At 66.0% G+C, this 54555-nt stretch carries 47 protein-coding genes and 4 tRNA genes (1 of these 51 only partly in view); 18 read left to right on the top strand and 33 right to left on the bottom strand.

Annotated features, from left to right (window positions below):
- Positions 1-320: biotin/lipoyl-containing protein (locus AC1DEL_RS10495; protein ID WP_477144980.1), on the bottom strand; the 320-nt coding region annotated here is incomplete at its 3' end.
- Between the two features lie 181 nt (positions 321-501).
- Entirely contained in the window at positions 502-3189 is a 2688-nt protein-coding gene (gene aceE, locus AC1DEL_RS10490; protein WP_092292845.1) for a pyruvate dehydrogenase (acetyl-transferring), homodimeric type, read from the bottom strand.
- 328 nt (positions 3190-3517) lie between these two features.
- Between aceE and AC1DEL_RS10485 the strand changes: the two genes are divergently transcribed.
- The 7 genes from AC1DEL_RS10485 to AC1DEL_RS10455 all read left to right on the top strand — a co-directional run bounded on the left by AC1DEL_RS10485 (position 3518) and on the right by AC1DEL_RS10455 (position 13484).
- Complete coding sequence (locus AC1DEL_RS10485; protein ID WP_441592166.1) at positions 3518-6148, top strand: PAS domain S-box protein; 2631 nt, start codon at positions 3518-3520, stop codon at positions 6146-6148.
- Positions 6149-6313: 165 nt separating this feature from the next.
- Positions 6314-6946, top strand: a complete 633-nt coding sequence (locus AC1DEL_RS10480) for a response regulator transcription factor (RefSeq protein ID WP_092292841.1) — start codon at positions 6314-6316, stop codon at positions 6944-6946.
- 261 nt (positions 6947-7207) lie between these two features.
- On the top strand, positions 7208-8062 hold the full coding sequence (folD, locus tag AC1DEL_RS10475; protein ID WP_092292837.1) for a bifunctional methylenetetrahydrofolate dehydrogenase/methenyltetrahydrofolate cyclohydrolase FolD: 855 nt from the start codon (positions 7208-7210) through the stop codon (positions 8060-8062).
- 122 nt (positions 8063-8184) lie between these two features.
- Positions 8185-10272, top strand: coding sequence for a M3 family metallopeptidase (locus AC1DEL_RS10470; protein WP_477106749.1), 2088 nt, complete (start codon positions 8185-8187; stop codon positions 10270-10272).
- A gap of 43 nt (positions 10273-10315) precedes the next feature.
- Positions 10316-10726, top strand: coding sequence for a hypothetical protein (locus tag AC1DEL_RS10465; protein ID WP_092292833.1), 411 nt, complete (start codon positions 10316-10318; stop codon positions 10724-10726).
- Positions 10727-10769: 43 nt separating this feature from the next.
- Positions 10770-11567: an exodeoxyribonuclease III gene (gene xth / locus AC1DEL_RS10460; protein ID WP_092292831.1), complete on the top strand. Its 798-nt coding sequence runs from the start codon at positions 10770-10772 to the stop codon at positions 11565-11567.
- A 27-nt stretch (positions 11568-11594) separates the two neighbouring features.
- On the top strand, positions 11595-13484 hold the full coding sequence (locus AC1DEL_RS10455; RefSeq protein WP_441592162.1) for a SulP family inorganic anion transporter: 1890 nt from the start codon (positions 11595-11597) through the stop codon (positions 13482-13484).
- Between the two features lie 140 nt (positions 13485-13624).
- Here the strand turns inward: AC1DEL_RS10455 and AC1DEL_RS10450 are convergent, their stop codons facing one another.
- Positions 13625-13888 carry a DUF1488 family protein gene (locus AC1DEL_RS10450; RefSeq protein WP_092293309.1) on the bottom strand — a complete coding sequence of 88 codons (264 nt, stop codon included), beginning with the start codon at positions 13886-13888 and terminating at the stop codon, positions 13625-13627.
- Positions 13889-14145: 257 nt separating this feature from the next.
- Between AC1DEL_RS10450 and AC1DEL_RS10445 the strand changes: the two genes are divergently transcribed.
- Positions 14146-14221, top strand: a tRNA-Lys gene (locus tag AC1DEL_RS10445).
- 64 nt (positions 14222-14285) lie between these two features.
- Here AC1DEL_RS10445 and AC1DEL_RS10440 read toward each other — a convergent pair.
- A complete protein-coding gene (locus AC1DEL_RS10440) occupies positions 14286-15674 on the bottom strand; it encodes an 8-oxoguanine deaminase (RefSeq protein WP_477125544.1) in 1389 nt (462 codons plus the stop codon).
- 126 nt (positions 15675-15800) lie between these two features.
- Complete coding sequence (locus AC1DEL_RS10435) at positions 15801-16700, bottom strand: LysR family transcriptional regulator (RefSeq protein WP_092292825.1); 900 nt, start codon at positions 16698-16700, stop codon at positions 15801-15803.
- Positions 16701-16816: 116 nt separating this feature from the next.
- Between AC1DEL_RS10435 and AC1DEL_RS10430 the strand changes: the two genes are divergently transcribed.
- From AC1DEL_RS10430 to AC1DEL_RS10410, 5 genes are all read left to right on the top strand, one after another.
- Positions 16817-16892: transfer RNA gene (locus AC1DEL_RS10430), tRNA-Lys, on the top strand.
- A 216-nt stretch (positions 16893-17108) separates the two neighbouring features.
- A complete protein-coding gene (locus tag AC1DEL_RS10425) occupies positions 17109-18089 on the top strand; it encodes a Bug family tripartite tricarboxylate transporter substrate binding protein (RefSeq protein WP_477125545.1) in 981 nt (326 codons plus the stop codon).
- A gap of 195 nt (positions 18090-18284) precedes the next feature.
- Entirely contained in the window at positions 18285-18617 is a 333-nt protein-coding gene (locus AC1DEL_RS10420; RefSeq protein WP_441644440.1) for a hypothetical protein, read from the top strand.
- A gap of 291 nt (positions 18618-18908) precedes the next feature.
- On the top strand, positions 18909-19430 hold the full coding sequence (locus tag AC1DEL_RS10415; RefSeq protein ID WP_092292819.1) for a MarR family transcriptional regulator: 522 nt from the start codon (positions 18909-18911) through the stop codon (positions 19428-19430).
- Positions 19431-19561: 131 nt separating this feature from the next.
- The gene (locus tag AC1DEL_RS10410) at positions 19562-24439 is read left to right on the top strand and encodes an NAD-glutamate dehydrogenase (protein WP_441592157.1); all 4878 of its coding nucleotides are present in this window, start codon (positions 19562-19564) and stop codon (positions 24437-24439) included.
- Between the two features lie 55 nt (positions 24440-24494).
- Here AC1DEL_RS10410 and AC1DEL_RS10405 read toward each other — a convergent pair whose 3' ends face one another.
- From AC1DEL_RS10405 to AC1DEL_RS10330, 16 genes are all read right to left on the bottom strand, one after another.
- Positions 24495-24893, bottom strand: coding sequence for a hypothetical protein (locus tag AC1DEL_RS10405; RefSeq protein WP_092292815.1), 399 nt, complete (start codon positions 24891-24893; stop codon positions 24495-24497).
- Positions 24894-24971: 78 nt separating this feature from the next.
- A complete protein-coding gene (locus AC1DEL_RS10400; RefSeq protein WP_092292813.1) occupies positions 24972-25190 on the bottom strand; it encodes a hypothetical protein in 219 nt (72 codons plus the stop codon).
- Between the two features lie 178 nt (positions 25191-25368).
- Positions 25369-25785: a hypothetical protein gene (locus AC1DEL_RS10395; RefSeq protein WP_092292811.1), complete on the bottom strand. Its 417-nt coding sequence runs from the start codon at positions 25783-25785 to the stop codon at positions 25369-25371.
- A gap of 460 nt (positions 25786-26245) precedes the next feature.
- Positions 26246-26322, bottom strand: a tRNA-Pro gene (locus AC1DEL_RS10390).
- Positions 26323-26386: 64 nt separating this feature from the next.
- Positions 26387-26821, bottom strand: a complete 435-nt coding sequence (locus AC1DEL_RS10385) for a MerR family transcriptional regulator (protein WP_092292809.1) — start codon at positions 26819-26821, stop codon at positions 26387-26389.
- A 201-nt stretch (positions 26822-27022) separates the two neighbouring features.
- Positions 27023-27439 carry an integration host factor subunit alpha gene (locus AC1DEL_RS10380; protein WP_092292807.1) on the bottom strand — a complete coding sequence of 139 codons (417 nt, stop codon included), beginning with the start codon at positions 27437-27439 and terminating at the stop codon, positions 27023-27025.
- A gap of 74 nt (positions 27440-27513) precedes the next feature.
- Positions 27514-29961, bottom strand: coding sequence for a phenylalanine--tRNA ligase subunit beta (gene pheT, locus AC1DEL_RS10375; protein WP_477125547.1), 2448 nt, complete (start codon positions 29959-29961; stop codon positions 27514-27516).
- Positions 29962-30027: 66 nt separating this feature from the next.
- Entirely contained in the window at positions 30028-31053 is a 1026-nt protein-coding gene (gene pheS, locus AC1DEL_RS10370; RefSeq protein WP_177219888.1) for a phenylalanine--tRNA ligase subunit alpha, read from the bottom strand.
- Positions 31054-31234: 181 nt separating this feature from the next.
- Positions 31235-31591: a 50S ribosomal protein L20 gene (gene rplT, locus AC1DEL_RS10365; RefSeq protein ID WP_092292801.1), complete on the bottom strand. Its 357-nt coding sequence runs from the start codon at positions 31589-31591 to the stop codon at positions 31235-31237.
- A 26-nt stretch (positions 31592-31617) separates the two neighbouring features.
- Positions 31618-31815, bottom strand: a complete 198-nt coding sequence (rpmI, locus tag AC1DEL_RS10360) for a 50S ribosomal protein L35 (RefSeq protein WP_006575466.1) — start codon at positions 31813-31815, stop codon at positions 31618-31620.
- Positions 31816-31982: 167 nt separating this feature from the next.
- A complete protein-coding gene (gene infC / locus AC1DEL_RS10355) occupies positions 31983-32504 on the bottom strand; it encodes a translation initiation factor IF-3 (protein WP_092292799.1) in 522 nt (173 codons plus the stop codon).
- A gap of 47 nt (positions 32505-32551) precedes the next feature.
- On the bottom strand, positions 32552-34459 hold the full coding sequence (gene thrS, locus AC1DEL_RS10350) for a threonine--tRNA ligase (RefSeq protein WP_092292797.1): 1908 nt from the start codon (positions 34457-34459) through the stop codon (positions 32552-32554).
- Between the two features lie 375 nt (positions 34460-34834).
- Positions 34835-34911, bottom strand: a tRNA-Val gene (locus AC1DEL_RS10345).
- Positions 34912-34932: 21 nt separating this feature from the next.
- The gene (locus AC1DEL_RS10340; protein ID WP_092292795.1) at positions 34933-37164 is read right to left on the bottom strand and encodes a RelA/SpoT family protein; all 2232 of its coding nucleotides are present in this window, start codon (positions 37162-37164) and stop codon (positions 34933-34935) included.
- Positions 37165-37180: 16 nt separating this feature from the next.
- Entirely contained in the window at positions 37181-37543 is a 363-nt protein-coding gene (locus AC1DEL_RS10335; protein ID WP_092292793.1) for a RidA family protein, read from the bottom strand.
- 39 nt (positions 37544-37582) lie between these two features.
- On the bottom strand, positions 37583-38464 hold the full coding sequence (locus AC1DEL_RS10330; RefSeq protein WP_477125548.1) for an alpha/beta fold hydrolase: 882 nt from the start codon (positions 38462-38464) through the stop codon (positions 37583-37585).
- A 173-nt stretch (positions 38465-38637) separates the two neighbouring features.
- On the opposite strand from AC1DEL_RS10330, the gene AC1DEL_RS10325 reads away from it, so the two are divergent.
- Positions 38638-39414: a 3-hydroxybutyrate dehydrogenase gene (locus AC1DEL_RS10325; RefSeq protein ID WP_092292789.1), complete on the top strand. Its 777-nt coding sequence runs from the start codon at positions 38638-38640 to the stop codon at positions 39412-39414.
- Positions 39415-39500: 86 nt separating this feature from the next.
- On the opposite strand, the gene AC1DEL_RS10320 is transcribed toward AC1DEL_RS10325, so the two are convergent.
- Together AC1DEL_RS10320 and AC1DEL_RS10315 are read right to left on the bottom strand one after the other, a co-directional pair.
- On the bottom strand, positions 39501-40139 hold the full coding sequence (locus AC1DEL_RS10320) for a CoA transferase subunit B (protein ID WP_092292787.1): 639 nt from the start codon (positions 40137-40139) through the stop codon (positions 39501-39503).
- A gap of 11 nt (positions 40140-40150) precedes the next feature.
- Positions 40151-40849 carry a CoA transferase subunit A gene (locus AC1DEL_RS10315; protein WP_092292785.1) on the bottom strand — a complete coding sequence of 233 codons (699 nt, stop codon included), beginning with the start codon at positions 40847-40849 and terminating at the stop codon, positions 40151-40153.
- 211 nt (positions 40850-41060) lie between these two features.
- Between AC1DEL_RS10315 and AC1DEL_RS10310 the strand changes: the two genes are divergently transcribed.
- The gene (locus tag AC1DEL_RS10310) at positions 41061-41606 is read left to right on the top strand and encodes a PAS and helix-turn-helix domain-containing protein (RefSeq protein ID WP_092292783.1); all 546 of its coding nucleotides are present in this window, start codon (positions 41061-41063) and stop codon (positions 41604-41606) included.
- Between the two features lie 22 nt (positions 41607-41628).
- Here AC1DEL_RS10310 and AC1DEL_RS10305 read toward each other — a convergent pair whose 3' ends face one another.
- From AC1DEL_RS10305 to AC1DEL_RS10285, 5 genes are all read right to left on the bottom strand, one after another.
- On the bottom strand, positions 41629-42027 hold the full coding sequence (locus AC1DEL_RS10305; protein WP_441592147.1) for an acyl-CoA thioesterase: 399 nt from the start codon (positions 42025-42027) through the stop codon (positions 41629-41631).
- 22 nt (positions 42028-42049) lie between these two features.
- Positions 42050-43078 (bottom strand): DctP family TRAP transporter solute-binding subunit, encoded by a 1029-nt coding sequence (locus AC1DEL_RS10300; protein WP_477125549.1) that lies wholly within the window; start codon positions 43076-43078, stop codon positions 42050-42052.
- Positions 43079-43115: 37 nt separating this feature from the next.
- Positions 43116-44420, bottom strand: a complete 1305-nt coding sequence (locus tag AC1DEL_RS10295) for a TRAP transporter large permease (RefSeq protein WP_441592145.1) — start codon at positions 44418-44420, stop codon at positions 43116-43118.
- On the bottom strand, positions 44417-45010 hold the full coding sequence (locus tag AC1DEL_RS10290) for a TRAP transporter small permease (RefSeq protein WP_092292776.1): 594 nt from the start codon (positions 45008-45010) through the stop codon (positions 44417-44419). The genes AC1DEL_RS10295 and AC1DEL_RS10290 overlap by 4 nt, the downstream gene beginning before the upstream one ends.
- A 267-nt stretch (positions 45011-45277) precedes the next feature.
- Positions 45278-46063 carry an SDR family oxidoreductase gene (locus tag AC1DEL_RS10285; protein WP_092293307.1) on the bottom strand — a complete coding sequence of 262 codons (786 nt, stop codon included), beginning with the start codon at positions 46061-46063 and terminating at the stop codon, positions 45278-45280.
- 311 nt (positions 46064-46374) lie between these two features.
- Here AC1DEL_RS10285 and AC1DEL_RS10280 point away from each other — a divergent pair, with 311 nt between their 5' ends.
- A complete protein-coding gene (locus AC1DEL_RS10280; RefSeq protein ID WP_092292774.1) occupies positions 46375-48054 on the top strand; it encodes an electron transfer flavoprotein-ubiquinone oxidoreductase in 1680 nt (559 codons plus the stop codon).
- A gap of 77 nt (positions 48055-48131) precedes the next feature.
- On the opposite strand, the gene AC1DEL_RS10275 is transcribed toward AC1DEL_RS10280, so the two are convergent.
- The gene (locus AC1DEL_RS10275) at positions 48132-49064 is read right to left on the bottom strand and encodes a flagellar brake protein (RefSeq protein WP_477104995.1); all 933 of its coding nucleotides are present in this window, start codon (positions 49062-49064) and stop codon (positions 48132-48134) included.
- Positions 49065-49254: 190 nt separating this feature from the next.
- Between AC1DEL_RS10275 and AC1DEL_RS10270 the strand changes: the two genes are divergently transcribed.
- On the top strand, positions 49255-49956 hold the full coding sequence (locus AC1DEL_RS10270) for a FadR/GntR family transcriptional regulator (protein WP_454756943.1): 702 nt from the start codon (positions 49255-49257) through the stop codon (positions 49954-49956).
- Positions 49957-50008: 52 nt separating this feature from the next.
- Positions 50009-51112 carry an NAD(P)/FAD-dependent oxidoreductase gene (locus tag AC1DEL_RS10265; RefSeq protein ID WP_092292768.1) on the top strand — a complete coding sequence of 368 codons (1104 nt, stop codon included), beginning with the start codon at positions 50009-50011 and terminating at the stop codon, positions 51110-51112.
- A 24-nt stretch (positions 51113-51136) separates the two neighbouring features.
- On the opposite strand, the gene AC1DEL_RS10260 is transcribed toward AC1DEL_RS10265, so the two are convergent.
- The 4 genes in view from AC1DEL_RS10260 to AC1DEL_RS10245 are tightly spaced (at most 41 nt apart) and all read right to left on the bottom strand, a layout consistent with a single transcriptional unit that may run on beyond the window.
- On the bottom strand, positions 51137-52351 hold the full coding sequence (locus tag AC1DEL_RS10260; protein ID WP_255370745.1) for an MFS transporter: 1215 nt from the start codon (positions 52349-52351) through the stop codon (positions 51137-51139).
- Between the two features lies 1 nt (position 52352).
- Positions 52353-53468 (bottom strand): chorismate synthase, encoded by a 1116-nt coding sequence (gene aroC / locus AC1DEL_RS10255; protein ID WP_092292764.1) that lies wholly within the window; start codon positions 53466-53468, stop codon positions 52353-52355.
- Between the two features lie 30 nt (positions 53469-53498).
- Positions 53499-54275 carry a glutathione S-transferase C-terminal domain-containing protein gene (locus tag AC1DEL_RS10250; RefSeq protein WP_477125550.1) on the bottom strand — a complete coding sequence of 259 codons (777 nt, stop codon included), beginning with the start codon at positions 54273-54275 and terminating at the stop codon, positions 53499-53501.
- 41 nt (positions 54276-54316) lie between these two features.
- Positions 54317-54555, bottom strand: partial view of an MFS transporter gene (locus AC1DEL_RS10245; protein WP_477125551.1) — the 3' portion only. 1672 nt of this gene lie beyond the right edge of the window; 239 of the gene's 1911 nt are visible here — the last part of the coding sequence; its start codon lies beyond the right edge, outside the window — the gene reads right to left on this strand; its stop codon occupies positions 54317-54319.

The raw sequence follows: 54555 nt of genomic DNA, 5'->3' as shown, positions 1-54555 counted from the left end.
GGTGCGGGGGCCGGAGCCGCCGCGGGAGCCGGTGCCGGGGCGGCGGCCGGAGCCGGGGCAGGCGCGGCGGCGCCGGCACCTGCCGGCTCCAGCATCACCAGCACCGAGCCTTCGGCCACGTTGTCGCCCACCTTGATGCGGACTTCCTTGACGGTGCCGGCCTGCGGGCTGGGCACGTCCATGGTCGCCTTGTCCGACTCCAGCGTCACCAGCGCGTCTTCCGCGTTGATGGTATCGCCCGGCTTCACGTGCACTTCGATGACGGGTACGGCGTCATAGTCGCCGATATCCGGCACCTTGATTTCAATCGCTTGACTCATTCAGTGTCTCTCCTGGGCAGCCGGCACTCGCGTCTACACACGACAAACGCTCGGCGAGGTTACTCTCGCCTCACGCTTCTGTCACGTTGCCACGCCGCAAGGCGCCGCCGGGCCAGCCGGGGGCGCCCGCGGCGCGGCGGGTGCCGCACTGCGGGGGGGTTCAGGCGTGTAAGTCCGGGAATCAGACCGACATCGGGTTCGGCTTGCTCGGGTCGAGGTTGTACTTCTTGATCGCCTCGGCGACCTTTTCACGACCGATCGCGCCTTCGTCGGCCAGCGCCTTCAGCGCGGCCAGCGTGACCCAGTGGCGATCCACCTCGAAGAAGTGGCGCAGCTTCTCGCGGGTATCCGAGCGGCCGAAGCCGTCGGTGCCCAGCACCACATAGCGGCGCGGCACGAACGGACGGATCTGCTCGGCGAACGCGCGGATGTAGTCCGTGGAGGCGATGACCGGGCCGCGCACGCCCTTGAGCTTCTGGGCGACGAACGACTCGCGCGGCGTCTCGGTGGGGTGCAGCAGGTTGTGGCGCTCGGCGGCATTGCCTTCGCGGGCCAGCTCGGTGAAGCTCGGGCAGCTCCACAGGTCCGACTCGACGCCCCAGTCCTTCTTGAGCAGCTCGGCGGCGGCGATCACCTCGCGGAAGATCGTGCCCGAACCCAGCAACTGCACGCGCGGCGCGTTGCTGTTCTCCACGCCCTTGCGGAACTGGTACATGCCCTGGACGATGTCGCGTTCCACGCCAGCCGGCATTTCCGGGTGCTCGTAGTTCTCGTTCATCACCGTCAGGTAGTAATAGACGTCTTCCTGTTCGGCGTACATGCGGCGCATGCCGTCCTGCATGATCACGGCCAGTTCGTACTGGAACGTCGGGTCATACGAGATGCAGTTCGGGATCACGGCGTGGAACACGTGCGAATGGCCGTCCTCGTGTTGCAGGCCCTCGCCGTTCAGCGTGGTCCGGCCCGAGGTACCGCCCAGCAGGAAGCCGCGCGAGCGCATGTCGGCAGCGGCCCAGCACAGGTCGCCGATACGCTGGATGCCGAACATCGAGTAGTAGATGTAGAACGGGATCATCTGCACGCCGTGCGTCGAGTACGACGTGGCGGCAGCAATCCAGTCGCACATGGCGCCGGCTTCGTTGATGCCTTCCTGCAGCACCTGGCCAGTCTGCGATTCCTTGTAGAACATCAGCTGGTCGTGATCCTGCGGCACGTACTTCTGGCCTTCCTGGTTCCAGATGCCGACCTGGCGGAACAGCCCTTCCATGCCGAACGTGCGCGACTCATCGGGCACGATGGGCACCACGTGCTTGCCAATCTTCTTGTCCTTGAGCAGCGTGTTCAGGATCCGCACGAAGGCCATGGTCGTGGAGACCTCGCGGCCTTCGCCGGTGGCCTTGAGCAGCGCGTCGAACGCGGCCAGCTCGGGCACCGGCAGCGCTTCCGCCTTCAGGCGGCGGCTGGGCAGGTAGCCGCCCAGTTCCATGCGGCGGGCGCGCATGTATTCGAGTTCCTTCGAGCCATCCTCGAAGGTCAGGTACGGCACGTCCTCGATCTTGTCGTCCGTCACCGGGATGTTGAACTGGTCGCGGAACTTGCGGATCGCGTCCACCGGCATCTTCTTCTGCTGGTGGGCCACGTTCATGGCCTGGCCGGCATCGCCCATGCCATAGCCCTTGATGGTCTTGGCCAGGATCAGCGTCGGCTGGCCCTTGTGCTCGCTGGCGGCCTTGTAGGCGGCGTAGATCTTGTGCGGGTCATGGCCGCCACGGTTCAGGCGCCAGATGTCGTCGTCGGACCAGTCGGCCACCATGGCCTTCAGCTCCGGCGTGTTGAAGAAGAACTCGCGCACGTAGGCGCCGTCCTTGGCCTTGAAGGTCTGGTACTCGCCGTCCACGCATTCCATCATGCGTTTCATCAGCAGGCCCTTGGTGTCGCGTGCCAGGAGCTGGTCCCAGCGGCTGCCCCAGACCACCTTGATCACGTTCCAGCCCGAACCGCGGAATTCCGATTCCAGTTCCTGGATGATCTTGCCGTTGCCGCGCACCGGACCGTCCAGGCGCTGCAGGTTGCAGTTGATCACGAAGACGAGGTTGTCCAGCTTCTCGCGGCCGGCCATGCCGATCGCGCCGAGCGATTCCGGCTCGTCGGTCTCGCCGTCACCCAGGAAGGCCCAGACCTTGCGGTCGCCGGCCTTGGCCAGGCCGCGGCTGTCCAGGTACTTCATGAAGCGCGCCTGGTAGATCGCCATGATCGGGCCCAGGCCCATCGAGACGGTCGGGAACTGCCAGAAGTCCGGCATCAGCCACGGGTGCGGGTAGGACGAGATGCCCTTGCCGTCCACTTCCTGGCGGAAGTTGTCGAGTTGCTCGGGGGTCAGGCGGCCCAGCAGGAAGGCGCGCGAGTACACGCCCGGCGCCGAGTGGCCCTGCACGAAGACGAGGTCGCCGCCGCTCTGCTCGGACGGGGCGCGCCAGAAGTGGTTGTAGCCGACGTCATAAAGCGTGGCGGCCGACGCGAACGACGAGATATGGCCGCCCACGTTGGTGTGCTTGTTGGCGCGCAGCACCATGGCCATCGCGTTCCAGCGCGTGTACGAGCGGATGCGGTGCTCGATATCCTGGTCGCCTGGAATGCGGGCCTGCTGCTCCACCGGAATGGTGTTGATGTACTGCGTCTCGGCGTGGAACGGCTGGGTCACGCCGTTCACGCGTGCATATTCGATCTGCTTTTCGATCAGGAAAGCGGCGCGTTCCGCACCTTCGGCCGCCAGCACGCCCTGCAGGGCATCCAGCCATTCATGCGTTTCCTGGGGATCGGCGTCGTTGGCGCTGCTCGCGCCGAGAATCTGCTCTGGTACGGCTGACATGAGACTGTCTCCTGGTGAATTCCTGGCGAGCGCACGAGATCCGCCCGCATTGTCTGGTCGAAGCGATTCTATGGAAGCACAGCAGAGGCTGACAAGCGAAATTTTCAGATTACGGATTCGTTTCTTATAATGTGAAATATTGCGGCGGTGCACCAGAGCGCGCGCGCCGCAGGCCGATGTCGCCCGCGCATTGATCGGACGCCGCTTCCTCGCCAGCCCTGGCCGGGGCACGATCCGCGCAAACTTGAGCAGGTGCCGCATAGGCGCTTTCCCCAAGCGACGCACCGCAATAATCCCTATACACTGGCCGGTCAGCCGTCAATCCCTTATGCAGTTCCTCCAACGACTCCTCTCCGGCCTGCGCACGGCCATGCTTCCCCCAAATCCCTCCGGGGCCGTGACCCCGGCCACGGTGGAAGCGTCTGCCGCTGCGCACCATGCCGCCCAGCACGCGGCCCACGCCGGACGCGACGGCGATCCCCATGACGACGTGGCGCACGACGCCGCCGACGCCCACGAAGCCGACGGCCCCTTCGCCGCCGCGCCGCGCCGCCTCTGGTGGCTGCGCTGGCGCAACCTCGTGGCGACGAGCTGGTTCATGTTCATCCCGCTCGTGGCGATTGTGCTCTTCACCGTGGCGATGGGCGTCATCCTGTGGTCGCTGCACGAGACGGAGCGCCAGCAGCAGCGCGACGCCCTGTACCGCGACGCCGCCTGGGCGCAGCAGCGCGTGCGGCTCTCCCTGCTGAGCAACCAGGACCAGCTGGCCTCGCTGGCGCGCGACATCGCCGCCGCGCAGCTCGACCAGGGAGCCTATCGCACGGCCGCGCAGGAAATCTTGCGAGAGAACCCGGAAATCGTCTTTGTGAACTGGCTCGATGCCACGCGGCGCGGCCGCTGGTCGCTGCCGTCCACGTCGGAGTTTGCCGGCCGGTTGCGGGAGACCGTCGACCATCCGCTGGAGCCGGAAGTCCTCGACACCTTCGACGCCGCCCGCGAGACCCAGCGCGTGGTCTACTCCCGCCCGCTGATGAACGACCGCGGCGACAGCTTCATGCTGATGGAAGTGCCGATCGTGCGGGACAACGAGTTCCTCGGCACCCTCGGCGCGCTCTATTCGATCAACGGCATCCTGACCCACCTGCTGCCGCCCGAGCTGACGGAGCGCTACCGCTTCTCGCTCATCGACAAGAACAACCAGACGCGCGCGAGCACGTCGCTGCGGCCCGTGCCGGGCAATGCGCTGTCGTACGAAGTGCTGCTTGATCCACCTGGACACTCGCTCTCGCTGCGCGCGGATGCCTACCCGCCGCCATCGAACCTGCCTAACAACATGCTGCTGTGGCTGGTGGTGGGGCTGTCCTGCTTCCTGCTCTGGAGCCTGTGGAGCATGTGGCGGCACACCAGCCGCCGCTCCGAGGCGCAGCGCGCCCTGCTGGCCGAGACCTCGTTCCGCCGGGCGATGGAAAACTCGATGCTGATCGGCCTGCGCGCGCTCGACCTGAACGGCCGCATCACCTATGTGAATCCCGCCTTCTGCCGCATGACGGGCTGGTCCGAGGGCGCCCTGGTCGGCCGCGTGCCGCCGTTCCCCTACTGGCCGCCCAACGACCAGCAGGAGATGCAGAAGCAGATCGACCTGACGCTGCAGGGCAAGTCGCCCGCCACCGGCTACGAGATGCGCGTGATGCGCCGCGACGGCAGCAGCTTCTTCGCGCGGATGTACGTCTCGCCACTAGTAGACGGCCGGGGCCGCCATACGGGCTGGATGAGTTCGATGACGGACATCACCGAGCCCAAGCGCGCCCGCGAGGAACTGGCCGCCGCACACGACCGCTTCACGACCGTGCTGGAAAGCCTGGACGCCGCCGTGTCCGTGCTGGCCACCGACAAGGCCGAGCTGCTGTTCGCCAACCGCTATTACCGGCAGCTGTTCGGCTGGGAGGCCGAGGGGCACCTGAAACTGGCCGGCGACGACTTCGACCGCGAGCAGATGTCGAGCGACAACACTGACTTTGTCGACGCCTACGCCGGCCTGCCGGCCTCGGAGCTGATGCCGTACGCGTCCGACGCGCGCGAGGTCTTCGTGCCAGACATGCAGAAATGGTTCGAAGTGCGCCGCCGCTATATCCAGTGGGTGGACGGCCACCTGGCGCAGATGCAGATCGCCACCGACATCACGGTGCGCAAGGCCGCCGAGGAAATGGCGCGCCAGCACGAGGAACGGCTCCAGTTCACCAGCCGCCTGACCACGATGGGCGAGATGGCGTCGTCGCTGGCGCACGAACTGAACCAGCCGCTGGCGGCCATCAATAACTACTGCATGGGTGCCGTGGCGCGGCTCCATTCGGGGCGCAGCACGCCCGAAGACCTGATTCCGGTGCTCGAAAAGACGTCGGCGCAGGCCGTGCGGGCGGGCACCATCATCAGCCGCATCCGGGGGTTCGTGAAGCGCAGCCAGCCGCAGCGGCGCGAGGCATCCCTCCACGATATCGTGGCGGACGCCGTGGGCCTGGCCGACCTGGAAGCCACGCGCCGCCGCGTGACCATCCTCACCCGCCTGCCTGCCCCCCCGCTGCTGCTGTACGTGGACCCGGTGCTGATCGAGCAGGTGCTGGTGAACCTGCTCAAGAACGCTGTGGAAGCCATGGCCGGGCTGCCTGCCATGCGCGCCGCCGGCGTGGTGCGCCTGCATGCGCGTATCGAGCCGGTGGAGTTCGGCCAGTGCGTCTGCATCGACGTGATCGACCAGGGCCCGGGCGTGGACGAAACCACCAAGGAGCGCCTGTTCGAGCCGTTCTTCAGCACCAAGTCCGACGGCATGGGCATGGGCCTGAACATCTGCCGCTCGATCATTGAATCCCACCAGGGCCGGCTCTGGGTGGAAAACAATGTGGACGGGATCGGCTGTACGTTTAAAATCACGCTGCCGCTGCAGCCTGCGCTCCCCGAGCAATAAGCCCGGGCACCCCGGCGAGACAGACGCGATGAGACCTTCCGCCGCGGGGCTTGGGTGGGTCGCCGCAGATCTGCCACTCGACCGGATAGTGTTGCGCACGCCGCCAGACGGTTACACTTAGTTGCAAACGACTTGGTCGTTAACGAATTTGCCCCAGGAGACTTCATGACCGCAACGCCCAGTCCCACTCCGCATCGTGGCGAGACCGTGTTCATCGTCGATGACGATGAAGCCATGCGCGACTCGCTGACCTGGCTGCTGGAGGGCAATGGCTACCAGGTGCGCAGCTTCAACAGCGCCGAGCAGTTCCTGTCCGCCTACGATGCCGGCCAGGTGTCCTGCCTGATCCTGGACGTGCGCATGCCCGGCATGAGCGGCCCGGAACTGCAGGAACGCATGCTGGCCGAGCACATCGACATTCCCATCGTGTTCATCACCGGCCACGGCGACGTGCCGATGGCCGTGTCCACGATGAAGCGCGGCGCGATCGACTTCATCGAGAAGCCGTTCGACGAATCCGAGCTGCGCGCGCTGGTGGAGCGCATGCTCCAGAAGGCCCGAACGGACCATTCGGCCGCCCGCGAGCAGCGCGCCGCCAAGGACCTGCTGGGCAAGCTGACCACGCGCGAGCAGCAGGTGCTGGAGCGCATCGTGGCCGGCCGCCTGAACAAGCAGATCGCCGACGACCTGGGCATTTCCATCAAGACGGTGGAGGCGCACCGCGCCAACATCATGGAAAAGCTCAACGTGAACACCGTGGCGGATCTGCTGCGACTGGCACTGTCGCGCAACAGCTGATCGGCTGGATGGACGGGGAAAAAACGGCGCAAAGGCGCCGTTTTTTTATGGATCGTCGATCAGGAGGTTGGCGGAAAAAGTAATGCAAACAGCACAATCATGCCGAACTGGGTGTGCCACAAACTGTCCCGTCCGAGCAGCTTGCACCGCGCCAACTGCCCGCCGATGGGCGCCAAACCCTTATAATCCGGCTTTGTCCGCGACGCCGCCGCCACGCGCGCGCCGCCTGCCCCGACTTCCCAGCCTCTCCCGCAGAATCCCATGCCCGCCCAACTGATCGACGGCAACGCCCTTGCCAAACAAATCCGTACCGAAGCCGCCCAGCGCGCCGCCCGCCTGACCGAGAAGGGTCACCAGCCCGGCCTCGCCGTGGTGCTTGTGGGCGAGGATTCCGCCAGCCAGGTCTATGTGCGCAACAAGGTCAAGGCTTGCGAGGACAACGGTTTCCATTCGTCGCTGGACCGCTATCCGGTCGATCTGTCCGAAGCCGACCTGCTGGCGCGCATCGACGAACTGAACGACGACCCGAAGATCCACGGCATCCTGGTGCAACTGCCGCTGCCGAAGCACATCGACAGCCACAAGGTGCTCGAAGCCATCGCCCCGGAAAAGGACGTGGATGGCTTCCACGTGGCCAACGCCGGCGCGCTGATGACCGGCGCCCCGTTGTTCCGCCCGTGCACGCCCTATGGGTGCATGAAGATGCTGGAATCGATCCAGTACCCGCTGCGCGGCGCGCGTGCCGTGGTGGTGGGCGCCTCGAACATCGTCGGCAAGCCGATGGCCATGCTGCTGCTCCAGGCCGGCGCAACCGTAACGATCTGCAACAGCAAGACGCGCGACCTGGCCGCCCATACGCGCGAGGCCGATGTGATCGTGGCCGCCGTGGGCCGCCGCAACATCATCACCGCCGATATGGTCAAGCCGGGCGCCGTGGTCATCGACGTCGGCATGAACCGTGACGATGCCGGCAAGCTGTGCGGCGACGTGGACTTCGCCGGCGTGCGCGAGGTGGCCGGCCACATCACCCCGGTGCCGGGCGGTGTGGGGCCGATGACGATCACGATGCTGCTGATCAACACCCTCGAAGCCGCCGAGCGCGAAGCCGGCCTGTAATCCGCCGGCCGCCGGGCCCCAATCGGCCCGATAGGAAAGTCGAACTGGAAATTTCCGCGCAGACGCCTCATCTTTGCACGTGTGAACGTATAAAGACCGAGGCTCGCCAACCGAGAACCGCCATGACCGTGAACAACGACCGCGCTACCAATCCCCTGCTCGACTTTACCGACCTGCCCCGCTTTGCCGAGATTCGTCCCGAGCACATCAGCCCGGCGCTGGACGTGCTACTGGCCGACGCCCAGGCTGGCGTGGCCCGCGCCGAAGACCCGGCCACCCCGGCCACCTGGACCAGCGCCGTGGAAGCCCTGGAGGCCGCCACCGAGCCGCTCGGCCGCGCCTGGGGCGTGGTGGGCCACCTGAGCGCCGTGGCGGACACGCCCGAACTGCGCAAGGTCCACACCGACAACCTGCCCCGCATGACCGAGTTCTGGTCGTCGCTGGGCCAGAACCTCGCGCTGTTCGAGAAGTACAAGGCCGTGGCCACCGGCCCCGAGTTCGCGGGCCTGACGCCGGCGCGCAAGCAACTGCTCGAAAACGAGCTGCGCGGCTTCCGCCTCGGCGGCGCCGAGCTGCCCGAAGACCGCAAGCCGCGCTTCGCCGAGATCCAGGAGCAGCAGGCCCAGCTTTCCAAGGCCTTCTCGGACCACGTGCTCGACGCCACCAATGCCTACGCCCTCTATATAGAAGACGAGGCGCGCCTGGCCGGCATTCCCGCCGATGCGAAGGAAGCCGCCGCCATCGCCGCGCAGAAGGACGAGAAGGCCGGCTGGAAGTTCACCCTGCACTTCCCGTCGTACTACCCGGTGCTGCAATATGCCGATGACCGCGCGCTGCGCCAGACCATGTACGAAGCGAGCGTGACGCGCGCCTCGGAACTCGGTGCGCAGTACGGCAGCGGGCAGGCCGACTGGGACAACACCGCCAACATGCGCGAGCAGCTGACGCTGCGCCGCGAGGAAGCGCAGATGCTTGGCTACAACAACTACGGCGAGGTCTCGCTCGTGCCGAAGATGGCCGAGTCGCCGGCCGACGTGCTCAAGTTCCTCGACGAACTGGCCGTCAAGGCGCGCCCCTACGCCGAGCGCGACTGGGCCGAGCTGCGCCAGTTCTCCGCCGCCGAGCTGGGCCTGGCCGAGCTGAAGCCGTGGGATGTGGCCTACGCCTCCGAGAAGCTGCGCCAGCAGCGCTATTCGTTCTCGGACGACGAAGTGAAGCAGTATTTCCAGGAGCCGAAGGTGCTCGAAGGGCTGTTCGGCGTGGTCGAGAAGCTGTTCTCGGTCAGCATCCGCCCGGACGAAGCCCAGACCTGGCACAAGGACGTGCGCTTCTACCGCGTAGTGTCGCCGCAGGGCGCCCTGCTCGCCCAGTTCTACATCGACCTCTACGCACGCGAAGGCAAGCGCGGTGGCGCCTGGATGGACGATGCGCGCGGCCGCAAGGAACGCGACAACGGCACCGTGCAGACCCCGGTGGCGTACCTGACCTGCAACTTCACGGCGCCCGTGGGCGGCAAGCCGGCGCTGTTCACGCACGACGAGGTCATCACGCTGTTCCACGAGTTCGGCCACGGCCTGCACCACATGCTGACGCAGGTGGGCGACCTCGGCGTGTCCGGCATCAACGGCGTGGAGTGGGATGCCGTGGAACTGCCGTCGCAGTTCATGGAGAACTTCTGCTGGGAATACGAGGTGCTGGCGAAGATGACCGCCCACGTCGAGACCGGCGCCCCGCTGCCGCGCGCGCTGTTCGACAAGATGCTGGCCGCCAAGAACTTCCAGAACGGCATGATGACGCTGCGCCAGATCGTCTACTCATCGTACGACATGCACCTGCACACCGACTATGACCCGCAGGGCCAGACCTCGGTGCTGGAACTGTCGCGCGAGATCAACGACAGCAAGCACGTGGTGCCGCAATCGCCGCTGTCGCGCTGGCCGAACACGTTCAGCCACATCTTCGCGGGCGGCTACGCGGCGGGCTACTACAGCTACAAGTGGGCCGAAGTGCTGTCCGCCGATGTCTACGCCGCGTTCGAGGAAGCCGGACAGCTGTCCGGCAGCGTGCTCGATTCAGCCACTGGCGAGCGGTATCGGCGCGAGATCCTGTCGGTGGGCGGCAGCCGCCCGGCGATGGAATCGTTCGTGGCCTTCCGTGGCCGCGCCCCGCAGATCGACGCGCTGCTGCGTCACGGAGGCATGGCGGCGTAATCGTCACATTTCTTTCCCGCTTCGCTGACCAGGCGCCCGGCTCATGGACTTTCCTTTCCCGATTCGTCAGGAATGTCCGCCGGGCGCTTGCGTCTGCAACCGGGAGGTCTTGCTTGACGATCCCCAGGCCGACCATCGCATCCTGCGGCTGACGCAGCAGGAGGAAAAGAAGCTCGTGGCCCGGCTGGAGCAGCTCACCTCGCTCGAGGAACTGCGGCACATGGAAGCCCGGATGGCCGAGTTGCTAGGCATCGAGGTGACCATCACGCCGAGCGCGAACGAAGTCCGCACGACGCGCGGCTTCCGCATCGAACTGGCCGACCGCCCGGGCCTGTGCCGCAAGACCCGCCAGAATATTCCCGCCGCGATTCGCCGCTGCATGGACGCCCATCCGGAAATCGCCTACGCCATCCTCGATCAGGGCGACCTGCTGGGTGGCGGTTTGGGCGAATGAGCCTCCCTCCCCGACTAATAAGAACACTCCACACCGAACAACGATGAGAATCGCCTCCTGGAACGTCAACTCCCTCAAGGTGCGCCTGCCCCAGGTGCTGCAATGGCTTGCCGCGCAGGACGCCGCCGGCACGCCCATCGACGCGCTCTGCCTCCAGGAACTCAAGCTGCCCGACGACAAGTACCCGCTGGCCGAACTCGAGGCGGCTGGCTTCCATAGCGTCTACACGGGCCAGAAGACGTACAACGGCGTGGCGATCGTCGCCCGTGACGGCACCATGCCGGCCGCCGCCGACGTGGTGCGCAACATCCCCGGCTACGAGGACGCCCAACAGCGCGTGGTAGCCGCCACCTATGGCGACGTGCGCCTGATCAGCGCCTACTTCCCCAACGGCCAGGCGCTCGATTCGGACAAGTTCGTCTACAAGCTCGACTGGCTCCAGGCCATCACCGGGTGGCTGCGCGAGGAAATGACGCGCTACCCCAAGCTGGCGCTGCTCGGCGATTTCAACATCGCCCCGGAAGACCGTGACGTGCACGACCCCGCCAAGTGGGAGGGCCAGAACCTGGTCTCGCCCCAGGAGCGCGACGCCTTCAAGGCGCTGATCGCGATGGGCCTGGTCGATTCGTTCCGCCTGTTCGAACAACCGGAGAAGATGTTCTCCTGGTGGGACTACCGGATGATGGGCTTCCGCCGCAACGCGGGCCTGCGCATCGACCACATCCTGCTGTCTCCCGCGCTAGCGGCGGCCTGCACGACTTGTGGCATCGACAAGGAGCCGCGCCGCTGGGAGCAGCCGTCGGACCATACGCCGGTCGTGGCCACGCTGAAACTCGACTGAACGGCGCGGCTGCGGCATCATCGTCGGATGACTGCGCCCCCGCTTTCCCCACCATCCCCGCCATCCCCTAAACCGGCGGCGGATGCCGGCAATCGCCTGCTCCGGCTGTTCCCATGGCGCCACCGCGTAACGCGGGCCGCGCTGCGCGCCGATCTCATCGCCGGGCTGCTCGGCGCCGTGCTGGTGCTGCCGCAGGGCGTGGCGTTTGCCACGCTGGCCGGCCTGCCACCGCAGTACGGCATCTATACCGCCGTGGTGCCGTGCATCGTCGCGGCGCTGTTCGGTTCGAGCTGGCATGTGATGTCGGGGCCGACCAATGCCAACTCGCTGGCGCTGTTCGCCATGCTGAGTCCGGTGGCGTTCGTCGGCAGCCCAGCCTATATCGCGCTGGCGCTGGCCGTGACGATCCTCGTCGGGGTGTTGCAGCTGGCGGTGGGCGCCCTGCGGCTGGGGTCGCTGGCCAACTTCATCTCGCCGTCGGTGCTGCTCGGCTTCACCTGCGGCGCGGCCACGCTGATCGGACTCTATGCCTTGAAGGACCTGTTCGGGCTGGCGGTGCCCACCGGCACCAGCGCGTTCGGCGTGGTCCGCTTCCTGTTCGAGAATGCCGCCACGATCAACTGGAGCGCGGTCATTGTCGGCGCGGTCACGCTGGCGGTCACGCTGGTGGTGCGGCGCATCTCGCGCCGGCTGCCGTTCATGCTGATCGGGCTGGTGGGCGGCTTCGGCGTGGCGCTGGCGCTCAACCACTGGGACGGCGCGCACCATGTGAACGTGGTCGGGCCGATTCCGTCGGCGTTGCCGCCCTTCCAGGTGCCGGACATCAACTGGCGTACCGTGCCGGACCTGCTCGGCATTGCCGCCGCACTGACCATTGTCGCGCTCGGGCAGTCGATCTCGATCGCCAAGGCTGTTGCGGCGCGCTCGGGCCAGCATGTGGATGCCAACCGCGAGTTCATCGGCCAGGGGCTCTCCAATATCGCGGGCGGATTGTTTTCCAGCTATATCTCGTGCGGCTCGCTGAACCGGTCGATGCCGAACTTCGAGGCCGGCGCGCAGACGCCGCTGGCCAGCGTGTTCTCGGCGGTGCTGCTGGTGGTGCTGGTCATGGTCAGCGCCCCGCTGCTGGCGCAGATCCCGCTGGCGGCCATCGCAGCAATGCTGCTGCTGGTGGCCTGGGGCCTGCTGGACCTGGCACGGCTGCGGCGCATCGCCGACCTCTCGCGCACGGAGTTCGCCATCGCGGTGGGCACCTTCGCCGCTACGCTGGTGATCCGGCTGGAGATGGCGGTGCTGCTCGGCACCATCCTGTCGCTGGTGGCCTACCTGTACCGCACCTCGCGTCCGGCCGTGCGTAGCCTCGTGCCCGACGCAGACGATCCCGGCCGCCGCTTCACCCCGCTCGACGAACTCCGTCGCCCGCAGCCCGAATGCCCGCAGCTGAAGCTGCTACGCATGGAAGGCGCGATCTACTTCGGCGCGGTGCAGTACGTGACGGACCGGCTGCACTGGCTGCGCACGGTCAACCCCGGCCAGACGCGCCTGCTGGCGATGACCAAGAGCATGAACTTCATCGACCTGGCCGGCGCCGAGATGTGGGAGACGGAACTGGCCGAGCGGCGCGCGGCCGGCGGCGACCTCTACTTCCACCGTCCGCGCACGCAGGTGCTGGAGACGTGGGAGCAGACCGGCTTCACCGACAAGCTCGGGCGCGACCACATCTTCCAGACCAAGCGGCAGGCGCTGCACACGATCGTCCGGCAACTATCCCCGGAAATCTGCGCGCAATGCCACGTGCGCATCTTCGAGGAATGCGCACAGCAGCCCGGCGGCGCGGAAGCGCCCGCACCAGTGCCAGCAGATGCCGAAGCGGCTCACGCACCGGAGACCGGCACGCAGGAAACCGCCAAGACCTAGGCCCTGAACCGGTAGGGAAAACGTAGAAAACTAAGGGATGTAGCCAGAATGTGCGCCGGTCGGCCGGTAGGGAAACCGTGCCGAAACCGGCGGCGGAGGGTTGCTGCCGTCGCCTTACACGGACGCCGTTGCCGACGCCATCAGACTGGCGCCACGTGGGCGCGCTTCACCACGACCGGCTGGGGCACGCCCTGCTCGATCAGTACCACGGCGGCGCGCTCGATGGTCTCGCGACCGGCGCGGAACGCCTCTTCCAGCGACAGCACCTGGTCGGCACTGAAGCCTTCCCACAGTGCCTCGCGTGTCACCACGCAGGTCACTTGCTCACCATCGACAATCGCGTGGAACAGCAGGCCCTCATTATTGATGTCGTAGCGATCTTGCTCTTGGAATTTGATTTCCATCATCACAGCCCTCCATATGCAAGTGGAGAAGCATCCTAACATGGCTCGACGCCAATCGTCTGCGATCCCCTGCACTGTGCCATGTGAATGCGATTCGTCTCACTGACCAGCGCGACGGGATGCAAGTTCCGTCGGCATGGCGCCGAGCGCAACAGGGTCGCACGGCGACATGACAATGCCGTGAGCGCCACTGGCGCGGGGCCATGCATGGAATATTTGACAACGCTGAAAACGGTGATAAAATCTCGGTCTTCGTTGGGGCGTTAGCTCAGTTGGTAGAGCAGCGGACTCTTAATCCGTAGGTCGAGTGTTCGAGTCACTCACGCCCCACCAGCGAATTCAAAAAGCCCGGAATCAGCAATGATTCCGGGCTTTTCTTATTCTTGGTCCGCCTGCATCAATCCGCGCCGGCCGCCCGCTCGAACAGCGTGCGCGCCAGCCGGCGGTGATCGCCAAGCACCACGGGCAGGTCGGCCGTCAGCAGTTCGCCGTCGCGCACCACCACGCGGCCGTTGATGATGCTCGTGGCCACATTGCCCGGCGTGCAGAAGACCAGTGCCGCCACCGGATCATGCCCGGCGCCCGCGTAGCCCACGCCCGACATGTCGAAGGCGACGATGTCCGCCGACATGCCCGGGGCCAGCGCGCCGATATCGTCACGGTTCAGCACCCGCGCGCCGCCGAGGGTGGCAATCTCCAGCGCCTCGCGCGCGCTCATCGCCGCCGGGCCGAAGCCCACGCGCTGCAGCAGCATGGCCTGGCGCGCCTCGCCCAGCATATGGGCGCCATCGTTCGATGCACTGCCGTCCACGCCCAGGCCCACCGGCACGCCGGCATCCCGCATCCGGCGGATCGGCGCGATGCCGGACGCCAGCCGCATGTTCGAGCACGGGCAATGGGCCACGCCCGTGCCGGTGCGCGCGAACAGCGCCACGCCCTCGTCGTCCAGCTTCACGCAGTGCGCGTGCCAGACATCGTGACCGACCCAGCCCAGCTCCTCGGCGTACTGCGCCGGCGTGAGGCCGAATTTCTCGCGCGAATAGGCGATGTCGTTGTCGTTCTCGGCCAGGTGGGTGTGCAGGGAGACGCCGTAGTGGCGTGCCATGACCGCCGACTCGCGCATCAGGTCACGCGAGACCGAGAACGGCGAGCACGGCGCCAGCACCATGCGAAGCATGGCGTGGCGGGAATCGTCGTGATACAGCTCCACCAGCCGCTGGCTGTCGCGCAGGATGGCGGTTTCCGACTCCACCACCACGTCCGGCGGCAAGCCACCCTGGCTGCGCCCGACGCTCATCGAGCCGCGCGCCGCGTGGAAGCGCATGCCCATCTGCCGCGCCGCCTCGATCGAATCATCCAGCCGCGACCCGTTCGGATACAGGTAGAGGTGATCGCTCGTCGTCGTGCAGCCGGACAGCATCAGCTCGGCCATCGCCGTCTGCGTGGATACGCGGATCATCTCCGGCGTGAGGTGCGACCACAGCATGTAGAGATTGGTCAGCCACGAGAACAGCTCGGCATCCTGCGCGGCCGGCACGGCGCGCGTCAGGCTCTGGTACATGTGATGGTGCGTATTCACCAGCCCCGGCATAACCACGTGGCCGCGCATATCGATGACTTCGGCGCGGCCTTCGTCGGCCATGCGCCGCCAAGCTTCCGGGAGATCCGCGGTGGGGCCGACCCACTCGATGGCGGGGCCGTTGGCGACCAGCGCGCCGTCCGCGATTTCGCGGCGTTGCGTGTCCATGGTCACGAGGACATCGGCGTGCTGGAGGATCAGGGTCATGGCGTAGGTGTATCGAAGTTGCGGACACCCCGGAGTCTACTGGCGCCACCCAGCGCGCCAAAGCGTCAAATTTCGACGTAGGTGTCCACAATTTGTGGACAGGTCGCCGCGCAAGAGCCCACCAAGTCAGCGGAACAACCCGTCCAGCGCTGCGCCGATGGCCTGCGCCATCAACTCGCCCGCCGCGCTCATCGGCCCGCGCGCCCGCGCCACTAGCCGCAGAGTCTGGCGCTGCAGGCCCCCATCGCGCAACGGTACGAAAACCAGCGCGCCGCGCGCGCGGTCTTCCATCACATCAAGCGGATTGAGTAGCGCCACGCCGCCGCCGGCCGCCGCCAGGCGCTGGATCAGCACCACCGAGGTCGATTCCACAGCGGGTGTGACGTCGATCGATTGGCGGGCGAAGGCGTCGTCCACCAAGGCGCGGATCGACAGTGTCGGCGCGGGCAGGATCAACGGATAGCCGGCCACCTCGGCGAGCAGCGCGGAGGGCTGCGCGGCCAGCGGATGACCGGGCGCGACCACCGCGCCAATCGACCAGTCACGGCTCGCGGCCACGCGGAAGGCGGCCACTTCGGGCAGGTCGTAGCCGAGCCCGAGGTCAGCATCGCCCTGCTCCACCGCGGCGACGATGCCGTCCACCGGCAGGTCCGCCACGCGCACGGCGATGCCCGGATGCTGCTGGCGGAAGTCGTGGACGAGCGAGGGCATCAGCGCGCCGGCCAGCCCGGAGGTGGTGGCCACGGTAACCATGCCGCGCCGCGCGCCCTTGATCTCGGCGATGCGCGCCTGGAGCGCGTCGTGCTCGCGTAGCGTCTGGCGCACATGGGCGAGCACCATCTCGCCCAGCGGCGTCAGGTGCAGGCGTTTGTGGATGCGCTCGAACAGCGGCGCGCCCAGTTCGGCCTCCAGATCGAGGATCTGGCGATTGATGGCCGTCGGCGCCACATGCAGATGCTCGGCCGCGCGGCGGATGGAGCCGCGCCGGACCACCTCGTCGAAATACCGCAGAACGCGCGCGTGCATGGAGATGCCCGGAAGCCGAAGTGCGCGCATTGTAATCCGCTGGCATTGCGGTGCAAAAAAATGCGCCGAGGGGCTTGCGTCGTATTCGGTACCTTGCTACAATCTTTTTCTTCGTTGGGGCGTTAGCTCAGTTGGTAGAGCAGCGGACTCTTAATCCGTAGGTCGAGTGTTCGAGTCACTCACGCCCCACCAGCGAATTCAGAAAAGCCCGGAATCCACAAGGTTCCGGGCTTTTTGCTTTGCATCGACGTTTTTGCTTCGCCTCAGCGGCATTGCGCCGCACTTTCCCGCCCGCCACCGGGTTCTCACCGATTTCCCTGCAGAACCCTTTCAGGGTTGAATGCCTGTCAACGCACATCACGGAACGAAGTTCCGTATTGCGGAACTAGACAATACCGGAGGCATCTCTTGAAAGCAGTTCTGAAAGCGGGCGCGGCCGTCGCCCTGGCCATGCTGGGCCTGGCACAAGCGGGCATCGCCCACGCGCAGGCGTATCCCAACAAGCCGATCCGCCTGATCGTACCGTTCGCGGCGGGCGGCACCACCGACATCGTCGGCCGCGCCGTGTCCGACGCACTGGGCCGCGAGCTGGGCCAGCCCGTGGTGGTGGAGAACCGTGGCGGTGGCGGCGGCGCAATCGGCGCCGACGCGCTGGCCAAGTCCGCGCCGGACGGCTACACGCTCGGCATCGCCACCGTGAGCACGATGGCGACCAACCCGGCCACCAACGCCAAGAATCCGTACGATCCGATCAAGGACTTCGCGCCGATCACCAACCTGGTGAACGTGCCGAACGTGCTGACCGTGAACCCGAAGGTGCCGGCGAAGAATCTCGAGGAATTCGTCGCACTGCTGAAGGCCAACCCGGGCAAGTACAGCTACGCCTCGGCCGGCAAGGGCAGCATTTCGCACCTCGATGGCGAGCTGTTCAAGTACATCACCAAGGCCGATATGGTCCACATTCCTTACCGTGGATCGGGCCCCGCCCTGAACGACACGCTGGCCGGCCAGGTCAACGCCCAGTTCGACAACCTGCCGTCGTCGATGCCCTTCATCCAGTCCAGCCGCCTGCGCGCGCTGGCTGTCGCCGCGCCCAAGCGCGTGGAAGGCCTGCCTGACGTGCCCACCTTCGCAGAGGAAGGCATGAAGGACATGAACAACATGGCCTGGTACGGGCTGGTGGCACCGGCCGGCACGCCGCCGGCCATCGTCGCCAAGATCCACGATGCGGCGATCAAGGCACTTCAGGACCCCGCCGTGAAGAAGCGCCTGCATGACAGCGGCGCCTATCCGGACGGCAACACCTCGCAGCAGTACGCCGCCCAGATCAAGCGCGAACTGGACCTCCGCAAGAAGATCGCGGTGGACCAGAACATCACGCTGGAGTAATACCTGCCTCCCCTGCCGCCACCGTGGTGTGGCGGCAGCATCGCCCGAGCGCAGGATCTACAAAATTGCTGGCTGCTGCACGCGCACCCCGGTACAGTAGTAACAAAGCCATTTTTCTCATCTGCTGTATCTGTACGGAATCTGACGACCTCCGACGAATTCCCGGATATGGCGCATTACCTGCGAGGATTGAAGATGCTGAAGAAGACCGTACCGACCCTGATCATTGCTGCGCTGGCCGGCCTGGGCACCATGCAACTGGCGCACGCACAGAAGAACTACACGGACGGTGGCGACATCCACAGCGGCAGCCATACCAAGAAGGCCAGCCCGCACGCCAACACGGCCAAGTCCGGCAAGTTCGACCCGTACACCGACGGCGCGAAGAAGTCCACGCAGACCGATCTCGCCCCGAAGAAGGCCGATCCGTACACGGACGGCGCCAAGGTCGGCAAGGCTGACCCGTACACCGATGGTGCGAAGTCCGGCAAGCCTGACGTCTACACCGACGGCGCCAAGAAGCAGTAAGCGACCCAGGTCGTCGTTTTGCGAAAGCAGCCCGCGCATGTCGCGGGCTGTTTTGTTTTTGGGGCCACACGCCCCCGCCACGAGGTGCGCACGGCACCTCGTGCAAAAGGCTGATTAGGACTTACCCGATCTGTCACACCCATGTCCATACATTACTGATAGTGTCTCGCCTACCGGATGACCCGCCCACTATCAGAGGCAGGCAGCGGTGCCGCCCGGGCCGGCCAATGCACCGGCCCATGCACAGACGATGCAAGCAGGCGGCAAACCCAGATTGGGAGACCTGAGCCAATGCAGCCGAAAGCACTCGAAATCAATGAGCCGATCGTGCTCGCGCTTGTCGACGCCGTGACCGCGTGGCAAGCCGCCCTCGAACAGACCTTGTCTGTCTCGGGGCTGACCTATCCGAAATGGCTGTTGCTGCGCGCCATCCACACCGGCACCTTCCGCCGCGGATTGCCGTTGTCGGCCGCCGTGTTCATGGACGTGGCCCAGACCGAACGGCTGCTCAACGAGTTGCGCGAGGAAGGCTGGCTGGCGTTCGAGGCCAATGGCGCCCCGCGCATTGCGGCCAGCGCCGCCGCGCGGCTGGACCGTGCCGGCCAGGGCGTGAAGGCCCTGCACTCGGTCTCGGTGGGCCAGTTCAATGCCGAGGAGCGCGTGGCGCTGACCGGCCTGCTGCATCGCATGACCGGCACGCTGCAGGACCATGCCGAGCGCCATCGCCGCAATGCCGCATGGGAGCGCTCCGAAAGCTCCGTGGTCGTACCGCCCGAGGTCGGCCGCGCCGCGCTGCGCGCCGTGGCCGCCTGACCCGCTTGCGCTTCATCTGATCCCCGGGCGCCTCGCCCGTCTCAACCTGCCCGCTGACGTGTTTTGTCACCCGGGCAGGTCAAAACTTTCCTACAGTATGAGCATGCACCGGCACACGCCGAGGAGATGCCATGCCTCCGGAAAACGAAGAAAAAGTCGCGCAGTTGCTGGATGACCTCGTCGCGCTCGCGCGCGAGCGGCTCCCCGCCGCCACGTTCGAGGTGCTGGAACCCCTGCTGCGCCACTACTACGACCTGGCCGATGCCGAGGACCTGCTCGCACGCAACGTGGCGGACCTCTACGGCGCGATCATGGCCCATTGGCAGACCGCCCAGAAGTTCGTGCCGGGCACCGCGCGCGTGCGGGTCTACAACCCGAAGCTCGAGGAACACGGCTGGCACTCCGACCATACGATCATCGAGATCGTCAACGACGACATGCCGTTCCTCGTCGATTCGATCACGATGGAGATCAACCGGCTCGGCCTGACGCTCCATTCGACCATCCACCCGGTCTTCAACATCTGCCGCGATGCCAAGGGCACGATCCTGCGGGTGGGCCTGGGCGGGCGGAACGACGCCGGCCCGGCCGGCAACACCACCTGCCGGCTCGAATCGTTCATGCATTTCGAGGTGGACCGCACCGGCGAAGGCGCCCGGCTGGAAACGCTGCGCGCCGGCATCGCCCGCATCCTCGGCGATGTGCGCGCCGCCGTGGAAGACTGGCCGCGCATGCAGCAGGTGGCCGAGGACACCGTCGCCAGCATGGGCCGCGCGCCGGACGCCGCGAGCCCGGAATCGGTGGAGGCCCGCGCCTTCCTCGAATGGCTGCTCGACGACCATTTCACCTTCCTCGGCCAGCGCGACTACGAGCTGGTGCCACGCGACGGCCAGTACTTCCTGCGCGGCGTGCCGGGCTCGGGCGCGGGCATCCTGCGCGAAGCGCTGCGCGATCCGGGCGAGGACGACCTGACCCCGCTGCCCGCCGCCGCCGCGAGCGTCATCGAAGGGGCCTCGCCAATCTTCCTGACCAAGGCCAACTCGCGCGCGACCGTCCATCGGCCCGGCTATCTCGACTATGTGGGCGTGAAGCTGCTCGACGCCAACGGCAAGCTGTTCGGCGAACGGCGCTTCGTGGGGCTGTACACGTCAACGGCCTATATGGTCAGCACCAGCGAGATTCCGCTGGCGCGGCGCAAGTGCGCCAACATCCTGGCGCGCGCCGGTTTCCTGACCAAGGGCCACCTGTACAAGTCGCTGGTCACCATCCTCGAGCAATATCCGCGCGATGACCTGTTCCAGGCCGACGAGGACGAGCTGTTCGAGATCGCCATCGGCATCCTGCGGCTGCAGGAGCACCAGCGCATCCGGCTGTTCGTGCGGCGCGACCGCTTCGACCGATTTATCTCGTGCCTGGTCTTCGTGCCGCGCGACAAGTACAACACCGACCTGCGCCAGCGCATCCAGAAGCTGCTGGTGGAGGCGTTCCATGGCACCAGCTGCGAGTTCACGCCGCTGCTGTCCGAATCCCCGCTGGCGCGCATCCAGCTCACCGTGCGTGGCGAGCCGGGCACCATGCCCGAGGTGGACACCCGCGAGCTGGAAGAGCGCATCGTGCAGGCCACGCGCCGCTGGCAGGACGACCTGGCCACCGCGCTCCACGTCAGCCGGGGCGAGGAACAAGGCATCGTGCTGCTGCGCCGCTACTGCGACGCCTTCCCCGCCGGCTACCGCGAGGACTACGCTGCCCGCACCGCCGTGCGCGACATCGAGCTGATGGAGCACGCGCGCCAGCACCCGAGCGGCCTCGCCATGAACCTGTACCGGCCCATCGAGGCCGCGCCGGGCGCGTTCCGCTTCAAGGTCTTCCGCGCCGGGGAGCCCATCGCGCTGTCCCTGAGCCTGCCGATGCTCGAACACCTGGGCGTGCGCGTGGACGAGGAGCGCCCCTACCTGATCGAGCCCGATGCCGGCGCGCCGGTGTGGATCCACGACTTCGGCCTGGAGATTGCCGCTGACCCCGAGGGCCGCCCTCTGGACGTGGAGATCGAGCGCGTGAAGCCGCTGTTCGAGGACGCCTTCGCGCGGGCCTGGAACGGCGAGATCGAAAACGACGATTTCAATCGGCTCGTCCTACGCGCCGGGCTGGCCGCGCGCGACGTGACCATCCTGCGCGCGTTTGCCAAGTACCTGCGGCAAGTGGGCTCGACCTTCAGCAATGCCTATATCGAGCGCGCGCTGACCAGCAATCCGAATATCGCCGCGCTGCTGGTGGCGCTGTTCGTGGCCCGCTTCGACCCTGCCGTGGCCACGCCGGGTGACGAGACGCGCACCCAGCGCCTGCTGGCCGAGATCGACGCCGCGCTAGACAAGGTGCCCAACCTCGACGAGGACCGCATCCTGCGCCTGTTCCTGAACGTGATCGCGGCCACGGTGCGGACCAACTACTTCCACCGCGACGCGGAGGGCCAGCCGCGCCCCTACGTCTCATTCAAGTTCAATCCGGCGCTGGTGCAGGGCCTGCCCGAGCCACGGCCGATGTTCGAGATCTGGGTCTACTCGCCGCGCGTGGAGGGGGTGCATCTGCGCGGCGGCCGGGTGGCCCGGGGCGGGCTGCGCTGGTCGGACCGGCGCGAGGACTTCCGCACCGAGGTGCTGGGCCTGATGAAGGCGCAGATGGTGAAGAACGTGGTGATCGTGCCGGTGGGCTCGAAAGGCGGCTTCGTGGTCAAGCGCCCGCCGCCCGCCACCGACCGCGACGCCTATCTGGCCGAAGGCGTGGCCTGCTACCAGACCTTCCTGCGCGGGCTGCTCGACCTGACCGACAACCTCGTCTCCGGCGACATCGTGCCGCCGCCCGAAGTGGTGCGCCACGACGAATCGGACCCCTACCTCGTGGTGGCCGCCGACAAGGGCACCGCGACGTTCTCCGACTACGCCAACGCCATCTCGGGCGAGTACCGCTTCTGGCTCGACGACGCCTTCGCGTCGGGCGGCTCGGTCGGCTACGACCACAAGAAGATGGCGATCACCGCGCGCGGCGCGTGGGAGAGCGTGAAGCGCCATTTCCGCGAGATGGGCGTTGATATCCAGACCACGCCGTTCACGGTAGTGGGCATCGGTGACATGTCCGGCGACGTGTTCGGCAACGGCATGCTGCTTTCTCCGCACATCAAGCTGCTGGCCGCGTTCGACCATCGGCACATCTTCCTCGACCCGGACCCCGACTGCGCCAGGAGCCTGGCCGAGCGCGCGCGGCTATTCGCCCTGCCCCGTTCGAGCTGGGCCGACTATGACACCGCGCTGATCTCGGCCGGCGGCGGCATCTATCCGCGCACGGCCAAGACCATCGCGCTCACGCCCCAGGTGCAGGCGGCGCTGGGGATCACGACCAGCACGCTGTCGCCGGCGGACCTGATCCACGCGCTGCTGATGGCGCCCGTCGACCTGCTCTACAACGGCGGCATCGGCACCTACGTCAAGGCTGCGTCCGAGACCCATCAGCAAGCCGGCGACCGCACCAACGATGCGGTGCGCGTGAACGGCGCCGAACTGCGCTGCAAGGTGGTGGGCGAAGGCGGCAATCTCGGCTTCACCCAGCTTGGCCGCATCGAGTTCGCGCGCAAGGGGGGCCGGATCAATACCGATGCCATCGACAATTCGGCCGGCGTCGATTGCTCCGATCACGAGGTCAATATCAAGATTCTGCTAGGCATCGTGATGGCCGACGGCGAGATGACCATCAAGCAGCGCAATACGCTGCTGGCCGAGATGACCGACGAGGTGGGCCTGCTGGTGCTCCAGGACAACTACTACCAGACCCAGGCGCTCTCCGTGGCGGGCCGTCAGGCCACGGAACTGCTCGACGCCGAGGCGCGGCTGATCCGCTGGCTCGAGCGCGCGGGCCGGCTCAACCGTCCGCTCGAATTCCTGCCGCCCGAGGACGAGATCGCCGAACGCAAGGCGCTCGGCGCGGGGCTGACGTCGCCCGAGCGTGCGGTGCTGCTGGCCTATAGCAAGATGTGGTTGTACGATGAGTTGCTGGTCTCGGACCTGCCCGAGGACGCGCTCGTCTCGACGCTGTTGGCCGACTACTTCCCCGAGCCGCTGCGCGTGCGCCATGCCGAGCCGATGCAGCGGCATCCGCTGCGGCGCGAAATCCTCGCCACGCACCTGACCAACATCCTCGTGAACCGCGTCGGGCCGACCTTCGTCCATCATCTGATGGAGGAGACCGACGGGCGTCCGGCCGATATCGTGCGCGCCTGCCTGCTGGCGCGTGACGTGTTCGGGCTGTCCGGGATCTGGGCGCGCATCGACGCCTTCGACAACCGCGTGGACGACGCCATCCAGGCGCAGATGTTCGGCGCGCTGGCGCGGCTGCTCGAGCGCGCCACGCTCTGGTTCGTGCGCTACCTGCGCGGCGGCGGCACGGTAGAGCCCGGCGCGACGCGCTTCGTCGAAGCCGCGCGCTGGCTCACGCCGCAACTGCCCAAGCTGCTGCCGCCCGAGGGCGCAGAGGCCATGGCCGAGCGGGCGATGACGCTGATCGAAGCCGGTGTGGACGACGACCTCGCCCTGCGCGTGGCCGCCAGCGATGCGGCTGCGGCCGCGCTCGACGTGGCCGAGGTTGCAGCCGCCTGCCAGCGCAGCCTGGACACCGTGGCAGCGGTCTACTTCGCCCTCGATTCGGAACTCAATTTCGGATGGCTGCGCGAGCGCGCGTTCTCACTGCCGGCGGACACACACTGGGACCTGCTCGCCCGCACGACCACGCTGGAAGACCTGGGGCGGCTCAAGCGCGCGCTGACGACCAGCGTGCTGGGCCAGTCGCGCGAGGTGGAGGACGCCCCGGCGCTGATCGAGGACTGGCGCAAGAGCCGACAGGTGGCGCTGGACCGCTTCGCACAGATGCTGGCCGACCAGCGCGCGTCGGGCGCCACGGGGGCCTCGGCGTTGTCGATGCTGTCCGTTGCAGTGAAGGAAATCGGCTTGCTGGAGCGCGCCTGACCGGCCCCAGGCGGCGGGCGCTGATTGACGGCTAGCGACGGCTAGTGGCTAGCCGTCAGCGCTCGTCGATGTCGATGACATCGTCATCGTCGTCCATGTCGCGCAGCGCGGGCAGGTCGTCGTCTTCGGCGCCGTCAAGGTCGTCGCTGCCGTCGCCGCGCGCGCGGAACTCCAGACCCAGGCGGAGGAAGAGGTCGAACGCATCGGCCAGCAGGTGCTTCTGACGCGGCAGCAAGCTCGCGTACGGCATGTCGTAGATCGACTGGTGCGTGCCGCGCGCCCCCTTCAGGCCGCGGTCGCGCGCAATGTCGGACAGCAATGCGGCGAAGCCGGACAGGTCCTGCGCGGCCAGCGCGGCATTGAGCACGCGGGCAATCACTTGTGGGGATGCACCTGACCATCCAATGAGCTCGGCATTGGAGGCGGCGTCGTGGGATAAGTCGCTGATGTCCATCTCCGTCTTAACGGTCCCACAGTCGCCGGCTTGAGGCGTCTTGCTTTTCGCCATGCGCGTCGACCCCCTTTACGTCGATCAGCTCCGTCGAGCTTTCGGCGGCGCGGCATCCGCGCCCGAGGCTTCGCGCCGGAGTTGCTTGTAGTCGATGCTGCCGTCCGCACGATGCGAGGCCATCAGGCGGTTGCGCGCGCCGCAGAGCGGGCAGCGGAAGATGGGGCCCTGCCCCTCGTTCTTGATCACCACCTCGGCGGGCTTCCAGCGCGCACCACAGGGTTGGTTCTGACATACAAACATCACGGACTCCAAAAGACGCTGCAAATCGTAACACGTGTGTCTGTCGCGTCACACCATGCAGGGCCGCCATTTGGCCCCTACCTTGGCGGGATAGCGGGCGTCACAGCGGCGTTATGTTGAGAATAGATTGGGATCGATCAGGCCACGAAGCGTGCTTCGTTTTACCGAATCTGCGACATCAGCCGTTGTTCTGGACCCAGTGCCGTGCCCAGGCGCCAGCCGCCATGCGTGCCTCGGCAGCGGTCGGATACGTGGCCGGCGGACCGCCCGCCTCCTGCACTATCGCGCCGGCCTCCCAGATATCGCACCAGGCCTTGTACCGTGCCGGAGCGAGCGCCTGCCAGAACAGGTGCACCACGAAGCCGCGGTATTCGAACATGTCCGCGCCGCTCTCCGGCGCCGCGGACGGTGCCCGGGCGGCATCCTCGACGGGCGAGGCAGCCGGCGAGACATCCGCCGAGACATCCGGAGACAAATTCGCGGACACATCGGTCCGTGCGCGAGACATGGCGCGCATCGCGCACAGGCTCGCGGCCATCGCGCCGACCAACACGCCCGCGCCAAACCAGCAGGCCCTGAGTTCACGTTGCCCCATCGCGCCCTCCCGCAGCGATGCTCTCCTATGGCGAGACGCGCAGGAGAATCGGAGGTTCCCTGATTTCAGGTTATACCAAAGCGACCTGCACGGTGCATTCAAACGGCGCCGCCGCAACCCATAATGAAAAACGCCGCGCCGAGAAAATCGGGCGGCGTTTCTTCGTCGGGGGATTACGTACGGAACGCGCCGTTCATTCGAGGAGTTTCACCACCGTGGTCAGCAGCCAGCCAACCGCCATACAGGCACCGACCCAGCCGGTGCCGATCAGGAAAACATCACGCCAACTCATGACTCACCCTGCGTTTCAAATCATCGTCCTAGGCTAGGCCACGATGCCGCGTGAGGGAACGCAGGAAATGTAAAGAAGTTTTGCGACGCATCAAGCGCCGGGCGCGAAACCCGTGCGCAATGCCAAAGAAAAACCCGCTTGGTTTTGACACCAAGCGGGTTCCTTGTCTGGTCGGGGCGAGAGGATTTGAACCTCCGACCACCTGCACCCCATGCAGGTACGCTACCAGGCTGCGCTACGCCCCGAAGCAAAAGATTATATCAGCAACAATCGATCGGTGGCTAGTCATTGGCACGGCGCATTGCAAAATTATCCATGCCGCGCGATCTCTTTCAATTGCGCCAGCAGGTTTTGCACTGCCACCAGCTCGCCGCGCAAAGTATTGAGGTCGACCGACAGCACAGGCGCCGTGGCGACCGGCACCACCGACTCGGTCTCGCCCTCCTCCAGCGGCGCGCCGAGGCCATGATGGCGACCATCGTCGAGGCGGTTGCGCGCCCCGTTGATGGTGAATCCCTGCTCGTACAGCAACTCGCGGATACGCCGGATCAGCAGCACTTCGTGATGCTGATAGTAACGTCGATTGCCGCGCCGCTTCACCGGCTTGAGCTGGGTGAACTCCTGTTCCCAGTACCGCAGCACGTGCGGCTTGACGGCGCAAAGCTCGCTCACTTCGCCAATCGTGAAGTAGCGTTTTGCGGGAATCGGCGGCAGCGCAACGCGCTCGCTGGATTTTTCCGACATGCGATGGGAAGTCAGGCGTCAGGCCGAAAGGCGCGACTCGGTTGGCGCGACATGCGCGCGAGCATTGCAGGATACAGACTGCAAGTGCCGTGGGCAATCCACCGTTCGAGGCAGGAGGCGTGGCGTGGCGTGTCGGACAGCCGCGACGCGCCGGGAGGCGCCAGCGCGAAACGCCAGCGGAAAACTCCCAGCAGCGGACCGTCAGCCCGGCACAGCCAGATCGGCGCGCTCCTCGACCAGGCCCTTGAGTTTCTGGCTGGCGTGGAACGTCACCACGCGGCGCGCGGTGATGGGGATGATTTCGCCCGTCTTGGGGTTGCGGCCTGGACGCTGCGGCTTGTCGCGCAACTGGAAGTTGCCGAAGCCGGACAGCTTGACGCTGTCACCATGTTCCAAGGCTTCACGAATCACGTCGAAGAAGGCTTCGACCATGTCCTTGGATTCACGTTTGTTCAGGCCAACCTGGTCGAACAGCATCTCTGCAAGTTCGGCCTTCGTGAGGGTGGGCACTTCGGTCGCGCGGGCTTCCGGCGATGCGTCGTCCAGTGAGGCGGCGTGCCGGTCGCTGACCTCGCCCAGGTCTGCAGCATTCATGGAATTCGCGTCTCGATCGTTCATTCTTGATCGCTCTTCTGAGGTCTGTCTGGCGATCCGCCCGGGAGCTGTGCCCGGACGCCCCAGGTTTCAGCGACCTATCCGCGCAGACGGGCCGAGAAGCCCGCTGCCAGCGCATCGATCATACAGCGCACCGCGCTGTCGACCGTCTCGTCCTGGAGGGTCGCCCCAGTATCTTGCAACGTCACACGGAACGCAAGGCTTTTCTCGTCAGCCCCGATGGCGGCCGAAGCCGCCTTCGGACGGAACTCGTCGAACAGCACCAGGCTCTGCACGTAGTGGCCAAAACCGCCTTGGTCCAGCGCCGCGCGCATCGCATCGAGCAGGTCCTGCACGCGCACCGACTGCTTGACCACCACGGCCAGGTCGCGCACGGCGGCCGGGAACTTCGAGATCTCTGTGTACGCCGGCAGACCGACGTCGCGCAGGGCATCAAGGTCCAGCTCGAAGGCCACGGGCGCTTGCGTCAGCTCGTATTCCTGGAGCCAGCGTGGGTGCAGCTCGCCCACCACGCCAACCGGCTTGCCGTCCACGATCACGCGCGCGGCGCGGCCCGGATGCAGCGCGGGATGCGCCACCGGCTCGAAACGCGCCGTACGCGGATGGAACAGCGACTCCACGTCGCCCTTCACATCGAAGAAGTCCACCGGACGCGTGGCGATACCCCACTGCTCGTCGAATGCCGGGCCGTAGGCGATGCCGGCGGCCACCATCGGCTGGTGATAGCCAGCCACGGTCAGGCCGCCATCCGTCACGTTGCCGTCGCGATGGAACACGCGGCCCACTTCGAACAGGCGCACGCGCGCGGCCTTGCGGTTGAGGTTGTAACGGACCTTGTCCACCAGCCCGCCAAGCAGCGTCGAACGCATCACGGCCAGCTGGCTCGCGATCGGGTTCAGCAGGCGGATCGGGTTGTCGTTGCTGGCGAAGTCACGCTCCCACTTCTCTTCCACGAAGGCGAAGTTGATCACCTCCTGGTAGTCGCGGGCGGCCAGCGCGTGACGCACCACATGGGTAGAGCGGCGTGCCTCGTTGGTCGGACGCATCTCGCTCTCGGCGATCGGCGGCAGCGTGGGAATCCGCTCGAAGCCATAGATGCGCGCCACTTCCTCGATCAGGTCTTCCTCGATCTCGATGTCGAAGCGGTAGCTCGGCGGCGTGACGGCGAACACCTCGCCCTCGGCGCCTTCCGAGCGCGTGAACGGCAGGTTCAGGCGCTGGAACACGTCGGCGATGGCGGCCGAAGACAGTTCGATGCCCAGCACGCGCTCGGCACGCGCCACGCGCAGGCTCACCGGCTTGCGCTCGGGCAGGTTCACGACCTGATCGTCCACCGGGCCGGCCTGGCCGCCGCAGATGTCGAGGATCAGCGCGGTAATGCGCTCGATGTGCTCTACCGTCGTGGCGTAGTCCACGCCGCGTTCGAAGCGGTGTGCGGCATCGGTCGAGAAGTTGTAGCGGCGCGCGCGGCCCTGGATGGCGTTCGGCCACCAGAATGCGGCTTCCAGGTAGATGTTGGTTGTGTCCAGCGACACGGCGGTGCTGTCACCGCCCATGATGCCGGCCAGGCTCTCGATCTCCTTGTCGTCGGCGATCACGCCCACCTGCTCGTCCACGTCGACCGTGTTGCCGTTCAGCAGCTTGAGCTGCTCGCCCTTGCGGCCCCAGCGTACGTCCAGCCCGCCGTGGATCTTGTCGAGATCGAACACGTGGCTCGGACGGCCCAGCTCCAGCATCACATAGTTGGAGATGTCCACCAGCGCCGAGATGCTGCGCTGGCCCGAGCGCTCCAGGCGCTGCACCATCCACGCGGGGGTGGCGGCACGCGCGTTCACACCGCGGATCACACGGCCCGAGAAGCGGCCGCAGAGGTCCGACGCCGAGATCTTCACCGGCAGCTTGTCAGCGAGCGTGACGGCCACCGGCTTCATGTCCGGCAGCATCAGCGCGGCGCCGGTCAGCGCGGAAACTTCACGCGCCACGCCGTGGATCGACAGGCAGTCCGCCTTGTTCGGCGTCAGCTTGATCGTGAAAATCTGATCGTCCAGATCCAGATACTGACGAATATCCTGGCCGACCGGGGCGTCGTCCGGCAGGACCATCAGGCCGCCGTGATCCTCGGACAGCTTCAGCTCGCGCGCCGAGCACAACATGCCGTAGCTTTCCACGCCACGCAGCTTGCCGATCTTGATCTCGAACGGCGCGCCGCCCGCTTCCGCCGGCGGCAGCACGGCGCCGACCATCGCGCACGGCACCAGGATGCCGGGCTTGACGTTGGGCGCGCCGCAGACGATCTGGAGCGTCTCGCCGGTGCCGGCATCGACCTGGCAGACATTGAGACGGTCGGCGTTGGGATGGCGCTCGGTGGCCAGCACACGGGCCACGACGATCTTGCTGAACGGCGGCGCGACGGGGCCAACCTCTTCCACCTCGAGCCCGGCCATGGTCAGGCTGTGCGACAGCGCGTCGGTCGAGATCTTTTCAGGATTGGCGAAAGTACGAAGCCAGGATTCCGAGAATTGCATGGCGCTTCTGATCCGGTAGGTATTCTGTGATGTTCTGTGACGATGGGCGATGCGGCCTGGGACAGGTCAGGCGAACTGGCGCAGGAAGCGCACGTCGCCTTCGAAGAACAGCCGCAGGTCGTTGATGCCATAGCGCAGCATCGTCAGGCGCTCGAGGCCGGAGCCGAACGCGAAGCCGATATAGCGCTCGGGGTCGAGGCCCATGTTGCGCAGCACGTTCGGATGTACCTGGCCCGAGCCCGAGATCTCCAGCCAGCGGCCGCTGCCGAAGGCCATGTCGATTTCCGCCGACGGCTCGGTGAACGGGAAGTACGACGGGCGGAAGCGCACCTGGATGTCATCGCGCTCGAAGAACTTGCGCAGGAAATCGGTGTAGACGCCCTTCAGGTCGGCAAAGCTCACATGCTCGCCAATCCACAGTCCTTCCACCTGGTTGAACATCGGCGAGTGCGTAGCGTCGCTGTCCACGCGGTAGGTGCGGCCCGGGCAGATCACCTTGATCGGCGGCATGTCCTTGCCGGCGTACTTCTGCACGTGCATGCGGGCGTAGCGCACCTGCATCGGGCTGGTGTGCGTGCGCAGGAGCAGCAGCTTGTCGTCGCTGTCGCGGCCGTCCACATAGAACGTGTCCTGCATCGAACGGGCCGGATGGTTGTCCGGGTTGTTCAGCGCGGTGAAGTTCATCCAGTCGGTCTCGATCTCGGGACCATCCGCCACGTCGAAGCCGATGGAGCCGAAGATCTGCTCCACGCGCTCCCACGTGCGCATGACCGGATGCAGGCTGCCGCGCGACGTGGCGCGGCCGGGCAGCGTCACGTCGATGGCCTCGGCGGCCAGACGCGCGTTCATCAGCGCATCAGCCAGCGCCTGGCGGCGCGCTTGCAGCGCACCTTCCACCTGCTGCTTGATCTGGTTGATACGCGCGCCTTCGGTCTTGCGCGCCTCGGGGTCGAGCTTGCCCAGGCCCTTGAGCAGCTCGGTCAGCGCCCCGGTCTTGCCCAGGAAGCGGGCCTTTTCATTTTCCAGCGTGGCGTTGTCGTTGGCGGCGGCGAAGGCGGCCTGTGCATCGGCGACGATTTGATCCAGATCCAGGGACATGACGGCAATCGTGGAAAGGGTTAGCACTGTGTGCGGTATCTCATTTCGGGTGCCGTTTCAGTGCGCATGACACGGCATTCGAAATGAAAACGGGGCTCGGTGAGGAGCCCCGTTTCAGCAGACCTGGCGGTCGGCGCTTGCCGGGAAGCGCCCTGGGGCGCTTCCGCAGCCGGCATCAGGCAACGGAGGCTTTCACCTGGTTGACGATGGCGGCAAAGGCAGGCTTGTCGTGGATAGCCATGTCCGACAGCACCTTGCGGTCCAGTTCAATCGAAGCCTTCTTCAGGCCGTTCATGAACACGCTGTAGGTCAGGCCATGCTCACGCGTTGCCGCGTTGATACGTGCAATCCAGAGCGCGCGGAACACGCGCTTCTTGTTGCGACGATCGCGGTATGCGTACTGGCCAGCACGCATGACCGCCTGCTTGGCGATACGATAGACGTTATTGCGACGGCCGCGGTAACCCTTGGCAGCGTCGATGACTTTCTTGTGACGGGCCCGTGCAGTGACCCCACGTTTGACTCGAGGCATGTATTACTCCTTTCGTTGTCGTTGGGTTATGCGTAGGGCATCATCGCGCGAACCGACTTCAGGTTCGTCTCATGGACGTCCTGGGTGCCGCGCAGTTGACGCTTGTTCTTGGTGGTCTTCTTGGTCAGGATGTGACGCTTGAAGGCCTGGCCGCGCTTGAACGAACCGTTCGGGCGCGCCGTAAAGCGCTTGGAGGCGCTTTTCTTGGTCTTCATCTTAGGCATGAAAAACTCCAGCTCTATGACATGCATGCAGGTGGACGGCTCACGCCGACGCTTGCAAGACCCGCATCCACTTGTTTTTGTACGCAGCCACGGGGACCGCATACTGTTTTCCGCGCAGCACGACGCCGGGATGCACCTGGCACCCCGGCCGTCGCCCCGCGCGAGAATTACTTCTTCTTCTTGGGGGCCAGCACCATCACCATCTGGCGGCCTTCCATCTTCGGCATCTGCTCGACCTGACCCAACTCCTCCAGGTCCGCCTTCAGACGCTCCAGCACGCGCGCACCGATTTCCTGGTGGGCCATCTCACGGCCGCGGAAACGCAGCGTGATCTTGGTCTTGTCACCATCTTCCAGGAAACGCTTCAGGTTGCGCAGCTTGACGTTGTAGTCGCCATCATCCGTGCCAGGGCGGAACTTCACTTCCTTGACCTGGATGATCTTCTGCTTGAGCTTGGCGTCATGGGCGCGCTTGGCTTCCTCATACTTGAACTTGCCGTAGTCCATGATGCGGGCCACGGGTGGAGCCGCGTTGGGCGCGATTTCCACGAGATCCAAGTCCTTGTCCTCGGCCAGGCGCAATGCGTCCATGAACTTGACGATGCCGAGCTGCTCGTTATCAACCCCTACCAGGCGCAGTTCCGGCGCGCTGATCTCACGGTTGATACGGTGACCTTTGTCTGTAGCGATGTTCCGTTACCTCAAGAAGACAAAAAAACAAGCCGTGCTCAGCACCCTCAGGCCTTGTTGGCAACGTCCTGTTGGAGACGTTCCACAAACGCGGAGACGGGCATCACACCCAGATCCACGTTGCCACGGGCACGCACGGCCACTTGACTGGCATCCTTCTCCTTTTCGCCCACTACCAGCAGGTAGGGAATCTTCTGGAGAGAATGCTCGCGGATTTTATACGTAATTTTCTCGTTACGCAAATCGGCCTTGGCCCTAAACCCTTGTTTTTGCAAGAGTTGCACGACGCTTTCGGCATATTCCGACTGCGAATCGGCAATATTCAGGACCACTACCTGCTCCGGCGCGAGCCAGGCGGGCAAGGCACCCGCATGGTTTTCGAGCAGGATGCCCAGGAAGCGCTCGAACGAACCGAGAATGGCGCGGTGGAGCATGACCGGACGCTTGCGCGAGTTGTCCTCGGCGACGTATTCGGCACCCAGCCGCTCCGGCAGCACCAGATCCAGCTGCAGCGTGCCGCACTGCCACGAGCGGCCGATGGCGTCCTTGATGTGGTATTCGACCTTCGGGCCGTAGAAGGCGCCCTCACCCGGCAACTCTTCCCACTCCACGCCGCAGGCACGCAGCGCCAGGCGCAGGCCTTCCTCGGCGTGATCCCAGATCTCGTCCGAACCGGCGCGCTGGGGCGGGCGCAGCGACAGCTTGACCGCCACGTCCTTGAAGCCGAAATCGTCATAGATCGAGAACGCGAGTTCGTTGAACGCCTTCGCCTCTTCCACGATCTGCGCTTCCGTGCAGAAGATGTGCGCATCATCCTGCACAAAGCCGCGCACGCGCATCAGCCCGTGCAGCGCACCCGACGGCTCGTTGCGATGGCAGGCGCCGAACTCAGCCAGGCGCAGCGGCAGGTCACGGTACGAACGCAGCCCGTGGTTGAAGATCTGCACATGTCCGGGGCAGTTCATCGGCTTGATCGCGTAGTCGCGCTTCTCCGATTCCGTGACGAACATGTTCTCCTTGTAGTTCTGCCAGTGGCCGGACTTTTCCCAGAGCGAACGATCCATCACCTGCGGCGTGCGGACTTCTTCGTACTTGGCCTCGCCCAGGCGGCCGCGCATGTACTGCTCCACGGCCTGCCAGACCTGCCAGCCCTTCGGGTGCCAGAACACCATGCCCGGCGCTTCCTCCTGCAGGTGGAACAGGTCGAGCAGCTTGCCGAGCTTGCGGTGATCGCGCTTCTCGGCCTCTTCCAGCATCGTCAGGTAGGCGTCCTGGTCTTCCTTCTTCGCCCAGGCCGTGCCGTAGACGCGCTGGAGCATCTCGTTGTTCGAATCGCCGCGCCAGTAGGCACCGGCCACCTTCATCAGCTTGAAGACCTTGAGCTTGCCCGTGGACGGCACGTGCGGGCCGCGGCACAGATCGACGAAATTGCCTTCGCGATAGAGGCCGATTTCCTGATCCGCCGGAATCGACGCGATGATCTCGGCCTTGTACTTCTCGCCCATCGACTCGAACAGCGCCACCGCCTCGTCGCGGTTCCACACTTCGCGCGTGACTTTCTCGTCCTTGCGGGCCAGCTCCGTCATCTTCTTCTCGATGGCGACGAGGTCTTCGGGCGTGAAGGGGCGCTTGTAGGCGAAGTCGTAGTAGAAACCGTTGTCGATGACCGGGCCGATCGTCACCTGCGCCTCGGGATACAGCTCCTTGACGGCGTAGGCCAGCAAGTGAGCCGTCGAGTGGCGGATCACGTCGACGCCATCGGCGTCCTTGTCCGTGACGATGGCGAGCGCGGCGTCACGGTCGATCCGGTAGCTCGTATCGACGAGCTGGCCATCGACCTTGCCGGCGAGTGCCGCCTTGGCCAGGCCCGAGCCGATGCTCTGGGCCACTTCGGCCACCGTGACGGGGCCGGGGAACTCGCGACGGGAACCGTCCGGCAGCGTGATTGCGATCATCTTGCACCTTTTGAGGGGTCCGCTCGCCGGCATTCTGCGCCTTGGCGGGCGGATCAAAGTCAAAGTCTGCGGCAGCGGCGAAGCCAGCCACCATTTGTTTCTTGCCGCGCATCGCGGACGATGCGGCAGCTTATCAGGCCGCTGGCGAACGACAGACGAAAAAAAACGCGGCCAAGGCCGCGTTTTTCTCAATCTACCCGGATCACCCCGGGGCGAAGGCGCACCTCGACTACTGTCGCTAACCAGCGGTAGTAGTTCGAGTTGTCTTGTTCATGATGCGTTTCCGTGCCTGTAGAAGTCGATCGGATCTGCCGTCACGCCAGCCTTCGATGCCGACGGGGTAATACGTATTTTTACTGCTTTACTGCAATTCGTTGGTAGGCTCGATTGGACTCGAACCAACGACCCCCACCATGTCAAGGTGGTGCTCTAACCAGCTGAGCTACGAGCCTAGCGAAGCCGCAAGTATAGCATCACTTTCTTTTCGCCTGCAACACCCCTTGTACATCTTCGATGATGGAAAGCGCACGTTGCAGCTGCGTGGCTTCCGAGACCTCGGCCGTGAACTGCATCTTCGCCACGCCCTTGCTCGAAAGCGTCTTCACGCCGGTGACGTTGATCTTCTCGCGTGACAGCACTTCGGAGATATCGCGCAGCAGGCCCTGGCGGTCCACCGCTTCCACGTGGATGTCCACCGGGTACACGGCATCGCTGCGCTTGCCCCATTCCGTCTGGATCACGCGCTCGGGCGCGCGCGACGACAACTGCTGGAACGTATGGCAATTGCGGCGATGGATCGACACGCCGCGCCCGCGCGTGACGAATCCGACAATCTCGTCCGGCGGCGCCGGCTTGCAGCAGCGCGACATCTGCGTCATCAGCGAATCCACCCCCACCACCAGCACGCCGCTCTTGGCGCCGCGCGCCACGCTGGTCGCGCGGCTCTTCTTGGTGACGGCCTCTTCCTCGTTGAATTGCGGCTGGGCCTCGCCCTCCGGGTGCCGCAGCGCATGCTCCACGTGACGCAGGCTGAACTCCTCCTTCGCCACCGCCGCGAACAGGTCCTCCGGCGTCTTGAAGCTGAGCCGGCTGGCCAGGTCGTCGAGGTTGACAGCCGTCTTGCCCTCGCGCTGCAGGGTTTTTTCGATCAGCGCCCGGCCCTGCGCGATGGTCTCCTGTGAGTCCAGCGCGTTGAACCACGCGCGCACCTTGGACCGCGCCCGGCTACTCGCAAGATAGCCAAGTTCCGTGTTGAGCCAGTCGCGCGACGGCCCGCCCTGCTTCACCGCCACGATCTCCACGGTCTGCCCGTTCCGTAGCGGCGTGTTCAGCGGCACCATCGCCCCGTCCACGCGCGCGCCACGGCAGCGGTGGCCGAGATCGCTATGCAGGTAATAGGCGAAGTCCACCGGCGTAGCGCCCTGCGGCATCGCCACCACGCGCGCCTGCGGGGTCAGCACATAGATATGGTCGTCGATGGCCGCATGCTTGAGTTGCTCCCACGGCGAATCCTCGTGCGCGACCGAGTGGTCGGCATCGTCCTTCCACGCCAGCAACTGGCGCAGCCACGCGATCTTCTCGTCGTAGCGTTCGCTGGCCGAGAACTGTCCGCTGTAGCCCTTGCTGCCGGCTTCCTTGTAGCGCCAGTGCGCCGCCACGCCGTATTCGGCGAAGTGGTGCATCTCCTGCGTGCGGATCTGCACCTCGAACGCGCGGCCATCGTCGCCGATGACCACCGTGTGCAGGGACTTGTAGCCGTTGGACTTCGGTCGGGAAATATAGTCGTCGAACTCGCGCGGAATCGGCTGCCAGATATGGTGGACGATGCCGAGGACCGTGTAGCAATCCTTGATGTCATCCACGATCACGCGGAACGCGCGCACATCGTACAAATCGGCAAAATCGAGTTCCTTGCCGCGCATCTTCTTCCAGATGCTGTAGATGTGCTTGGGCCGGCCGGTGACCTCGGCGGGGATGCCGGCCGAGGCCAGTTCCGACTGCAGCCGCTCGATCGCCTGCGAGATATAGCTCTCGCGCTCGATCCGCTTCTCGTCTAGCAGTTTTGCGATGCGCTTGTAGGTATCGGGCTGTTCGAAGCGGAAAGCAAGGTCCTCCAACTCCCACTTCATCTGCCAGATCCCGAGCCGGTTGGCCAGTGGCGCGTAGATGTCCAGCGTCTCGCGCGCCACGCCCGGCAGCGGCATGTTCTTGGTCTGCGCGAGCCAGCGCAGCGTCTGGAGCCGCGAGGCCAGCCGCACCAGCACCACGCGGATGTCCTGGGCGAAGGCCAGCAGCATCTTGCGCAGCGCCTCCACCTGCTCCTGGCGGGCGGCGACTTCGGATTTCGACGATTCCGAGACATCGGTCTGCGACACCGCGATGGCGCCGATGCGCAACAGTTGTCGCACGCCCTTCACCAGCCGCGCGACTTCCTCGCCAAAACGCGGCTCGATCTCGGGCTCGGTGTCCGGCACGAAGGCCGCCATCGCGAACAGGCAGGCCGCGGCGCGCGCGGCGTCATCCACGCGCAGGCCGTCGAGGATGCGCAGCATCCCCTCGGCGTGAGACAGGACGGTCTCGCCGGTGGGCAGCATCGCGGGCGTCGCCCCGTCGGCGGTCTCGCGCACGAAAGCCAGCGCGCGCTCGACCAGCCCGGCATCGGGCACGCCGGCGACCTGGCTCGTGAGATCGGTGGACGTCACCATGTCAAACCATCCACCATCAATTCAGGGCGGCCGTCACCACCACTTCGATCAGGTAGTCTGGGTTGCCCAGCTTCGCCTCGACGGTGGCGCGGGGCGGCGTGTTGCCCTGCGGCACCCAGGCGTCCCAGACCTCGTTCATCTCGCCGATGCGGGTCACGTCGGTCAGGAAGATCTGGCACGACAGGATGCGCGTCTTGTCGCTGCCGGCCTCGGCCAGCAGGCGGTCGATATGGCCCAGCACCTCGCGCGTCTGGCCGCGCAGGTCCGCCTTGGGGTCCACTTCCGGCACCTGGCCAGCCAGATAGACCACGCCGTTGTAGACCGCGTACTCGGAAAGGCGCGCGCCCACATGGGCGCGCTTCAGGGCATTGGTACTCATCGCAATTCCATTAAGTTCGGGATAGGATCCGGCTCGGCCTCACGTGCCCAGGAAGAAGTCCCGGGCGATGGCTACCTGGGCCGGATCGATAAATGTCGGCGCATGCCCCACATCGGGGACTTCCACCGTGGAAACCTGTTTGCCACGTGCCTGCATCTCGGCCATGGTCTCGCGCAGCAGGAGGTCGGACTGCGCGCCGCGCACCACCAGCGTCGGGCCCTGGATGGCCTCGAACATCATCCAGAGCGCGGCCTCGCCGGCCAGCACCATCTCCGGCGTGGTCTCCTTGAACGGCACCGCCAGCGCGGGATCGTAATGCAAACCCCATTCCATGCCCTCTGCGGCCTGCACCGGCTTCAGGATCGCGCCGTTCAGCTCGCGCCACTGCTCGGGCGAGTGGCGGCCGAACGAGGCGCTGATGGTCTGGAGATAAGCCAGCCCTTCCTCGAAGGTCTTGAACCGCACCGGCAGCCCGAGGTAGGCGCCGATGCGCTCCACCGCCTGCGGGGCCAGCCGGGGACCGACGTCATTGAGCAGCAGCTTGCGGATCGGCGACTTGGGCAGGCTCGCCAGCCCCATGCCGATCAGCCCGCCCATCGACGTGCCGAACCAGTCCACCTGCTCCACGTTGAGCCGGGCGATCAGCGTGACCATGTCCGAGACATATTGCGGCACGATGTAGCGGCGCGGATCGGCCAGCCATTCGGAGCGCCCGCGTCCCGCCACATCGGGGCAGATCACGCGATAGTCGCCAGACAGCGCGCGCGCCACGGTATCGAAGTCGCGCCCGGTGCGGGTCAGTCCATGCACGCACATCAGCACGCGCGGATTGGCCGGGTCGCCCCACTCGTGATAGGCCATGCGATGCAGGCCGGCGGGACTGATGCACTGAACGAAGCCGAGGCGCGGGCTGGAAGACATCTGAACTCCCTGCGAGGGTGGGGACTACGTTTCGGGGGCAAATGCTGGCCGCAATTCTCAGCAAATTACGACCTCGCTCCGGAAGATTCCGGGCGTTTGGGCAAAGCAGGATTGTACGCCCTGCGAGTACAATGCCACAGCACATCACCCCCCTACTCCCGACGGAGGCTTACATGCTCAAAGGCAAGACGGCACTGGTGACTGGCTCGACCAGTGGGATCGGACTCGGCATCGCGCAGGCACTGGCGGCGCAGGGCGCCAACATCATCGCCAACGGTTTTGGTGACGCGGACGGCGCAAAGGCGGAGATCGCGCGCGCGGGCAGCGGCATCCAGGTGGGCTACCACGGCGCGGACATGAGCAAGGCGGCCGAGATCGAGGACATGATGCGCTACGCCGAGCGCGACTTCGGCGGCGTGGACATCCTCGTCAACAACGCGGGCATCCAGTTTGTCGCGAAAATTGAAGAATTTCCGACGGACAAGTGGGACGCAATCATCGCCATCAACCTGACCTCGGCCTTCCACACGACGCGGCTCGCGCTGCCGTCGATGAAGGCCAAGAACTGGGGGCGGATCATCAACGTGGCTTCCACGCACGGGCTGGTGGCGTCGGCGGAAAAGTCCGCCTATGTGGCCGCCAAGCACGGCATCGTCGGTTTCACCAAGGTTACAGCGCTGGAAACCGCGCAGACCGGCGTGACGGCCAACGCGATCTGCCCGGGCTGGGTGCTGACGCCGCTGGTCCAGAAACAGGTGGAAGCGCGCGCGGAGCGCGAGGGCATTCCGATCGAGCAGGCCAAGCGCGAACTGGTGATCGAAAAGCAGCCGTCCGGCCAGTTCGTAACGCCGGAGGAACTGGGCGCGCTGGCCGTGTTCCTCTCCAGCGAGGCCGCCCGCCAGGTGCGCGGCGCGATCTGGAACATGGATGGCGGCTGGGTGGCGCAGTAAGGCCGACCCGGCCCCCGCCCCAAGACACAAAAACCCCCGCCGGCTTGCGCTGGCGGGGGTTTTTGTTTTTGCGGCAAGTGATTCGCTTACAGCAGCGTCGCGCCCGTCTTCGCCTGGATTTCCTCGCGGCTGACGCCGGGCGCCGTTTCCACGAGCTTCAGGCCATCGGAGGTCACGTCGATCACGCCGAGGTCGGTGATGATGCGGTTGACCACGCCCACGCCGGTCAGCGGCAGGTTGCAGTCGGCCATGATCTTGATGTCCTCGGTGCCGTCCTTCTTCTTGGCGGTGTGTTCCATCAGGACCACCACGCGGCCGACGCCGGCCACGAGGTCCATCGCGCCACCCATGCCCTTGACCATCTTGCCCGGGATCATCCAGTTGGCCAGGTCGCCGTGCTGGCTGACCTGCATCGCGCCGAGGATGGCCAGGTTGATGTGGCCGCCGCGGATCATCGCGAACGAGTCCGCCGACGAGAAGATCGACGAGCCCGCCAGCGTCGTCACGGTCTGCTTGCCGGCGTTGATCATGTCGGCGTCCACTTCGTCCTCGGTCGGGAACGGGCCGATACCGAGCAGGCCGTTCTCGGACTGGAGCCAGACCTCCATGCCTTCCGGCACGTGGTTGGCCACCAGCGTCGGCAGGCCGATGCCGAGGTTCACGTAGAACCCGTCCTGGAGTTCGCGGGCCGCGCGCGCGGCCATTTCGTCACGTGTCCATGCCATGATGTCTCTCCTTACTTGGCACGCACGGTGCGCTGTTCGATGCGTTTTTCGGGGGTGGCGTTCAGCACCAGGCGTTGCACGAAGATGCCCGCGAGGTGCACGTCGTCCGGATCGATCTCGCCCACTTCGACGATTTCCTCGACCTCGGCCACGGTGATCTTGCCGGCCATCGCGCACATCGGGTTGAAGTTGCGCGCGGTGCGGCGGAAGACCAGGTTGCCGGCCTTGTCGGCCTTGTAGGCCTTGACCAGCGCCACGTCGGCGGTCAGCGAACGCTCCATGACGTACTGCTGGCCGTCGAATTCGCGGATTTCCTTGCCGTCGGCCACGATGGTGCCCACGCCGGTCTTGGTGAAGAAGGCGGGGATGCCGGCGCCGCCGGCGCGCAGCTTCTCGGCCAGGGTGCCCTGCGGCGTGAATTCCAGCTCGAGTTCGCCGGCCAGGTACTGGCGCTCGAACTCCTTGTTCTCGCCCACGTACGACGAGATCATCTTGCTGATCTGGCGCGTGGCCAGCAGCAGGCCCAGGCCGAAGCCGTCCACGCCGGCGTTGTTCGAGATGCAAGTGAGTTGCTTGGCGCCGCTGTCGCGCAGGGCGCCGATCAGCGCCTCGGGGATGCCGCACAGGCCGAAACCGCCCACGGCGATCGTCTGGCCGTCGCGCACGACGCCCGCGAGCGCCTCCGCGGCACTGGCGTAGACCTTGTTCATGTTTGCTCCTTCCTCGGTAGTCCGGCGGGGATTCTCCCCGGATGGGGGCGGTCCCTCGGCATTTTGGTCCCACGGGCGCCATGCGCCACGCCGGGAAATTGTAACGGTACAATCGGCTGTCAGCCGGGTGACTGGCTGGCGTCCGCTGCCGACCGCAAGCATACGTCAACGGGTGCCGGCAGCGCCATTACGTAAAAGTACATAAGGGACAATGCCCCCCATCGACTACCAGACCGCTTTCCAGCTCGCCCCGGTGGGGCTGGTGCTGTCCCGCGCGCGCGTGATCGAGGACTGTAACGACGAGGTCTGCCGGATCTTCCACACCACGCGCGACGCGCTGGTGGGCGAGTCCTTCCAGGTGCTCTACCCCACCGCCGACGAGTTCGAGCGCACCGGCGCCCGCATCGTGCCGATCATGAACACCAAGGGCATGTATTCGGACGAACGGATCATGAAGCGGGCCGACGGGGAACTGTTCTGGTGCCATGTCACCGGCCGCGCGCTGGATCGGCACGAGCCGCTGGGGGCGGGGATCTGGACCTTCGAGGATTTGTCGCAGAAGCGGCCGGTCACGGCCGATCTGACCGCGCGCGAGCGGGATATCGCCGCGCAGCTGGTGGACGGCAAGACCAGCAAGGAAATCGGCAAGCTGCTGTCGATCAGCCCGCGCACGGTGGACATCTACCGCGCACGGCTGATGAAGAAGTACGGCGCGCACACGGCGGTGGACCTGGTGCAGCGGCTGGTGAATCACTAGGGGGCGTTGCACCCCCGCCGGATCAGGCGATCAGCGCCCGGATGGCCTCGGGCACCGGCACGGACTTCTCCGCCGCGTAATCGCTCCACACCACCTTGGCGCCGCCCTCGGCCCAGATCACGTCGGGCAGGTCCGTGCGGCGGATCTCGATACGCGTCTCGAAGCTCGTGCGGCCAACCTGGCCCGCATAGACGCGCAGCTCGATGTCGCCCGGGAATCGCAACTGCTTCAAAAACGTCATGTGCGCGTTGATGATGACCGGCCCCTGGCCGTTCTCATCCTTGCCGTTCCGGCCAATCGACCGGAACCATTCGATCCGCGCCTGCTCCAGGTACTGGAAGTAGACCGTGTTGTTGACATGGCCCATGGCGTCCATGTCGCCCCAGCGGATGGGCATGACGTAGGTGAAGACGTGTTTCATCGCAAATCCCGGACGCTATCGTTTATCGCTTGGAAATCGCCGTTTCCGCCTTGGCGACGAGGTCCGAGCCAATCTGCTTCTTCCACTTGTCGTAGACCTTGACCGTGGCCTTGCGGAACGCGTCGTGCTCGGCCGGGCTCAGCTGCGTCACCTTCACGCCGTGCTGCTCCATCTCCTTCCACGCCGGCGCGCCGGATTCCACCAGGCCCTTGCGGGCCAGCGCGATTTCCTGCTTGCCGGCGTCGATGGCGGCCTGCTTCACGATTTCGCGGTCAGCCGGGGTCCACGATTCCCAGATCTGCTTGTTGACCACGAAGATCAGCGGATCGGCCACGTAGCCCCAGGTGGTCACGTACTTCTGGCCCACCGTGTACAGCTTGGCGGCGGCGAACACGCTCTGTGGGTTCTCCTGGCCGTCCACCGCGCCCGAGGCCATCGCCGGCTGCGCATCGGCCCAGCTCATCTGCGTGGGGTTGGCGCCCAGCGCGTTGAAGGTCTCGATGTACAGCGGCGAGCCCACCACACGCAGCTTCAGGCCCTTGAGGTCTTCCGGCTTGCGGATTTCGCGCTTCGAGTTGGACACCTCGCGGAAGCCGTTCTCGCCCCAGGCCAGCGGCACCACGCCGGCCTTTTCCAGCGTGGCGAACATCGACTTGCCGACTTCGCCCTGCGTCAGCGCGTCCAGCGCCTTGTAGTCGGGCATCAGGAACGGCAGCGAGAACAGGTTCAGCTCCTTCACCTGCGGCGACCAATTGATCGTGGAGCCCACGGCCATGTCGATTACGCCCTGGCGGATGGCGGAGAACTCGCGCGTCTGGTCGCCGGCCACCAGCGACGTGCCCGGATACAGCTTGATATTGATGCGGCCGCTGGTGCGCTGGCGCACCAGGTCAGCCCAGATCTCGCCGCCCTTGCCCCACGGGAACGCGGGGCCCAGCACCAGCGACATCTTGTACTCGGACTTGTAGCTCTGGGCCATTGCACCGACCGGCGCCAGGGCGGCGGCGGCAATCGTGGCGGCTACGGACAACATCAGGGCACGGCGTTTCATGCGGGAATCTCCTCGTCAGTTTCTAGTTTGATTTCGATCAATAGCCCAGGTAGTCGGGCAGCCACGTGGCCAGCGGCGGATAGGCCAGCACCATCAGCATGGCGATGAACATGGCCAGCAGCATCCAGATCACCCAGGGCACGGTTTCCTCCATGCGCACGCGGGCGATCCGGCACGACACCATCAGGTTCACGGCCAGCGGCGGGGTGAACTGGCCCAGCGCCACCTTGAGCGTCAGCACCACCCCGAACCACACCGGATTCCAGTGGAAGGCATTCGAGATCGGCAGCAGCAGCGGCACGAAGATCAGGAAAATCGAGATGCCATCCAGGAACATGCCCACCGTCATCAGCAGCAGCACGATCAGCGCCAGCACGCCGTATTCGCCCAAACCGGAATTGGCGATGGCATGGGCCAGCGGGTCGATCACGCCGAGCGTGGACAGCGCGTAGGCGAAGATGCCGGCCAGCGCCACCACGAGCAGGATCACCGCCGAGGTCTCGGCCGCTTCCTGGAAGATCACGAACAGGTCGCGCAGGCCGATGCTGCGGTAGATCACCATGCCGACGAACAGCCCGTAGACCACGGCCACCACGGCGGCCTCGGTCGGGGTGAACCAGCCGGCACGCATGCCGCCGAGGATCAGGAACGGCGCTACCAGGCCCCACGCCGCCTCGCGCAGGCTCTTCCAGAACGGCGGACGCGGCAGCGCGGCCTCGATCTGCCCCATATTGTGCTTGCGCGCCAGCCACACGGCCGGCACGATCAGCGCCACGCCAGCCAGCACGCCGGGGATCAGGCCCGCTGCGAACAGCGCCGGCACCGAGGCGCCCGGCACCAGCACGCTATAGATAATGAAGGCGACGGATGGCGGGATCAGGATGTCGGTAGCCGCCGCCGCGCCCACCACGGACGCGCTGTACGCCGGTGGATAGCCCGCGCGCGACATCGCCGCGATCATCACGCCACCCACGGCCGCCGCGTTGGCGGGGCCGGAGCCCGAGATGCCGCCGAGGAACATCGCCACGAGAATCGCCACCAGCGGCAGCATGCCCGGGCCACGTCCCACCACGGCAATCGCGAAGGTGACCAGCCGCGCCGCCACGCCGGAGCGGTCGAAGATCGACCCCACCAGCACGAACATCGGAATCGCCAGCAGCGGATATTTGGCCAGGCCGGCGTAGAAGTTCTGCGGCACGGCCAGCAGACCGAACATCTGCGTATCGAGGTTGGACAGGCCGATGGCAACCAACCCGCCCAGCCCCAACGACACGCCGATCGGCACGCCCAGCAGCATCAGGCCGATAAAGACCACGAACAGGATAATGGCGACGAGCGTCATTGCACGCCCTCCCCGCCCTGCTCGCTCAGCGCCCGCAGCGCACGGACATTGCGCCAGGCCAGCGCCAGCGCGCGCAGCACGATCGCCACGGAAAACAGCGGGAGCCAGATCGAGTACCACCAGCTCGGCACGCCAATGCCGGGCGAGGTCTCGCCGAACGCGTACTCGTCCCAGGTAATCCGCACGCCGAGCACCGCCAGCGCCAGGAACATCACCGCCACGCCCAGCGCGGAGACGATGGCCAGCCGCTTCTGCCGCGCAGCGCTGCCCCGTTCGAAGAAGAACTCGATGCGGATATTGCGGTCGCGCGCCACGGCGGCGCTGCCGGCCACCAGCGCCAGCACGATCATCAGGAAGACCGAGAACTCCTCGGTCCAGGCGAAGGATTCGTCGGTGAAGTAGCGGACCACCACGTTGGCGAACGTGATGGCCACCAGCAGCACCATGACGATCACGCCAATCCAGTCCTCGATGCGCGGCGAAATGCGGAATTCAGTGTCGCGGGCTTCGTCGGCGGCTTCGGGAATGATCACCGAATCCACGACGTGTTGCGGCACGGCGTCGCGCCGTGCCTCATTGTCTTGCACCATCTCCCCCGGCCTCCGGTCCGGGCCGCTCGGGCCATTGCGGCCACTACGGCATATTTCTGATTATTTATGTAAGGACTTCATTCGAAACCAGCGGCGATTATGCCAACTCTGGCCTCTCGCGGCACAACTTTAGACGCGCAGGGGACCGGATAAGCCCTGCTCGGCCACGCGTCCGCCCCGCCGCGCTTGTGGCGCGTTGCGGGGCCGGCATCAGGATTGTGCGGTATTCGGCAATTCCTGTCGTTGACGGCTTGCTTCAGATCCTGCTCAGACCATGCCGTCGTCCGCCGTGACCACCGCCCCGTTGATGAAGCGCGAGGCATCGGACGCCAGCAGCAACAGCAGGCCGTCGAGGTCCTCGGGCTGGCCCAGCCGCTTGCGCGGCAGCATCTGGATCAGCTTCTGGCCCGCATCGCTTTCCCAGTGATGATGGTTGATGGCGGTGTCGATGTAGCCGGGGCAGATCGCATTGGTGTTGATGCCATGGCGCGCCCATTCCAGCGCCATCGCCTTGGTCATATGGACCACGGCGGCCTTGCTCATGCAGTACACGCCGATCTGCGACAGCACCTTCAGCCCAGCCACCGACGCGATATTGACGATGCGCGCCTGCGGCAGCGGATTGCCCTGTTTCTCGGCGCCCTTGGCCCGCGCGATCATGCGCTTGGCCACTTCCTGGGCCACGAAGAACGCGCCGCGCGTGTTGGTATCGAAGACGAAATCGAAGTCCTCGGCCGTCACGTCGGTGAGCTTCTGCGTGGTGGAGACGCCCGAATTATTGACGAGGATATCGATGGCGCCCGCCTCGGTCTCGGCATGCGCCACAGCGGCGCGGATGCTGTCCGGGTCGGTCACGTCGAGCCGCACCACGTGGGCACTGCCACCATCGGCCTCGATCGAGGCACGCAACTCCTTGAGTCGCTCGGTACGGCGCGAGGCCAGTACCACCTTGGCGCCAGCGGAGGCCAGAACATTGGCGAAGCGCGTGCCCAGCCCGCTCGAGGCACCGGTCACCAGCGCGACCTTGCCTTCCAGATTGATCGACAAACCCATAATTACCTCGGTGTGGAGGCATCCGGCCGGGGCCCGATGCGTGCCGCCAGCCCCCATCTGCTGGGCGAAAGGCAGCATACCAAAAAAAAGAACGGTCGTTCCAAAAAATATCTTGCCTGAGGGTGTCGAGTCCCGGACAATGCCGGAGATTCTAAGAACTTGGCCCCTAAAGGGAAAGAGGAAAAACGCCTAGATCCTCACCGGGGCCCTCACAGATCTCCACAACCGCAGCTCCCCCGCCGCATCGCCGGACCACGGGCTGCAAGCTCGCGGCAGTATTGCCGCCCAGAAGAAACAGAGGGTTAGAGACAATGGATCAGCAACAGCTCCTGGAGCAATTCGGCCCACGCGAAGCCATGGAGTACGACGTCGTCATCGTCGGCGGCGGTCCTGGCGGTCTGGCCACAGCCATCCGCCTGAAGCAGCTGGCGGCGGAAAAAGGCGGCGACGTCAACGTATGCGTGCTGGAGAAAGGCTCCGAGCCGGGCGCGCACATTCTCTCGGGCGCCATCATGGACCCGCGCGCGCTCAACGAGCTGTTCCCGAACTGGAAGGAACTGGGCGCACCGCTGAACCAGCCCGTCACCGAGGACAAGTTCCTGTTCCTCAACGACACCGGCTCCAAGGGCGCTCCGCTGCTGCCCGAGTGCTTCCATAACGAAGGCAACTACATCGTCAGCCTGTCGAACTTCGTGCGCTGGCTCGGCCAGCAGGCCGAGTCGCTGGGCGTGGAGATCTTCCCGGGCTTCCCGGCCGCCGAAGTCCTCTATAACGATGACGGCTCGGTCAAGGGCGTGGCCACCGGCAACCTCGGCATCAACAAGGAAGGCGAGCCGACCGAGAACTTCCAGCTCGGCATGGAGCTGCACGCCAAGTACACGATCTTCGCCGAAGGCGCGCGCGGCCACCTCGGCAAGCAGCTGATCGCCAAGTACCAGCTCGATGCGGGCAAGGATCCGCAGAGCTACGGTATCGGCCTGAAGGAACTCTGGGAAATCGATCCGGCCAAGCACCAGCCGGGCCTGGTGATCCACACGGCCGGCTGGCCGCTCGACCCCGCCACCTACGGCGGCTCCTTCCTCTATCACATGGAGGACAACAAGGTGGCCGTGGGCTTCGTGGTCGGTCTCGACTACACCAACCCGTGGCTGTCGCCGTTCGAGGAATTCCAGCGCTTCAAGACGCACCCGGAGATCCGCAAATATTTCGAAGGCGGCAAGCGCATCGGCTACGGCGCGCGCGCCATCACGGCCGGCGGCCTGCTGTCGCTGCCGAAGACGGTGTTCCCGGGCGGCGCGCTGGTCGGTTGCGACGCGGGCTACCTGAACGCCTCGCGCATCAAGGGCAGCCACGCCGCGATCAAGACCGGCATGATGGCCGCCGATGCCGCCTACGACGCACTCCAGGCCGGCCGCCAGCACGACGAGCTGACCGCCTACCCGGCCGCGTTCGAAGCCAGCTGGCTCCACAAGGAACTGCTGCAGGCCAAGAACTTCAAGCAGTGGTTCAAGAAGGGCCGCACCACGGCCACGCTGATGACCGGCATCGAGCAATGGCTGCTGCCGAAGCTCGGCATCCGCAACCCGCCCTGGACCATCCACCGCGAGAAGCCGGACCACGTCTACCTGAAGCCGGCCGCCGACTGCCCGAAGATCGAGTATCCGAAGCCGGACGGCAAGCTCACGTTTGACCGCCTGTCCTCGGTGTTCATCAGCAACACGAACCACGAGGAAAACCAGCCGGCCCACCTGACGCTCAAGGACCCGAGCGTGCCGGTGGACATCAACTGGGAAAAGTACGCCGGCCCCGAAAGCCGCTACTGCCCGGCTGGCGTGTACGAGTTCGTGCAGAACGATGAAGGCAAGGAGCGCCTGCAGATCAACGCGCAGAACTGCGTGCACTGCAAGACCTGCGACATCAAGGACCCGACGCAGAACATCGTGTGGGTCACGCCGGAAGGCCCCGGCGGCCCGAACTACGTGGGGATGTAAGCCAGGGCGCGCAGCGAATGCGCGCCTGAGCGAAAAAAGCCGGCCAGTGGCCGGCTTTTTTTATGCTCGATCGGCAGTCAGACCTGCAATCGGGTGCTGGTCAGCAACTGCTCATAGATGAAGCACTGGAGCAAGGTCAGCTCGCGTTCGCCCAGCGCGTCGAAGGCGACGCCAAATGCCGGAAACTCGTCATCCTCCGATGCGGACGGCGCGCTGCGCACCCAGCCATCGACAATGACTTCGGCGTCGAGCGACGCCGTACGCAGCTGGAAGCTCAAACGCACCTTGCGGCCCACCGGCGGCGCCGGGTGCGAGGTCTGCACCAGCGCTCCACCCGTGCTCAGATCGGACAGCAGGCCAAGCCGCGCCAGGCCGCTGGCGACATGGGTATCCACGTCGGTATCGACCAAGTCCGGTGCGACTTCCATCGACGGCGCAACCACCTCCCCCACGCCGTTTTCCACCAGATACGCGGCCAGCCGTGTCGGCACGCGCGCGGCGCTGCGCACCGGCATCTGCTCGGTCTGCGCCGGCGCGGACAGCACCAGGTAGCGGAACGGGCTGCGGCACACGGCCGTGATCGTTGACGTGAAACTGTGGATCGCCTGCCCCGAGAAGCCGCGCAGCAGCACGGTTTCGCCGGCCTGCACGGCCAGATCCCGGCCGCCAAGCGTCGGCCAGGTCACGAACAGGCCCTGATCGATGAAGCCGATCAGGCGGCTGGCGGCGGCGCGCGAGGCGTCGCCGGGCGTCTTCACATGCAGCAGCGTGCCCACCTGCAATCCGAGCGGGCCGGCGGCGAGCCGTGCCAGGCCGGTGCCATCGGCTTCGTTGCCGGCTTCCGGCATGTCGTCGGGACGGCAGACCGTGCCGTGGCGGAAGACGAGCGCAAGGTCACGCGCGTCCGGAATGACGCTGCCGCTGCCGAGCACGAGGTTGCCTTCGCCGTCATGTAGCGACCAGGGCAATGGCTGGCCGACGGGCAGGTCTTGCGGAGAAAGTTGGATCATGGCCTGAGTCTCCACGATGTAATCAGTCACTATCGACCGCCGGCCGCCAAGCTTGACCCCTCCTCCGGGGCAGAAAGTGTAAAACTCGCGCAAACCCGGCTTGACGCTGGGCGGCGGACCCGCCAGAATCGGCCGGATCGATGAAAGCTGTCAGACAGCCTGACACCTTCTACGCCCACCCCCCATTCCAATGGACCCCCTGTCCCGCCCCGCCTCGCTTGCCAGTCGCCTCGCCCAGACGCTGCGCGATGACATCGCCGCCGGCCGCTTCGCCGCTGGCGCGCGCCTGCCCGCCGAATCGGCGCTGGCCGAAAACTTCGAAGTGAGCCGGCCCATCGTCCGCGAGGCCATCGCGCTGTTGAAGGCAGATGGCGTAGTCGTCACGCGCAAGGGCTCCGGCGCCTATGTATCCGAAACGCCGGGCGGCCAGGTCTGGCGCGTGGCGAGCCAGCCTGATGGGGGTCCGACACTGGCGCAGTTGTTCGAGCTGCGCCGCGTGGTGGAGACCGCCTGCGCCGAGATGGCGGCCATGCGCCGCACCGCCGCCGACCTCGCCGCCATCCGGGGCGCGCTGGCCGCGATGGCCGCCCATGCCACCGATTTCCCGAGCGCAGCGGCGGCTGACATCGCCTTCCATCACGCCATCGCCCACGCCACGCACAATCCCTGCTTCACCGGCCTGACCGATTTCGTGAGCCAGCAGTTGCTCGTGGCGCGCCAGCATGCGTGGGAGAACAGCGCGAGGCTTACCGCCACCCAGGGCACGCCGCGTGCCGCCGATGCCGAGCATGCCGCGCTGGTCGAAGCCATCGCCGCCGGCGACCCGGCCGCCGCGCGCGCCGCGGCCCGTGCGCACCTGACGGCCGCTGCCGCCCGCATGGGCTTGGCCTGAAATTCGAAGATTTCCAAGACATTCCGAGACAAGACACCAAGGAGAGCCCCAGATGGAACAAGTAGATTGCGTCGTGATCGGCGCTGGCGTCGTCGGGCTGGCCGTGGCCCGCGCGCTGGCGCTGCAGGGCCGCGAAGTCATCATCCTCGAGGCCGAAAACGCGTTCGGCACCATCACCAGCGCGCGCAACAGCGAGGTGATCCATGCCGGCATCTACTATCCGAAAGGCTCGCTCAAGGCGGAACTGTGCGTGCGCGGCAAGGCGATGCTGTACGACTACTGCGCCTCCCACCACGTGCCGCACCAGCGCTGCGGCAAGCTGATCGTGGCGACGAGCGCCGCGCAGGTGGCCACGCTCGAGGGCATCCGCGCCAAGGCCGAGGCCAACGGCGTGCACGACATGCAACTGCTGAGCCGCGACGCGGCACGCGCGCTGGAGCCTCAGCTCGAATGCCATGCCGCGCTGCTCTCGCCCTCCACCGGCATCATCGACAGCCATGGCCTGATGACCGCGCTGCTGGGCGATGCCGAGAACGCCGGCGCGATGCTGGCCGTGCAGTCATCGGTCCGCACGGGCGCGGTGACGGCTGAAGGTATCCGGCTGGAGGTAGAAGCGGAGGACGGCGCGACCACGCTGCTAGCACGCACCGTGATCAATTCGGCCGGCCTGACCGCGCCGGACCTGGCGCGGCGCATCGACGGCATCCCGGCCGAACACATCCCGCAGCAGTACTACGCCAAGGGCTGCTACTTCACGCTGGCAGGACGCGCGCCGTTCTCGCGGCTGATCTATCCCGTGCCGGAGGCGGCCGGGCTGGGCGTGCACCTGACGCTGGATCTGGGCGGGCAGGCGCGCTTTGGCCCCAATGTGCGCTGGATCGACGAGATCGAATACAGCGTGCCGCCGCACGATGCCGACAGTTTCTATGACGAGGTGCGCCGCTACTGGCCCGGGCTGGCCGATGGCGCGCTGCAACCGGGCTACGCCGGCATCCGCCCGAAAATCAGCGGCCCGACCGAGGTGGCGGCCGATTTCCGCATCGACGGCCCGGCCACGCATGGTGTGCCGGGACTGGTGAACCTGTTCGGGATCGAATCACCGGGGCTGACCTCGTCGATGGCGATTGCCGAGCGGGTCACGCAGTTGCTGGCCTGAAAGTTCGGGCGGACGCGGGCCGGCTCAGGCTGGCGCCCGCTCGCCGCGAAAACTCAGCGCGGCGCAGCAGGCCCCGGCCAACGCCGCCGCTGCGGCCAGCCCGAAGGTGTGCGATGGCGTCAGCGTCTTCCAGGTCCAGCCCATCGCCAATCCGCCCAATGTGCCGCCCACGCCATACGATATGCCAGTGTAGAGCGCCTGCCCCCGCCCCTGCAGCGGGCCGGCGAACCAGTGCTGGAGTCGCTTGAGGCTGGCGCTGTGGTGCGCGGCGAAGGTCGCGGCGTGGAGCACCTGCACGACGGCCATCAGCCACACATACTGACCGAAGTAGCCGGTCATGCCGAAGCGAATCGCCGCCAGCACGAAGGTGCCGGCCAGGATCGTCCGCAGCGCCAGCCGCGCGAACAGCCGGCCCTGGTAGAAGAAGAACACGATCTCCGCGACCACGCCGATGGTCCACATCGCCCCGATGGCGAGCTTGCTGTAGCCCAGCTGCTCCAGATAGAGCGAATAGAAGACGTAGAGCGCCGCGTGCGCGAACATCATCAGGAAGGCCGAGGCAAGGAACCACGCCACATCCGGCCGCCGCAGCAGCGGCAGCGCGGGCGGCGGTCGCACACGGGGGCCCTCGTCGGGCGCGTCGCGCATGCCCATGACCACGATGGCGAACAGCGCCAGCGTAGCGCTGGCGAGCCACGGGAAAGCGACCATGCCGAAGTGCTCGAACAACGCGCCGCCGGCCAGCACCGCGCCGATGAACCCGACCGAGCCGAACATCCGCACGCGGCCGTAGCGGTGGTCGAAGGCGCCATGACGGCGCAGCGTGGAAATGGTCAGCGCATCGCCCAGCGGCGACATCGCGCTGGTGATCAGGTTGAGCCCGATCATCATCGCCATCATGCCGCCATAGCTGTGCACGCCGGGCACCATCAGGAAGGCCAGGAGCGCTGACACAGCGGCCAGCCGCAGCAGGCGCACGCGCGTATGGAGGACATCGGACAGCCAGCCCCAGAGGTAGGGGCCGACGATGCGGCTCAACTGGAAGCACGCCATCAGCACGCCGATCTGCACCGGCGAGAAGCCACGGTCCGAGAAGAACAGGCTGACGTACGGCGAGATGACGCCTACATAGGCGTAGTAGCCGAGATAGAACAGCCCAAAGCGGAAATAGGTGGCCGGGTCGATCGAACCCGGCACGAAGGCGCGCTCCGGGGCGGCGTCAGCCGGGGCGCGGCCCAAGTCAGGACTTGTCGGGGGTCGGCAGGTGTGCCGCGATACGCGGCGTCTCCACGCGCACATCGCCGCACTGGGCGCGGTGGCGCAGCGCGTGATCCATCAGCACCAGCGCGAGCATCGCCTCGGCGATCGGCGTGGCGCGGATGCCCACGCACGGATCATGACGACCAAACGTTTCCACAGTCGCCTGTTGGCCGGCCTTGTCGATCGACTCGCGCGGCGTGCGGATGCTCGACGTCGGCTTGATGGCCAGGGACACGGTGATGTCCTGCCCGGTGGAGATGCCGCCGAGCATGCCGCCTGAATTGTTCGACCGGAAGCCCTCGCCGGTCAGTTCGTCGCCATGAACACTCCCGCGCTGGGCCACGCTGGCGAAGCCAGCGCCGATCTCGACGCCCTTGACCGCGTTGATGCCCATCATCGCGTGGGCGATGTCCGCGTCGAGCTTGTCGAATAGCGGCTCGCCCAGACCAACCGGCACGCCGCTGGCCACCACCTCGATACGCGCGCCGACCGAGTCACCGTCGCGGCGCAGGGCATCCATATAGGTTTCGAGTTCCGGCACGATGTCCGCATTGGGCGAGAAGAACGGGTTCTCGGGCACGTGCTTCCAGTCCTGGAACGGCACTTCCACCTCACCAAGCTGCGACATGTAGCCATGGATCTCGGTGCCGTACTGTTCGCGCAGCCATTTCTTGGCCACGGCGGCGGCCGCCACCACGGGTGCAGTCAGCCGCGCCGACGAACGGCCACCGCCACGATAGTCGCGGATGCCGTACTTGTGCCAGTAGGTGTAGTCGGCGTGGCCGGGCCGGAAGGTCTCGACGATATTGCCGTAGTCCTTGCTGCGCTGGTCGGTGTTGCGGATCAGCAGGCAGATCGGGGTGCCCGTGGTCTTGCCCTCGAACACGCCGGACAGGATTTCCACCTGATCGGCCTCCTGGCGCTGCGTCACGTGGCGCGAGGTGCCGGGCTTGCGGCGGTCCAGGTCGCCCTGGATATCGGCTTCCGTCAGGGCAAGGCCCGGCGGGCAGCCGTCGACCACCGCGCCAATCGCGGGCCCGTGCGATTCGCCGAACGTGGTGACTGTGAAGAGCAGGCCGAGGGTATTGCCGGACATGATGGAAACCGCGCTGGAATTGGGGACGGCCTACATTGTAAGGCCATTGGCGGCCACTGTCGGCGCCGCCGGGGATTCGGACATGGGCGCGAACACCCCGCTGCCGACGAAATCGGGATAGAAACGCGCCCGCATCCGTGCCAGATAGGCGGTCAGATTGGCGTGCGCCGACGCCGCCGTACGGATCGGCGTCTCGAACACGGGACTGAGCAGGCTGGCGCTGAACGCGAACAAGGTGGCGTCGGCGCCGCATGGCGCATCGCCCATCAGATAGGGCTTGTCCCCCAGGATATTGGCAATGGCGGTCACGCCGTGGATTGCCATGGCGTCAGCCTCCTCGTCCGAATGCCGGCCGAGGCCCTGCGCCCAGAGCATCTGGCGTACGCGCCGCTTGACCAGCGTGGTCACGATCCCGCGCACCGGTGCCGGCACGCGCTGGAAGAACTGGGCCGGGCCGCGCTCGAAATTGGCGTCATCGAGCCAGCGCACGCGGGCCACGGCCCAGTAGAGGTTGTCTTCCATCAGCTTTTCCACGGCCCAGGCCACCCCGCGCTCGGCCTCGGACAGCCCCGCGTCGAAGTCCACGTGATAGGTCTTCTCGATATGCCAGCGGATCATCGTCGAATCCGCGACGATGCGCCCCATGTCGTCGAGGTAAGGCAGCTTGCCCTTGGGCGCGCGGCGCAGGTTGCCCGGCATGGTGCGGTACGGCAGCCCTGCCAGCTTCAGCAGCAGTTCGGCCTTCATGACGAACGGGCTGGCGTCGGGCAGGCCAAAGGCAGGGCCGAAGGTATAGAGCGTGATCATTGTCGTTGGGCTCGTCGTATCGTCGTGTCGTCGTATTGCGCCTATTTCCAGTCGCCCCGCAAGGCCAGCACCATCTGCTGGAGCCCTTCCGCCGATGCGGCCTCGGGCGCCACGGGTTCCCCCACCACGAGTTCGAGCCGGCTCAGGATGCCGCGCCGGAACGGGCGCGACATGGCCATTCCGCCCTTGCGAGAGAAAAAGCTGCCCCACAGCCCGCGCAGCGCCATCGGCACCACGGGCACCGGCGTGCGGCGGATGATCTGCTGCACACCGCCCTTGA

This window comes from Cupriavidus sp. 10L43_2 (genome assembly GCF_056395265.1).
This window is presented reverse-complemented; position numbering and strand designations above follow the sequence as displayed.

What these genes read in the sequence shown, in the direction of transcription:
- AC1DEL_RS10440 (WP_477125544.1), bottom strand. Translation starts at nt 15,674, where the DNA reads ATGACCCTGATCCTCCAGCACGCCGATGTCCTCGTGACCATGGACACG.
- AC1DEL_RS10295 (WP_441592145.1), bottom strand. Translation starts at nt 44,420, where the DNA reads ATGACGCTCGTCGCCATTATCCTGTTCGTGGTCTTTATCGGCCTGATG.
- AC1DEL_RS10250 (WP_477125550.1), bottom strand. Translation starts at nt 54,275, where the DNA reads ATGATCACGCTCTATACCTTCGGCCCTGCCTTTGGCCTGCCCGACGCC.
- AC1DEL_RS10270 (WP_454756943.1), top strand. Translation starts at nt 49,255, where the DNA reads ATGGACCCCCTGTCCCGCCCCGCCTCGCTTGCCAGTCGCCTCGCCCAG.
- AC1DEL_RS10315 (WP_092292785.1), bottom strand. Translation starts at nt 40,849, where the DNA reads ATGAACAAGGTCTACGCCAGTGCCGCGGAGGCGCTCGCGGGCGTCGTG.
- AC1DEL_RS10340 (WP_092292795.1), bottom strand. Translation starts at nt 37,164, where the DNA reads ATGGTGACGTCCACCGATCTCACGAGCCAGGTCGCCGGCGTGCCCGAT.
- AC1DEL_RS10480 (WP_092292841.1), top strand. Translation starts at nt 6,314, where the DNA reads ATGACCGCAACGCCCAGTCCCACTCCGCATCGTGGCGAGACCGTGTTC.
- AC1DEL_RS10465 (WP_092292833.1), top strand. Translation starts at nt 10,316, where the DNA reads ATGGACTTTCCTTTCCCGATTCGTCAGGAATGTCCGCCGGGCGCTTGC.
- AC1DEL_RS10470 (WP_477106749.1), top strand. Translation starts at nt 8,185, where the DNA reads ATGACCGTGAACAACGACCGCGCTACCAATCCCCTGCTCGACTTTACC.
- AC1DEL_RS10300 (WP_477125549.1), bottom strand. Translation starts at nt 43,078, where the DNA reads ATGAAACGCCGTGCCCTGATGTTGTCCGTAGCCGCCACGATTGCCGCC.
- AC1DEL_RS10285 (WP_092293307.1), bottom strand. Translation starts at nt 46,063, where the DNA reads ATGGGTTTGTCGATCAATCTGGAAGGCAAGGTCGCGCTGGTGACCGGT.
- aceE (WP_092292845.1), bottom strand. Translation starts at nt 3,189, where the DNA reads ATGTCAGCCGTACCAGAGCAGATTCTCGGCGCGAGCAGCGCCAACGAC.
- aroC (WP_092292764.1), bottom strand. Translation starts at nt 53,468, where the DNA reads ATGTCCGGCAATACCCTCGGCCTGCTCTTCACAGTCACCACGTTCGGC.
- AC1DEL_RS10410 (WP_441592157.1), top strand. Translation starts at nt 19,562, where the DNA reads ATGCCTCCGGAAAACGAAGAAAAAGTCGCGCAGTTGCTGGATGACCTC.
- AC1DEL_RS10335 (WP_092292793.1), bottom strand. Translation starts at nt 37,543, where the DNA reads ATGAGTACCAATGCCCTGAAGCGCGCCCATGTGGGCGCGCGCCTTTCC.
- AC1DEL_RS10290 (WP_092292776.1), bottom strand. Translation starts at nt 45,010, where the DNA reads ATGGTGCAAGACAATGAGGCACGGCGCGACGCCGTGCCGCAACACGTC.
- rpmI (WP_006575466.1), bottom strand. Translation starts at nt 31,815, where the DNA reads ATGCCTAAGATGAAGACCAAGAAAAGCGCCTCCAAGCGCTTTACGGCG.
- AC1DEL_RS10305 (WP_441592147.1), bottom strand. Translation starts at nt 42,027, where the DNA reads ATGAAACACGTCTTCACCTACGTCATGCCCATCCGCTGGGGCGACATG.
- AC1DEL_RS10485 (WP_441592166.1), top strand. Translation starts at nt 3,518, where the DNA reads ATGCAGTTCCTCCAACGACTCCTCTCCGGCCTGCGCACGGCCATGCTT.
- AC1DEL_RS10330 (WP_477125548.1), bottom strand. Translation starts at nt 38,464, where the DNA reads ATGTCTTCCAGCCCGCGCCTCGGCTTCGTTCAGTGCATCAGTCCCGCC.
- AC1DEL_RS10450 (WP_092293309.1), bottom strand. Translation starts at nt 13,888, where the DNA reads ATGGAAATCAAATTCCAAGAGCAAGATCGCTACGACATCAATAATGAG.
- AC1DEL_RS10325 (WP_092292789.1), top strand. Translation starts at nt 38,638, where the DNA reads ATGCTCAAAGGCAAGACGGCACTGGTGACTGGCTCGACCAGTGGGATC.
- AC1DEL_RS10395 (WP_092292811.1), bottom strand. Translation starts at nt 25,785, where the DNA reads ATGGGGCAACGTGAACTCAGGGCCTGCTGGTTTGGCGCGGGCGTGTTG.
- AC1DEL_RS10280 (WP_092292774.1), top strand. Translation starts at nt 46,375, where the DNA reads ATGGATCAGCAACAGCTCCTGGAGCAATTCGGCCCACGCGAAGCCATG.
- AC1DEL_RS10265 (WP_092292768.1), top strand. Translation starts at nt 50,009, where the DNA reads ATGGAACAAGTAGATTGCGTCGTGATCGGCGCTGGCGTCGTCGGGCTG.
- AC1DEL_RS10435 (WP_092292825.1), bottom strand. Translation starts at nt 16,700, where the DNA reads ATGCACGCGCGCGTTCTGCGGTATTTCGACGAGGTGGTCCGGCGCGGC.
- pheT (WP_477125547.1), bottom strand. Translation starts at nt 29,961, where the DNA reads ATGCAATTCTCGGAATCCTGGCTTCGTACTTTCGCCAATCCTGAAAAG.
- folD (WP_092292837.1), top strand. Translation starts at nt 7,208, where the DNA reads ATGCCCGCCCAACTGATCGACGGCAACGCCCTTGCCAAACAAATCCGT.
- AC1DEL_RS10310 (WP_092292783.1), top strand. Translation starts at nt 41,061, where the DNA reads ATGCCCCCCATCGACTACCAGACCGCTTTCCAGCTCGCCCCGGTGGGG.
- AC1DEL_RS10275 (WP_477104995.1), bottom strand. Translation starts at nt 49,064, where the DNA reads ATGATCCAACTTTCTCCGCAAGACCTGCCCGTCGGCCAGCCATTGCCC.
- AC1DEL_RS10415 (WP_092292819.1), top strand. Translation starts at nt 18,909, where the DNA reads ATGCAGCCGAAAGCACTCGAAATCAATGAGCCGATCGTGCTCGCGCTT.
- rplT (WP_092292801.1), bottom strand. Translation starts at nt 31,591, where the DNA reads ATGCCTCGAGTCAAACGTGGGGTCACTGCACGGGCCCGTCACAAGAAA.
- AC1DEL_RS10380 (WP_092292807.1), bottom strand. Translation starts at nt 27,439, where the DNA reads ATGAACGATCGAGACGCGAATTCCATGAATGCTGCAGACCTGGGCGAG.
- AC1DEL_RS10420 (WP_441644440.1), top strand. Translation starts at nt 18,285, where the DNA reads ATGCTGAAGAAGACCGTACCGACCCTGATCATTGCTGCGCTGGCCGGC.
- xth (WP_092292831.1), top strand. Translation starts at nt 10,770, where the DNA reads ATGAGAATCGCCTCCTGGAACGTCAACTCCCTCAAGGTGCGCCTGCCC.
- AC1DEL_RS10405 (WP_092292815.1), bottom strand. Translation starts at nt 24,893, where the DNA reads ATGGACATCAGCGACTTATCCCACGACGCCGCCTCCAATGCCGAGCTC.
- AC1DEL_RS10320 (WP_092292787.1), bottom strand. Translation starts at nt 40,139, where the DNA reads ATGGCATGGACACGTGACGAAATGGCCGCGCGCGCGGCCCGCGAACTC.
- AC1DEL_RS10385 (WP_092292809.1), bottom strand. Translation starts at nt 26,821, where the DNA reads ATGTCGGAAAAATCCAGCGAGCGCGTTGCGCTGCCGCCGATTCCCGCA.
- AC1DEL_RS10400 (WP_092292813.1), bottom strand. Translation starts at nt 25,190, where the DNA reads ATGTTTGTATGTCAGAACCAACCCTGTGGTGCGCGCTGGAAGCCCGCC.
- thrS (WP_092292797.1), bottom strand. Translation starts at nt 34,459, where the DNA reads ATGATCGCAATCACGCTGCCGGACGGTTCCCGTCGCGAGTTCCCCGGC.
- AC1DEL_RS10455 (WP_441592162.1), top strand. Translation starts at nt 11,595, where the DNA reads ATGACTGCGCCCCCGCTTTCCCCACCATCCCCGCCATCCCCTAAACCG.